This window comes from Streptomyces sp. NPDC053048, from assembly GCF_044547045.1.
Classification (GTDB): Bacteria; Actinomycetota; Actinomycetes; order Streptomycetales; family Streptomycetaceae; genus Streptomyces.
In genome coordinates, this window is the sequence record NZ_JBITZS010000007.1 from 400,368 (window position 1) to 456,441 (window position 56,074).

General features: G+C 71.4%; 50 protein-coding genes and 1 riboswitch (2 of these 51 only partly in view). Of the genes, 21 read left to right on the plus strand and 29 right to left on the minus strand.

Going from position 1 to position 56,074, the window contains the following annotated elements; translation table 11 throughout:
• A protein-coding gene (locus ACIG36_RS21195) for a metal-dependent hydrolase (RefSeq protein WP_399929862.1) crosses the window boundary here: on the plus strand, window positions 1–251 show its end. 658 nt of this gene lie to the left of the window's left edge; the window shows 251 of its 909 coding nt (coding positions 659–909); its start codon lies beyond the left edge, outside the window; it ends in the stop codon at window positions 249–251.
• An 11-nt stretch (window positions 252–262) separates the two neighbouring features.
• Window positions 263–1,264, plus strand: coding sequence for a MerR family transcriptional regulator (locus ACIG36_RS21200; RefSeq protein ID WP_399929865.1), 1,002 nt, complete (start codon window positions 263–265; stop codon window positions 1,262–1,264).
• 10 nt (window positions 1,265–1,274) lie between these two features.
• Here ACIG36_RS21200 and ACIG36_RS21205 read toward each other — a convergent pair whose 3' ends face one another.
• The 3 genes from ACIG36_RS21205 to ACIG36_RS21215 form a co-directional block, all read right to left on the minus strand.
• Window positions 1,275–1,859, minus strand: a complete 585-nt coding sequence (locus tag ACIG36_RS21205) for a hypothetical protein (protein ID WP_399929868.1) — start codon at window positions 1,857–1,859, stop codon at window positions 1,275–1,277.
• A 63-nt stretch (window positions 1,860–1,922) separates the two neighbouring features.
• Entirely contained in the window at window positions 1,923–2,825 is a 903-nt protein-coding gene (gene htpX, locus ACIG36_RS21210) for a zinc metalloprotease HtpX (RefSeq protein ID WP_399929871.1), read from the minus strand.
• 91 nt (window positions 2,826–2,916) lie between these two features.
• Window positions 2,917–3,816: an LLM class flavin-dependent oxidoreductase gene (locus tag ACIG36_RS21215; protein ID WP_399929874.1), complete on the minus strand. Its 900-nt coding sequence runs from the start codon at window positions 3,814–3,816 to the stop codon at window positions 2,917–2,919.
• A 130-nt stretch (window positions 3,817–3,946) separates the two neighbouring features.
• Here ACIG36_RS21215 and ACIG36_RS21220 point away from each other — a divergent pair, with 130 nt between their 5' ends.
• On the plus strand, window positions 3,947–4,816 hold the full coding sequence (locus ACIG36_RS21220) for a Cof-type HAD-IIB family hydrolase (protein ID WP_399929877.1): 870 nt from the start codon (window positions 3,947–3,949) through the stop codon (window positions 4,814–4,816).
• Window positions 4,817–4,853: 37 nt separating this feature from the next.
• Here ACIG36_RS21220 and ACIG36_RS21225 read toward each other — a convergent pair whose 3' ends face one another.
• From ACIG36_RS21225 to hisC, 6 genes are all read right to left on the minus strand, one after another.
• The gene (locus ACIG36_RS21225) at window positions 4,854–5,915 is read right to left on the minus strand and encodes a M23 family metallopeptidase (RefSeq protein WP_399929880.1); all 1,062 of its coding nucleotides are present in this window, start codon (window positions 5,913–5,915) and stop codon (window positions 4,854–4,856) included.
• 122 nt (window positions 5,916–6,037) lie between these two features.
• On the minus strand, window positions 6,038–7,717 hold the full coding sequence (locus ACIG36_RS21230) for a GAF domain-containing protein (protein WP_399929883.1): 1,680 nt from the start codon (window positions 7,715–7,717) through the stop codon (window positions 6,038–6,040).
• 9 nt (window positions 7,718–7,726) lie between these two features.
• Complete coding sequence (cydD, locus tag ACIG36_RS21235; protein WP_399929886.1) at window positions 7,727–11,266, minus strand: thiol reductant ABC exporter subunit CydD; 3,540 nt, start codon at window positions 11,264–11,266, stop codon at window positions 7,727–7,729.
• Between the two features lie 16 nt (window positions 11,267–11,282).
• Window positions 11,283–12,284: a cytochrome d ubiquinol oxidase subunit II gene (cydB, locus tag ACIG36_RS21240; protein ID WP_399929889.1), complete on the minus strand. Its 1,002-nt coding sequence runs from the start codon at window positions 12,282–12,284 to the stop codon at window positions 11,283–11,285.
• 25 nt (window positions 12,285–12,309) lie between these two features.
• Window positions 12,310–13,890 (minus strand): cytochrome ubiquinol oxidase subunit I, encoded by a 1,581-nt coding sequence (locus ACIG36_RS21245; RefSeq protein ID WP_399929892.1) that lies wholly within the window; start codon window positions 13,888–13,890, stop codon window positions 12,310–12,312.
• 225 nt (window positions 13,891–14,115) lie between these two features.
• Window positions 14,116–15,192, minus strand: coding sequence for a histidinol-phosphate transaminase (gene hisC / locus ACIG36_RS21250; RefSeq protein WP_399929895.1), 1,077 nt, complete (start codon window positions 15,190–15,192; stop codon window positions 14,116–14,118).
• A gap of 335 nt (window positions 15,193–15,527) precedes the next feature.
• On the opposite strand from hisC, the gene ACIG36_RS21255 reads away from it, so the two are divergent.
• From ACIG36_RS21255 to ACIG36_RS21265, 3 genes are all read left to right on the plus strand, one after another.
• A complete protein-coding gene (locus ACIG36_RS21255; RefSeq protein ID WP_399929898.1) occupies window positions 15,528–16,640 on the plus strand; it encodes a LacI family DNA-binding transcriptional regulator in 1,113 nt (370 codons plus the stop codon).
• Between the two features lie 329 nt (window positions 16,641–16,969).
• The gene (locus tag ACIG36_RS21260) at window positions 16,970–18,091 is read left to right on the plus strand and encodes a metallophosphoesterase family protein (protein WP_399930117.1); all 1,122 of its coding nucleotides are present in this window, start codon (window positions 16,970–16,972) and stop codon (window positions 18,089–18,091) included.
• Between the two features lie 187 nt (window positions 18,092–18,278).
• Window positions 18,279–19,154: a hypothetical protein gene (locus tag ACIG36_RS21265; RefSeq protein ID WP_399929901.1), complete on the plus strand. Its 876-nt coding sequence runs from the start codon at window positions 18,279–18,281 to the stop codon at window positions 19,152–19,154.
• A gap of 135 nt (window positions 19,155–19,289) precedes the next feature.
• Here the strand turns inward: ACIG36_RS21265 and thiC are convergent, their stop codons facing one another.
• Window positions 19,290–21,062 carry a phosphomethylpyrimidine synthase ThiC gene (thiC, locus tag ACIG36_RS21270; RefSeq protein ID WP_399929904.1) on the minus strand — a complete coding sequence of 591 codons (1,773 nt, stop codon included), beginning with the start codon at window positions 21,060–21,062 and terminating at the stop codon, window positions 19,290–19,292.
• Window positions 21,058–21,195, minus strand: a riboswitch (TPP riboswitch). (Overlaps the previous gene by 5 nt.)
• Window positions 21,196–21,256: 61 nt before the next feature.
• On the opposite strand from thiC, the gene ACIG36_RS21275 reads away from it, so the two are divergent.
• Entirely contained in the window at window positions 21,257–22,558 is a 1,302-nt protein-coding gene (locus tag ACIG36_RS21275; protein WP_399929907.1) for a YibE/F family protein, read from the plus strand.
• Between the two features lie 203 nt (window positions 22,559–22,761).
• On the opposite strand, the gene ACIG36_RS21280 is transcribed toward ACIG36_RS21275, so the two are convergent.
• The 3 genes from ACIG36_RS21280 to ACIG36_RS21290 all read right to left on the minus strand — a co-directional run bounded on the left by ACIG36_RS21280 (window position 22,762) and on the right by ACIG36_RS21290 (window position 24,427).
• Window positions 22,762–23,208 carry an SsgA family sporulation/cell division regulator gene (locus ACIG36_RS21280; protein WP_086573811.1) on the minus strand — a complete coding sequence of 149 codons (447 nt, stop codon included), beginning with the start codon at window positions 23,206–23,208 and terminating at the stop codon, window positions 22,762–22,764.
• A gap of 432 nt (window positions 23,209–23,640) precedes the next feature.
• Window positions 23,641–23,859 (minus strand): DUF5326 family protein, encoded by a 219-nt coding sequence (locus ACIG36_RS21285; RefSeq protein ID WP_086573813.1) that lies wholly within the window; start codon window positions 23,857–23,859, stop codon window positions 23,641–23,643.
• Window positions 23,860–24,109: 250 nt separating this feature from the next.
• Window positions 24,110–24,427, minus strand: coding sequence for a cupin domain-containing protein (locus ACIG36_RS21290; protein ID WP_399929911.1), 318 nt, complete (start codon window positions 24,425–24,427; stop codon window positions 24,110–24,112).
• Window positions 24,428–24,517: 90 nt separating this feature from the next.
• Here ACIG36_RS21290 and ACIG36_RS21295 point away from each other — a divergent pair, with 90 nt between their 5' ends.
• The 3 genes from ACIG36_RS21295 (at window position 24,518) to ACIG36_RS21305 (ending at window position 26,545) form a co-directional block, all read left to right on the plus strand.
• On the plus strand, window positions 24,518–24,898 hold the full coding sequence (locus ACIG36_RS21295; protein WP_399929915.1) for a phage holin family protein: 381 nt from the start codon (window positions 24,518–24,520) through the stop codon (window positions 24,896–24,898).
• 211 nt (window positions 24,899–25,109) lie between these two features.
• On the plus strand, window positions 25,110–26,006 hold the full coding sequence (locus tag ACIG36_RS21300) for a LysR family transcriptional regulator (protein WP_399929918.1): 897 nt from the start codon (window positions 25,110–25,112) through the stop codon (window positions 26,004–26,006).
• A 41-nt stretch (window positions 26,007–26,047) separates the two neighbouring features.
• The gene (locus ACIG36_RS21305) at window positions 26,048–26,545 is read left to right on the plus strand and encodes an NUDIX domain-containing protein (protein WP_399929920.1); all 498 of its coding nucleotides are present in this window, start codon (window positions 26,048–26,050) and stop codon (window positions 26,543–26,545) included.
• A gap of 47 nt (window positions 26,546–26,592) precedes the next feature.
• Here ACIG36_RS21305 and ACIG36_RS21310 read toward each other — a convergent pair whose 3' ends face one another.
• The 3 genes from ACIG36_RS21310 to ACIG36_RS21320 all read right to left on the minus strand — a co-directional run bounded on the left by ACIG36_RS21310 (window position 26,593) and on the right by ACIG36_RS21320 (window position 30,070).
• Window positions 26,593–27,942, minus strand: coding sequence for a globin domain-containing protein (locus ACIG36_RS21310; protein WP_399929922.1), 1,350 nt, complete (start codon window positions 27,940–27,942; stop codon window positions 26,593–26,595).
• 173 nt (window positions 27,943–28,115) lie between these two features.
• Entirely contained in the window at window positions 28,116–28,748 is a 633-nt protein-coding gene (locus ACIG36_RS21315; RefSeq protein ID WP_399929925.1) for an HAD family hydrolase, read from the minus strand.
• Between the two features lie 89 nt (window positions 28,749–28,837).
• Window positions 28,838–30,070, minus strand: coding sequence for an MFS transporter (locus ACIG36_RS21320; RefSeq protein WP_399929928.1), 1,233 nt, complete (start codon window positions 30,068–30,070; stop codon window positions 28,838–28,840).
• 205 nt (window positions 30,071–30,275) lie between these two features.
• Here ACIG36_RS21320 and ACIG36_RS21325 point away from each other — a divergent pair, with 205 nt between their 5' ends.
• Window positions 30,276–30,731, plus strand: a complete 456-nt coding sequence (locus ACIG36_RS21325) for a MarR family winged helix-turn-helix transcriptional regulator (RefSeq protein ID WP_399929930.1) — start codon at window positions 30,276–30,278, stop codon at window positions 30,729–30,731.
• A 32-nt stretch (window positions 30,732–30,763) separates the two neighbouring features.
• Here ACIG36_RS21325 and ACIG36_RS21330 read toward each other — a convergent pair whose 3' ends face one another.
• Window positions 30,764–31,144, minus strand: coding sequence for an ArsR/SmtB family transcription factor (locus ACIG36_RS21330; RefSeq protein WP_399929933.1), 381 nt, complete (start codon window positions 31,142–31,144; stop codon window positions 30,764–30,766).
• 132 nt (window positions 31,145–31,276) lie between these two features.
• Between ACIG36_RS21330 and ACIG36_RS21335 the strand changes: the two genes are divergently transcribed.
• Window positions 31,277–32,548: an MFS transporter gene (locus tag ACIG36_RS21335; protein WP_399929936.1), complete on the plus strand. Its 1,272-nt coding sequence runs from the start codon at window positions 31,277–31,279 to the stop codon at window positions 32,546–32,548.
• A 15-nt stretch (window positions 32,549–32,563) separates the two neighbouring features.
• Here the strand turns inward: ACIG36_RS21335 and ACIG36_RS21340 are convergent, their stop codons facing one another.
• The 4 genes from ACIG36_RS21340 to ACIG36_RS21355 all read right to left on the minus strand — a co-directional run bounded on the left by ACIG36_RS21340 (window position 32,564) and on the right by ACIG36_RS21355 (window position 37,191).
• Window positions 32,564–33,316 (minus strand): TetR/AcrR family transcriptional regulator, encoded by a 753-nt coding sequence (locus tag ACIG36_RS21340; protein ID WP_399929939.1) that lies wholly within the window; start codon window positions 33,314–33,316, stop codon window positions 32,564–32,566.
• A gap of 261 nt (window positions 33,317–33,577) precedes the next feature.
• Window positions 33,578–34,711: a pyridoxal-phosphate-dependent aminotransferase family protein gene (locus tag ACIG36_RS21345; protein ID WP_399929942.1), complete on the minus strand. Its 1,134-nt coding sequence runs from the start codon at window positions 34,709–34,711 to the stop codon at window positions 33,578–33,580.
• 92 nt (window positions 34,712–34,803) lie between these two features.
• Window positions 34,804–36,171: a serine hydrolase domain-containing protein gene (locus tag ACIG36_RS21350; RefSeq protein ID WP_399929945.1), complete on the minus strand. Its 1,368-nt coding sequence runs from the start codon at window positions 36,169–36,171 to the stop codon at window positions 34,804–34,806.
• A gap of 90 nt (window positions 36,172–36,261) precedes the next feature.
• The gene (locus tag ACIG36_RS21355) at window positions 36,262–37,191 is read right to left on the minus strand and encodes a helix-turn-helix domain-containing protein (RefSeq protein WP_399929947.1); all 930 of its coding nucleotides are present in this window, start codon (window positions 37,189–37,191) and stop codon (window positions 36,262–36,264) included.
• 98 nt (window positions 37,192–37,289) lie between these two features.
• Here ACIG36_RS21355 and ACIG36_RS21360 point away from each other — a divergent pair, with 98 nt between their 5' ends.
• A complete protein-coding gene (locus ACIG36_RS21360; protein ID WP_399929950.1) occupies window positions 37,290–38,090 on the plus strand; it encodes an NAD(P)H-dependent oxidoreductase in 801 nt (266 codons plus the stop codon).
• Window positions 38,091–38,141: 51 nt separating this feature from the next.
• On the opposite strand, the gene dnaB is transcribed toward ACIG36_RS21360, so the two are convergent.
• Window positions 38,142–39,617, minus strand: coding sequence for a replicative DNA helicase (dnaB, locus tag ACIG36_RS21365; RefSeq protein WP_399929952.1), 1,476 nt, complete (start codon window positions 39,615–39,617; stop codon window positions 38,142–38,144).
• Window positions 39,618–40,111: 494 nt separating this feature from the next.
• On the opposite strand from dnaB, the gene ACIG36_RS21370 reads away from it, so the two are divergent.
• Entirely contained in the window at window positions 40,112–41,452 is a 1,341-nt protein-coding gene (locus ACIG36_RS21370; RefSeq protein WP_399929955.1) for an MATE family efflux transporter, read from the plus strand.
• A gap of 149 nt (window positions 41,453–41,601) precedes the next feature.
• Here the strand turns inward: ACIG36_RS21370 and rplI are convergent, their stop codons facing one another.
• From rplI to rpsF, 4 genes are all read right to left on the minus strand, one after another.
• A complete protein-coding gene (rplI, locus tag ACIG36_RS21375) occupies window positions 41,602–42,048 on the minus strand; it encodes a 50S ribosomal protein L9 (protein ID WP_399929958.1) in 447 nt (148 codons plus the stop codon).
• 18 nt (window positions 42,049–42,066) lie between these two features.
• On the minus strand, window positions 42,067–42,303 hold the full coding sequence (rpsR, locus tag ACIG36_RS21380; RefSeq protein WP_004950692.1) for a 30S ribosomal protein S18: 237 nt from the start codon (window positions 42,301–42,303) through the stop codon (window positions 42,067–42,069).
• 74 nt (window positions 42,304–42,377) lie between these two features.
• A complete protein-coding gene (locus ACIG36_RS21385; protein WP_399929961.1) occupies window positions 42,378–42,965 on the minus strand; it encodes a single-stranded DNA-binding protein in 588 nt (195 codons plus the stop codon).
• Window positions 42,966–43,046: 81 nt separating this feature from the next.
• Window positions 43,047–43,337 carry a 30S ribosomal protein S6 gene (gene rpsF / locus ACIG36_RS21390; RefSeq protein ID WP_006604399.1) on the minus strand — a complete coding sequence of 97 codons (291 nt, stop codon included), beginning with the start codon at window positions 43,335–43,337 and terminating at the stop codon, window positions 43,047–43,049.
• Window positions 43,338–43,610: 273 nt separating this feature from the next.
• Here rpsF and ACIG36_RS21395 point away from each other — a divergent pair, with 273 nt between their 5' ends.
• From ACIG36_RS21395 to ACIG36_RS21405, 3 genes are all read left to right on the plus strand, one after another.
• Window positions 43,611–43,940 carry a hypothetical protein gene (locus ACIG36_RS21395; RefSeq protein ID WP_399929963.1) on the plus strand — a complete coding sequence of 110 codons (330 nt, stop codon included), beginning with the start codon at window positions 43,611–43,613 and terminating at the stop codon, window positions 43,938–43,940.
• A gap of 101 nt (window positions 43,941–44,041) precedes the next feature.
• Complete coding sequence (locus ACIG36_RS21400; RefSeq protein ID WP_399929966.1) at window positions 44,042–45,160, plus strand: lipid II:glycine glycyltransferase FemX; 1,119 nt, start codon at window positions 44,042–44,044, stop codon at window positions 45,158–45,160.
• 84 nt (window positions 45,161–45,244) lie between these two features.
• Complete coding sequence (locus ACIG36_RS21405; RefSeq protein ID WP_399929969.1) at window positions 45,245–46,276, plus strand: alanine racemase; 1,032 nt, start codon at window positions 45,245–45,247, stop codon at window positions 46,274–46,276.
• A gap of 34 nt (window positions 46,277–46,310) precedes the next feature.
• Here ACIG36_RS21405 and ACIG36_RS21410 read toward each other — a convergent pair whose 3' ends face one another.
• Together ACIG36_RS21410 and ACIG36_RS21415 are read right to left on the minus strand one after the other, a co-directional pair.
• Window positions 46,311–47,804, minus strand: coding sequence for a glycosyltransferase family 87 protein (locus ACIG36_RS21410; RefSeq protein ID WP_399929972.1), 1,494 nt, complete (start codon window positions 47,802–47,804; stop codon window positions 46,311–46,313).
• Window positions 47,805–47,933: 129 nt separating this feature from the next.
• A complete protein-coding gene (locus ACIG36_RS21415) occupies window positions 47,934–50,552 on the minus strand; it encodes a transglycosylase domain-containing protein (RefSeq protein WP_399929975.1) in 2,619 nt (872 codons plus the stop codon).
• A gap of 429 nt (window positions 50,553–50,981) precedes the next feature.
• Here ACIG36_RS21415 and ACIG36_RS21420 point away from each other — a divergent pair, with 429 nt between their 5' ends.
• The 3 genes from ACIG36_RS21420 to ACIG36_RS21430 all read left to right on the plus strand — a co-directional run bounded on the left by ACIG36_RS21420 (window position 50,982) and on the right by ACIG36_RS21430 (window position 54,052).
• A complete protein-coding gene (locus tag ACIG36_RS21420) occupies window positions 50,982–51,569 on the plus strand; it encodes a PadR family transcriptional regulator (protein ID WP_086567636.1) in 588 nt (195 codons plus the stop codon).
• A 49-nt stretch (window positions 51,570–51,618) separates the two neighbouring features.
• Entirely contained in the window at window positions 51,619–52,701 is a 1,083-nt protein-coding gene (locus ACIG36_RS21425; RefSeq protein WP_399929978.1) for an inositol-3-phosphate synthase, read from the plus strand.
• Between the two features lie 79 nt (window positions 52,702–52,780).
• Window positions 52,781–54,052: an MFS transporter gene (locus ACIG36_RS21430; protein WP_399929981.1), complete on the plus strand. Its 1,272-nt coding sequence runs from the start codon at window positions 52,781–52,783 to the stop codon at window positions 54,050–54,052.
• A gap of 151 nt (window positions 54,053–54,203) precedes the next feature.
• On the opposite strand, the gene ACIG36_RS21435 is transcribed toward ACIG36_RS21430, so the two are convergent.
• Complete coding sequence (locus ACIG36_RS21435) at window positions 54,204–55,661, minus strand: CCA tRNA nucleotidyltransferase (RefSeq protein ID WP_399929984.1); 1,458 nt, start codon at window positions 55,659–55,661, stop codon at window positions 54,204–54,206.
• Between the two features lie 209 nt (window positions 55,662–55,870).
• On the opposite strand from ACIG36_RS21435, the gene ACIG36_RS21440 reads away from it, so the two are divergent.
• Window positions 55,871–56,074, plus strand: the 5' end (the start) of a protein-coding gene (locus ACIG36_RS21440) for a DUF6049 family protein (protein ID WP_399929986.1). 2,133 nt of this gene lie beyond the right edge of the window; only the first 204 of its 2,337 coding nucleotides appear in the window; it begins with the start codon at window positions 55,871–55,873; the stop codon falls past the right edge of the window.

The following is a 56,074-nucleotide window of genomic DNA, read 5'->3' on the forward strand; positions in this document are numbered from 1 at the left end:
CCGCCTATCTGATCCGGCACGACCCCCGCCTGGCGGGCCGGATGCGCTACACGCTGCGCGCGCACAACCGTGCGGTCGGCAAGGCGCTGCTGCCCACCTGGCGGGAGCTCGGCGCGGCCGTCCCCCGCTACTTCCGGCGGTCGTACCATCCCTCCCAGGAGGGGTCGCTGCGCAGGGCCGTCGACTATCTGGCGACCTCACCGGCGGCACGGGCCGCGGCGGGAGCGATGGGCCGCGCGGCCATCTCGTAAGGAGCGACCCCTTGACCGACGTCGACCACCGGACCGACCACCGGACCGATCAACAGGCCGGCCACCGGGCCGAGTACCGGATCGAGGACCTGGCGCACCGCAGCGGCGCCACGGTCCGCACGATCCGCGCCTACCAGGACCGCGGGCTGCTGCCCAAGCCGGAGCGGCGCGGCCGGGCGAACGTCTACCGCGACACCCACCTGGAACGGCTGCGCCGGATCTCCGGCCTCCTCGACCGCGGCTACACCCTGGCCAGCATCAAGGAGCTGCTGGAGGCCTGGGACGCGGGGCGCGGGCTCGGCGGAGTGCTGGGGCTGGTCGCCGAGATCGACGGGCCGTGGACGGACGAGGAGCCGGGCCGGATCACCCGCGCCGAGCTGGCCGGGCGGTTCGGCGGCGGGCCGGACGACGCGGCCGTCGAGGAGGCGGTGGAACTGGGTGTGCTGGTGCGGCTGCCGTCCGCGCCCGACGAGTTCCTGGTGCCCAGCCCCCAGGAACTGGCCGTCGCGGCCGAGCTGCACGCCGCGGGGGTGCCCCTGCACGCCATATCGGGGCACCTGCGCGAACTGCGCGTCCAGGTCGAGCACATCGCCGCCAGCTTCCTGGACTTCACCACCGAGCACGTCTTCCACCAGTACCTGGACCACCCGCCGAGCGACGAGGAGGCAGCCGAGGCCGCCTCCCTCGTACGGCGCCTGCGGCCGCTCGCGCAGCAGACGGTGGACGCCGAACTGGCCCGCGCCATGCGCACCTTGGCCACCCGCTACCTGCGCGACCGGCTGGGCGCGGTGACGGCGGCCGTGGACGACGACGTGCCGGGCGAAGGCGCCGGACGGGCCGGCACCGGGCGCCCCTGCCCGCCGGCGCGCGAACATGTCGCGCTGCCCGCCGGGACGGTGGAGGACGTGCGGGCGCTCGTGGGCCCGGAGAACACCGCGGCGTTCATCCGCGCCGCCACCGAGCGCGAGGTGCGGGCCCGCACCATGGACGGGCTCGTCCGCGGCCGGCCGTGAGGCCCGTCGTTCACAGTCCGGGAGCGCCCCACACCGGGAACCAGCGACCCAGGTCCTTCTCGATCCGCAGCTCGCCGTCCAGCAGCCCTCTCACCTGCAGCTCCAGCCCGTTGTCCCGCCGGTCGGCCGCGCCCGGCAGCGGGGCGAAGGGATAGAACGTGCCGCGCTTGTAGAGGTAGACGATCGCGAGGGGACGCTGCCCGGCGTCGCGGAAACCCATCAGCGAGCAGAGCAGCTGCGGCCCGAAACCGCCCTCCCGCAGCAGGGTGTTCACCGCGTGCAGGTCGTTGACCAGCGCGGCGGTGTCCTCCGCCGGCTGCCGGGCGAGCAGCCAGGTGTAGCCGTAGGGGTCCTGGCCGAACTCCACCGGCACCCCGCCCCGCCCGGTATCGGCGTCCAGCAGGGCGCGGACGTCCTGCCGCACCCGGTCGAACGCCCCGCCCTCGACACTGGCGAAGCACACCGACCCCAGGCCGGTCGGGACGAACCCGGCGCCCGCCTGCAGGGTGAGGGCGGCGGACGGCAGCGCGAAGAGCTGGTCGAGGTCCGGGGGGACCGGCTTGCTGCGGCCGAGGATGACGTCCAGGAAACCCACGGGCGGTGACTCCTCTCGTCCGGGAGCGGTCGGTGGGACGGACCGGCGGGCGGGGACGGCGGCTCAGGGGCGGCCGAGCCGCGCCGAAATCCTGCCCAGCTGGTCCAGGCGCTGCTCGAGCGTCGGGTGCGAGGACAGCAGCCGGCTCAGGGTCTCCCCGGAGAAGGCCGGCGCGAAGTAGAAGGCGTTGAACGGCTCGGCCTGACGCAGGTCGCGCGTGGGGATGCGGGCCATCTCGCCGGTGACCTTGGTCAGTGCGGAGGCGAGTGCCGAGGGGCGGCCGGTCAGCAGGGCGGCCGCCCGGTCGGCCGACAGCTCGCGGTAGCGGGAGAGCATCCGGGTCAGCAGGAAGCTGATGGCATAGACCACGGCGCTGATCAGGGGAATCAGCACCAGCAGCACGGCGGTGTTGTTGTCGCGGCCGCCCACCCGGCGGAAGCCGCCCCACAGCCCGACGCGGGTGATGATCCCGGCCAGGACGCCCAGGAAGGACGCGATGGTCATGACCGCGACGTCGCGGTGGGCGACGTGGGAGAGCTCGTGGGCCAGCACGCCCTCGAGTTCCTGGGGCTCCAGCCGGCGCAGCAGGCCGGTCGTCGCGCACACGAGGGCGTTGCGGCGGTTGCGTCCGGTGGCGAAGGCGTTGGGCACGTCGCTGTCGGCTATCGCCACCCTGGGCTTGGGCATGTCGGCCAGCGCGCAGAGCCGGTCGACGGCGCCGTGCAGCTCGGGCGCCTCCTGCGGGGTGACCTCGCGGGCGCCCATGCCGAAGGCCGCGATCCGGTCGCTGAACCAGAACTGGGCGACGAACACGCCGCCCGCCAGCAGCAGGATGACGGGCCAGGACCCGCGCAGCAGCGCCACGAGCACGCCCACGAAGACCACGTACAGCAGCCCGATGAAGAACATCGTGCTGACCATGCGGGTGGTCAGCCCCCGGTCGGGGGCGAATCGGGTGCCTTGCACGGCGCACCTCCAGGGCTCCGCGGGCGGCGCGCCCGCAGCAGGGCCTCTCTCCCGATTCTCCCTCCGACGCCGCCGCGCGGCCGGAAAGCCGTCAGGGCAGCTGCGCGAGCGCCTCCGTGGCGATCTTCTCGAAGACGGCGACGTCCGCCTCGAACATGGAACCGGCGATCGGCCAGTGCACGACGATCTCGTCGATGCCCAGCTCGGCGTGTGCCCCGGCGAAGTCGACGAAGGCGTCGAAGGACTCCAGCGGCCGCTCCGGGGCGAAGCCCGTGAGCAGCACCTTCCGCAGCTCCGCGACGTCCCGGCCCGTCTCGGCGCATATGGTGCCCAGGCGCTCGATCTGGCCGCCGATGGCCGCCCGGGACTGCTCGGGGGTGCCGGTCTCGTGCAGCTTGGGGTCGCCCGTGGTCACCCAGGCCTGGCCGTGCCGGGCCGCGAGGCGCATGCCGCGGGGGCCGGTGGCGGCGATGGCGAAGGGCAGCCGGGGGCGCTGCACACAGCCGGGGATGTTGCGCACCTCGTGGGCCGAGTAGTGCTCGCCCTCGTGGGAGACGACGTCCTCGGTCAGCAGCCGGTCCAGCAGCGGGACGAACTCGGCGAAGCGGTCGGCGCGCTGCCGGGGCGTCCAGGGGTCCCGCCCGCCGGGCAGCAGCGCCGTGGCGTCGAAACCGGAGCCGCCGGCGCCGATGCCCAGCGTGACGCGGCCGCCGGAGATGTCGTCCAGCGAGATGAGCTCCTTGGCGAGCGTCACCGGGTGCCGGAAGTTCGGGGAGGTCACCAGCGTGCCCAGGCGCATGCGGGAGGTGACGCCCGCCGCCGCCGTCAGCGTCGGGATCGCGCCGAACCAGGGCCCGTCGCGGAAGGTGCGCCAGGACAGGTGGTCGTAGGTGTACGCGGTGTGGAAGCCCAGCTCCTCGGCGCGCTGCCAGGTCTCGCTGCCGCCCTCGGACCAGCGGCGGTCGGGAAGGATCACGGTGCTCAGTCGCATGGCCCCGAGCCTAGGGTGTGCCTCCGACAAACGATCGAAGAGGCGGTCCCCCGCGCGCTGCCCGGCTCAAGAGTGCGCCCCGACCGTACGCTTGTGCGCCCCCACCCGTCCGGTGGACGAGAATGGGGCCGTGACTTCCGCTACCGAGCCCGAGACCCCGGCAGCCCGTCGGCCGGCCGCCACTCCCCGGCTGATCGCCACCGACCTCGACGGCACCCTGCTGCGGGACGACCACACGGTCTCCGACCGTACGGTCGCCGCCCTGGCCGCCGCCGAGGCGGCGGGCATCGAGGTCTTCTTCGTCACCGGCCGCCCGGCCCGCTGGATGGACGTGGTCAGGGACCATGTGCACGGGCACGGCCTGGCGATCTGCGCCAACGGGGCCGTGGTGGCCGATCTGCACGACGGGGGCCGGTTCATCGAGGTCCGGCCGCTGCCGGAGGCCGCCGCGCTGGCCATCGTCCGCGCGGTGCGCGCCGCCGCCCCCGCCTCGGCCTTCGCCGTCGAGCGGACCACGGGCATCCACTACGAGCCGGACTATCCGCCCTTCCGGGCCGAGCCGGGGGCGGGCATCGCCTCCGCCGAGGAGCTGCTGGACGGCGACGGCGACCACGGCGGGCCCATCGTCAAGCTGCTCGCCTTCCACCCGGAGCTGGCCCCGGACGAGTTCCTGGACCTGGCCCGCACGGTGGCCGGCGAGCACGGCTCGTTCACCCGCTCCAGCCCGACCGCGCTGCTGGAGATCAGCGGTTCGGGCGTCAGCAAGGCCAGCACCCTGGCCCAGTGCTGCGAGCGGCGCGGCATCGCCCCCGAGGAGGTCGTGGCCTTCGGGGACATGCCCAACGACCTGGAGATGCTCGGCTGGGCCGGTACCTCGTACGCCATGGCCAACGCGCACCCCGAGGTGCTGGCCGCCACCACGCACCGCACGGCGGCCAACACCGACGACGGCGTGGCCGTGGTGATCGAGCAGATCCTGCACGGCCTGCCCCGCCCGTAGGAGCCGTCGAACGCTGTGACGCCGGGATCTCCCGGCGTCACAGGTCGACGCCTCGCGTCCGCAGCCAGCCCACCGGATCGACGGCGGACCCGAACTCCGCGGACTTGCGGATCTCGAGGTGCAGATGCGGGCCGGTGGAGTTCCCGGTGGTCCCGGACAGCCCGATCCACTCGCCCGCGCGCACCTGCCGGCCCTGCGGCAGGAGCGGCGCCGACAGGTGTGCGTACAGCGAGTACCAGCCGCCGTCGTGCCGGAGCACCACGCTGATGCCGAACGGGCCGCCGCACCCGATCGTGATCACGGTGCCGGCCCCGACCGCCCGCACGGGCGTGCCGGTGGGCACGGCGAAGTCCTGGCCGGTGTGCGTGCCGCTCCAGTGCGTGCCCGTGCCGCCGAAGCCGGCGGTCAGCTGGTACGACAGCAGCGGCCGCGTCCAGCCGCTCGGCGAGACGGCCGCCGCCCGCCCGGCAGGGCCCTGGTTGTCCTGGACCTCGCTCTGAAGGCCGTCGAGGTCGACCGGCGTGCAGCGGCCGCTGCGGACGGACGCCTCCGCCATGCTGTTCAGCTCACCGCGCGCCTTGCTCAGCTGCTGCTCGAGGGCGGCCTTCTCGCCCCGCATCCGGTTCACGTCGGCGTCCAGGGCGGTATAGGAGTCGGCCGTGGTCATCTCCTCGTCGGCCAGCGCACGGCGCCTGCTGTCGGCCTGGATCAGCATCCGCGCCAGCCGCTCCCGCCGGTCGGTCTCGCCCCACTGCAGCTCCAGCAGGCCGACGGGGTCCTCCGCCAGCGCCGTGCTGCCCAATGCGGTGAACCCGGCGGTGCGGTACTGCGCGCGGGCGGCGGCCCCCGCGTCCTGGCGCAGGGCCACCGAGACGATCCGCTGACCGTCCAGCTCGCGGCCCAGCCGCCGCACCTCGGACCTGTGGTGCCCGGCGGTGCGCAGCCCGCGCTCGTACCGCTGAGCCGCCCGTCCCGCCTCCCGCGCCAGCCGGACCACCTCCGAGCTCACACGGGCGAGCCGCTCCGGCGCCCTGAAGGCGGCGGAGGGCTGCGGGACGGGCACCGGTGACACCGCCATCCACAGGGCGCACAGCGCCACGCCGGAACGATACGAACATCGCATGTTCGCGATCTTGGCGCGGGCGCCACTCGAGCGCGCCCGCGCAGGACCGTTCGGAGGAACGTGTACCGCTGAACGGCGCCCTCAGAAAGGACACACCCTCACAGGGGCGCTTCCCACACCACCTTGGTGCCGCCCCCGTCCTCGCCCAGGCCCGGCCCCCAGGAGCTGGAGCCGCCCAGCGACTCGGCCCGCTTGGCGAGGTTGCGCAGCCCGCTGCGGCGACCGCCCTCCGGGATGCCCACGCCGTCGTCGGCGACCGTCAGCCGCACCGCCTCCCGCCCGTCCGGCAGGGTGGCCGTCGCGTCGACCACCACCTCGATGCGGGACGCGCGCGCGTGCCGGAAGGCGTTGGACAGGGCCTCGCGCAGCGCGGCGATCAGGTTCTTGCCCGTCCGCTCGCCGACCTTCGCGTCGACCGGCCCGACGAAGGCCGCGGAGGGCTGGAAGCCGAGCGGCACGGCCGCCGTGCCGAGCTCGCGCAGCACGCGCGTGCGCAGCCCGGCGGGCGCCTCGGTGGGCTCCTGCTGCAGGGCGAAGATGGCCGTCCGGATCTCCTGGATCGTCACGTCCAGCTCGTCGACCGCCTGTCCGACCTTCACCCGCACCTCGGGCACGACGGCGAGCCGCTGGGCGCTCTCCAGCAGCAGCCCGGTGGCGAACAGCCGCTGGATGACCAGGTCGTGCAGGTCCCGGGCGATCCGGTCGCGGTCCTCGAAGACGGCCAGCCGCTCACGGTCGCGCTGCGCCTCGGCCAGGACCAGCGCCAGCGCGGCCTGCGCGGCGAACTGGGCCGCCAGGGTGCGCTCGGTGGCGGTGTACTTGCGCGCGCCGCGCCGCCGGGGGGTGGCGAGCGTGCCCAGCACGCGGTCGCCGCTCTTGAGCGGCAGCAGCATGCTGGGGCCGAAGCGGGGGGCGACCTCTGTGATCATGCGCGGGTCGGTGGCCGAGTCGTCGATGAACACCGGTTCCCCGGCCAGCAGCTGGGAGACGACCGGGCTGTGCGGCGGTATCACCGTCCCCAGCAGCCCGGTGGGGTCCTCGGCGGAGACGGCCACTATCTCCAGGCCGCCCTCGTCGTCCGGCAGCAGCACGATGCCGGCGGCGGAGTCGGCGAGCCTGCGCGCCTGTTCGGCGACGACCGACAGCGCGTCCTCCGCGTCACTGCCGGACAGCAGCGCCGTGGTGACGGCGACCGACCCGTCGATCCAGCGCATCCGCTGACGGCTCTCGTCGTGCACGCGCGCGTTGCCGATGGCGATGCCCGCCTCGGTCGCCAGGATCTTCACCATGTGCAGGTCGGCGACGTCGAACTCGCCGCCCCCGCGCTTCTCGGTGAGGTACAGGTTGCCGAAGATCTCACCGCCGACGCGGATCGGTACGCCCAGTGCGTGCTGGCCGTCCGGGAAAGCGGCGATGTCGTCGTTCTCGGCGGCCCGCTCCTCGCTCACCCCGTACGTGATGAAGTCCGACAGCCCCTCACCCGAAGGGTCGATGACACCGATGGCGGCGTACCGGGCGTCGGCGAGCTCGGCGGCGGTCTCGGCGATCCGGTCGAGGGTGCTGTGCAGCTCGGGCCCGGTGCCGACCGACCGCATGGCCTCCAGCAGCTGCGGCACCCGCCCGGTCAGCTCGGTGGACAGCCCCTGGAAGCTGCGGGTGGCCTCCGTGGCGGCCTCCGCGGCCTCCAGCGACTCCTGGGCGCCCTCGGGAACGCTGTCGGGCACCTCGGGAACGCCGGGGGAGTCCCGGGGGGCGGGGGGCTGATCCTTCGCGGCCATGGCACGAGCCTAATAAGTGCCATTTGCGAGGGAAAGCGTCGCGCAGCGGGTGTCCGCCGCCGGAACGGCCTCCTCGGCGGCCTCCCGTTCCAGCATCCGCCGGAACGGCCCCGCCGTGCCCGCCAGCTCCTCGTACGCGCCCCGCTGCACCACCCGGCCCCCCTCCAGCACGATCACCTCGTCGACGGCGGCCAGCCCGGCCAGCCGGTGGGTGATCAGCACGGTCGTACGGCCTTCGGTGGCCGCCAGCAGGTCCGCGGTCAGCGCGTCGGCCGTCGCGAGGTCCAGGTGCTCGGCGGGCTCGTCCAGCACCAGGACGGGAAAGTCGGCGAGCAGGGCGCGGGCCAGCGCCAGCCGCTGCCGCTGACCGCCGGAGATCCACGCGCCGTGCTCACCGACCAGTGTGTCCAGCCCCTGCGGGAGGTCGTCCACCCAGTCGAGCAGCCGCGCGGCCCGCAGCGCCTCGCGCAGCTGCGCGTCATCCGCTCCGGGGCGCGCGAGCCGCAGGTTCTCGCGCACGGAGCTGTCGAAGATGTGCGCGTCCTGCGCGCACAACCCCACCAGGCGCCGCACCCCGTCGCCGTCCATGGCCGCGGCCGGGCGGCCGGCGAGCGTGTACGAACCGGCCTCGGCGTCCAGGAAGCGCAGCAGCACCTGGGCGAGCGTCGTCTTGCCCGCCCCCGACCGCCCCACCACGGCCACCCGGCGGCCCGCCACGAGCTCGAGGCCGAAGCCGTCCAGCACGGGCGCGGCCTGCCCCGGGTAGCGGGCCGTCAGCTCCGACAGCCGCAGCGGGAACGGGGAACCGGGCGCGGGCAGCGAGCCGTCGCGTACGGGCACGGGCGCGTCCAGCACCTCGTACACCCGCTCGGCGGAACACCGCACCCGCTGGCGGTATTGCACCGCGAGCGGCAGCCCCGCCACCGCCTCGAACGCGGCCAGCGGCACCAGCACGACGACGGCCAGCCACACCCCGCCGAGCCGCCCGTCGTGCACGGCCGGCACACCGGCCCAGGCCGTCGCGGCCACCGTCAGGCCACACGCCAGGGCCGAAAGACCCGAGCCGAGGGCCGTGGCGGCGGAGGCCCGGCGCGCGATCCGGGTGAGCGCCCCGTCGGCGCTCCGCAGCCGCTCCAGCCGCCCGGACAGCGCGCCCGCGACGGTCAGTTCGGCTGTTCCGGAGAGCAAGTCGACGACCTGGGTGGACAGCTCACCGCGCGCGGGCGCCAACTGCCGTTCGGCACGCCGGGCGACGGCGGCCGACAGCACGGAGACGGCGAGCCCGGCGGCGAGCAGCCCGGCTGCCAGCAGCGCACCCGCCTCCGGCAGCAGCCAGGCGGTGAGACCGACGGAGGCGGCGCCGACGACGACGGCCGAGCCGACGGGCAGCAGCCAGCGCAGGAAGTAGTCCTGCAGCGCGTCCACGTCCGCGACCAGCCGGGAGAGCAGGTCACCACGGCGGGAGTCGCGCAGCCCGGCGGGCGCGAGCTGTTCGAGCCGCCGGTAGACCGAGACCCGCAGCCCGGCCAGCACGCGCAGCACGGCGTCGTGCGAGACCAGCCGCTCGGCGTAACGGAAGACGGACCGCCCGATGCCGAACGCGCGCGTGGCCGTGACGGCGACCATGAGGTAGAGCACGGGGGGCTGCTGCGAGGCCCGCGAGATGAGCCACCCGGAGGTGGCCATGAGCCCGACGCCGCTGCCAAGGGCCAGGGCGCCCAGCAGCAACGCAGAAGCGAACCGTCCCTGGAGTGGGCGTCCAGCGGCCCGCACTCGGGCGAGAACCCCCGCGCTGCGCGCGGGGTCGAGCCCACCTGCCCGCCCATCACCCGGAACCGCAGGGGCGGTGACCACTTCACCTCGCGCTGCCGGGCGAACGGGCGGGTGGGTGGGCGAAACCTCCGGCCCGAAGGGCCGGCCCCCCAGACGAACCGTCCGGTCGGCCACGGCGAGCAGGGCGGGCCGGTGCACGACGAGCACCACGGTGCGGCCCACCGCCAACCGCCGTACGGCCTCCACGACGGCGGCCTCGGTCTCCCCGTCCAGCGAAGCCGTCGGCTCGTCCAGCAACAGCACGGGCCGGTCCGCCAGGAAAGCCCTGGCCAGCGCCAGGCGTTGCCGCTGCCCGGCGGACAGCCCGGCCCCGTCCTCACCGAGCGGGGTGTCAGACCCCTTTGGCAGCATGGAGACGAACTCGAGCGCACCGGCAGCGCGCAGTGCCTCGCGCACCTGCGCGTCCGTTGCCTCGGGCCGGGCCAGCCGGACGTTCTCGGCGACGGTCCCGGCGAAGAGACGGGGTCGTTGCGGAACCCAGGCCACCTGGTTCCGCCAGCTTTCGGGGGAGAGCGATGACAGATCCGTACCGCCCACCAGGACCCGCCCGTTCTCGGGCCGTTCGAAGCCCAGCAGGGCGTTCAGCAGCGTGGACTTGCCGGCTCCACTGGGGCCCGTCACGGCGACCGTCTCCCCGGGGCGCACCTCGAACGAGGTCTCGGCCAGCGAGGGTTCGGCCCGGCCCGGGTGCCGCACCACGAGCCGGTCGACGGCGAGCACCGCCTGCCGCGCGTCCGGCGCGGGCAGCGTCCCGGCCGCCGGCGGCTCGGTCTCCAGCACCGCGAAGACCTCGTCGGCCGCCGCCAGGCCCTCCGCCGCCGCGTGGTACTGGGCGCCCACCTGGCGCAGCGGCAGGTAGGCCTCGGGCGCCAGGACCAGCACCATCAGGCCGGTGTACAGGTCGAGTTCGCCGTGCACCAGCCGCATGCCGATGCCGACCGCGACCAGCGCCACGGACAGCGTGGAGAGGAGCTCCAGCGCGAAGGAGGAGAGAAAGGCCAGCCGCAGCGTCCGCAGCGTGGCCCGCCGGTAGTCGGCGGTGATCGCCCGGATCGATTCGGCCTGCGCCTTGGCCCGGCCGAAGACCTTGAGCGTCGGCAGCCCGGCGACGACGTCGAGGAAGTGCCCGGACAGCCGCGACAGCAGCCGCCACTGCCGGTCCATCCGGCTCTGGGTGGCCCAGCCGATCAGGGCCATGAACAGGGGGATGAGGGGAAGGGTGAGGACGATGACAAGCGCCGAGAGCCAGTCGGCGGTGACGATACGGGCCAGGACGGCCACGGGCACCACGACCGCGAGCCCCAGCTGCGGCAGGTAGCGCGCGAAGTAGCCGTCCAGCGCGTCGATTCCGCGCGTGGCCAGCGTGGTCAGCTCGCCGGTGCCGCGGCCCGCCGCTCCCGGTCCGAGCCGTGTGGCGTGCTCGAGCAGCCGGGTGCGCAGCTGGGACTTGACCGCCGCGCTCGTGCGGTGTGCGGCCAGCTCGGTGAGCCAGGACACCGCCGCCCGGCCCACGGCGACGGCGGCCAGCAGCGCCAGCGGCACGGCCAGGTCACCGGCCGACTGCCCGGCCTCGAAGGCGCCGGTCACCACCTCGGCGATCAGCATCGCCTGGCCGACGACCAGCCCGGCCCCCGCCAGGCCGAGCACGACGGAGGCGGCGAGGAAGAACCGGGTCGCGGAGGCGTACTTCAGCAGCCGGGGGTCGACGGGCTTCATGGCGAGGGCCCCGGCCTCAGTGCGCCACGGGGATGTGCCGGGTGCCGATCCGCTGCCGGAACACCCAGTACGTCCAGGCCTGGTAGCCGATGATCAGGGGGGTCATGAAGCCCGCGACCCAGGTCATGATCTTCAGCGTGTAGGGGCTGGAGGCAGAGCCGGCGGCGGTCAGGCTCCACGCCGGGTCCGAGGAGGAGGGCAGGACGTCGGGGAACAGGGCGAGGAAGATCATCGCGAAGACCGCCGCGACCGTCACTCCCGACAGGGCGAACGCCCAGCCCTCCCGGCCCGCGCGGTTGAGGACCAGGGCCACCAGCAGCGCCACGACGGCGACGACGGCCGCCGGCAGGCTGCGTCCGTTGCCGGACGCGGCCTGCGTCCAGCCCAGGAAGGCCGCGCCGAGCACCACGGCGGCCGGTCCGTACCACGCCGCCTGCGCCCGCGCCCGGTGCCGGATGTCCCCGTCCGTCTTCAGCGCCGCGAACACCGCGCCGTGGAAGGTGAAGAGCACCAGCGTGAACAGGCCGCCGAGCAGCGCGTAGGGGCTCAGCAGGTCGAGCACGTCACCCGTGAAGTTCTTGTCCGGGCCGATCGGCACACCCCGCACGATGTTGGCGAAGGCGACGCCCCACAGGAAGGCCGGCAGCAGCGAGCACCAGAAGATCGCGTGCTCCCAGTTGCGCTGCCAGCGCTCCCCGGGCCGCTTGTGCCGGTACTCGAAGGCCACGCCGCGCACGATCAGGCAGACCAGGACGGCCAGCAGCGGCAGGTAGAAGCCGCTGAAGAGGGTGGCGTACCAGTCGGGGAAGGCGGCGAAGGTGGCGCCGGCGGCGGTGATCAGCCAGACCTCGTTGCCGTCCCAGACCGGGCCGATCGTGTTGATCAGCACCCGGCGTTCGGTGCGGTCCCTGGCGAGGAGCCGGGTCAGCACGCCGATGCCGAAGTCGAACCCCTCGAGGAAGAAGTAGCCGGTCCACAGGACGGCGATCAGCAGGAACCAGAAGTCGTGGAGGTGCATGGTCGTCTCTCCGTTCCGCCGCGCGTCAGTACGCGAAGGTCATCGGCCGGTCGGCGTCCTCGGGCCGGGCGCCGCCCGCCCCGCCCCCCGGCATCCGCAGCCGGGGGTCCTCGGCCGGCGGCTTCTCGTCGGTGTCCGGGCCGGCCTTGCCGTACTTGAGCAGCAGCTTGACCTCGACCACGGCGAGGACCGCGTACAGCGCGGTGAAGACGGCCATGGAGGTCAGGACCTCGCCCTGGCTCACGCCGGGCGAGACCGCGTCACCGGTCTTCATCAGCCCGTAGACGCCCCAGGGCTGACGGCCCATCTCGGTGAAGATCCAGCCGAAGGAGTTGGCGATCAGCGGGAAGCCCATGGTGAGGATGCCGATGCGCCAGGACCACTTGGTGAAGAAGGGGCTCATCTCGCGCGTCCTGGTCAGCATCAGGCGCGGGATCTCGTTCTCGCCCGTGCGGTACTCCGGGGCGAGCCAGAGCTTCCTGCGCGTGGTCCACAGCCCGATGAGGGCGGCGACGAAGGAGGTCATCCCGAAGCCGATCATCAGCCGGAAGCCCCAGAAGGTCATGAAGATGCTGGGGATGTAGTCCTCGGGCGCACCGCCCCAGCGCGCCGCCGACTGGGCGGCGAGGTCGTTGATGCCGGGGACCGCGTCGGAGAAGTTGTTGTGGGCGAGGAAGGAGAGCAGGCCGGGAATCTCTATCTCGACACTGTTGTGTCCCTTGGAGACGTCGCCGACGGCGAACACCGAGAACGGCGCGGGCGCCTGGGTGTCCCACAGGGCCTCGGCGGCCGCCATCTTCATCGGCTGCTGCTCGAACATCACCTTGCCCAGCTCGTCGCCACTGACGGCCGTGCCCATGCCGGCGATCACCGCCACGACCAGGCCGACCCGCAGCGAGGCCAGCATCGCCGGGAGCTGCTTGCGCTGCTTGTCGGCCAGCTCCTCGCCCTTGATCTGCTTGCGCTTGGCGCGCCACAGGTGGAAGGAGGAGACGCCGACGACGAAGGCGGCACCGGTGAGGAAGGCGGCGGTGAGGGTGTGGAAGACGACGACGAGCGTGGTGTTCTGGGTGAGCACCGCCCATATGTCGGTCAGCTGCGCCCTGCCGGTCGCCTTGTCGACGGTGTAGCCGACGGGGTGCTGCATCCAGGAGTTCGCGGCCAGGATGAAGTACGAGGACAGGATCGTGCCGACGGCCACGATCCAGATGCACGCACAGTGGATCTTCTTGGGCAGCTTGTCCCAGCCGAAGATCCACAGTCCGATGAAGGTGGACTCGAAGAAGAAGGCCAGCAGGGCCTCCATCGCGAGCGGCGCCCCGAAGACGTCACCGACGAAGCGCGAGTAGTCCGACCAGTTCATGCCGAACTGGAACTCCTGCACGATGCCGGTGACCACACCCATCGCGATGTTGATCAGGAAGAGCTTCCCCCAGAACTTCGTGGCGTGGAAGTACTTCTCCTTGCCCGTTCGGACCCAGGCCGTCTCCAGGCCGGCCGTGATCGCGGCAAGACTGATCGTGAGCGGTACGAAGAGGAAGTGGTAGACGGTCGTGATGCCGAACTGCCAGCGCGCAAGCGTCTCCGGAGCCAAAGCCAGATTCACTCGGTCTCTCCTTGCCTCTAGCGCCTCCGTCGGCACATGCCGCCGACGTTATGCCCTTGTATGGCCCAGATAAAGCGGGACATAAAGGCAGGCTTGTGAACGCGTTCACATTCACAAGCATTATGACGCACGGGCTTTTCGGACAAGCAGCCGGGGTACCCCCTTCGGCCCTGGCGCGAAGGGGATACCCCGGATCGGTTGGGCCCGGTGGTCCGGGCCGGCCGGCTACAGCTCCTTGCGGAACTCCTCGGCGGCCCGCAGGAAGAGGTCGTTCGCCTCGACCTCTCCGATCGTCACCCGCACGCCTTCCGGGAACGGCCGTACGACCACGCCCGCGCGCTCGCACGCGGCGGCGAAGTCCTGCGAACGCTCGCCCAGCGGCAGCCAGACGAAGTTGGCCTGCGACTCCGGCAGCGTCCAGCCCTGCCCGGCCAGCGCCTCCACCACCCGGGTCCGCTCCGCCACCAGCGCGTCCACCCGCTCGCGCAGCGCGTCCTCGCTGCGCAGCGAGGCGACCGCCGCATCCTGGGCCACCTGGCTCACGCCGAACGGCACGGCCGTCTTGCGCAGCGCCGCCGCCACCGGCTCGTGCGCGACGGCGAACCCGATCCGCAGCCCGGCCAGCCCGTACGCCTTGGAGAACGTCCGCAGCACGCAGACGTTCGGCCGGGTGCGGTAGAGGTCGATGCCGTTGGGGACGCTGTCGTCGCGGATGAACTCCAGGTACGCCTCGTCGAGGACGACCAGCACGTCGGCGGGCACCCGGTCCAGGAAGGACTCCAGCTCGGCCCGGCGCACCACGGTGCCCGTGGGGTTGTTGGGGTTGCAGACGAAGATCAGCCGGGTCCGCTCGGTGATCGCGGCCAGCATGGCGTCCAGGTCGTGCACATCGCCCTCGGCCAGCGGGACCGGCACCGGAGTGGCGCCCGAGACCTGGGTGATGATCGGGTACGCCTCGAAGGAGCGCCAGGCGTAGATCACCTCATCACCCGGCCCCGCGGTCGCCTGGACCAGCTGCTGGGCGACGCCCACCGAGCCGGTGCCCGTGGCCAGGTGCGACAGCGGCACGTCGAAGTGCTCGGCCAGCTCGGCCATGAGTCCGGTGCAGGCCATGTCGGGGTAGCGGTTGAAGGAGGCGGCCGCCTCGAGGGCGCTCTCCAGCACCCCGGGCAGCGGCGGATAGGGGTTCTCGTTGGAGGACAGCTTGTACGCGACGGGGCCGCCGGCGGCCGCCGGTCGGCCCGGCTTGTAGGTCGGCACACTGTCCAGCGCCGCGCGCAGCTTCGGGGTCTTCTCGGTCACCGCGGGATCCTCCTCCACCTCTGAAGCGAATACTGCACACCTTATGAGGATTGCCCCGGGCGGCGTCCAGAGCGATGGGAGCGCTCCTCTTTCCCGTGCGCGCCGTGGCGGACGCCGTGGCGCGCATCCCCCGTGAAGGTGAGTTGAGACCTCTTCGATACCTGGACCATTCATCAGACGTGGAGAGGCACCAGGCCGACAGCCCCCCGAAGAGCGGCTCAACTACCTGCATTTCCATGATCATTGAGCGAAATCGGCAGAGCAGAAACGTGCCTGTCAACAGTCAAATACGCCGCCCTGCCAAAGGACCACCCGAGCCCTACTATCGGGTCGCCATGACAGCAGCAGGGAAGCATCAGGTGAGCCGGGCGGAACCCTCCCGCAGGGGCAGCCGGCAGGGACGGGCGGGCATCCGTGATGTGGCCGCCGCCGCCGGGGTTTCCATCACGACCGTCTCCGACGCGCTCAACGGCAAGGGCCGGCTACCGGACGCGACCCGCCGCCACGTCCGCGAGGTCGCCGACCGGCTGGGCTACCGCCCGTCGGCCGCGGCCCGCACCCTCCGTACGGGAAAGTCCGGCCTCATCGGCCTGACCGTGACCACCTACGGGGATGAACCTTTCACCTTCACCGAGTTCGCCTACTTCGCGGAGATGGCCAGAGCCGCCACGTCCGCCGCGCTCGCGCGCGGCTACGCCCTGGTGATCCTGCCCGCCACCTCCCGGCACGACGTGTGGTCCAACGTCGCCCTCGACGGCACCGTCGTCATCGACCCCTCCGACCACGATCCGGTGGTTTCCGACCTGGTCCGCCAGGGCATCCCGGTCGTCTCCGACGGCCGCCCCGCCGGCACGCTGCCCGTCACCGCCTGGGTCGACAACGACCACGAGGCCGCGGTGCTGGGCATCCTCGACCACCTCGCGGCCGCCGGCGCCCGCCGGATCGGCCTGCTCACCGGCACCACCACCGACACGTACACGCGCCTGTCCACCACCGCCTACCTGCGGTGGTGCGAGCGCGTCGGCCAGGACCCGGTCTACGAGGAGTACCCCGCCCACGACCCGTGCGCCGGCGCCGTGGCCGCGGACCGGCTGCTGGCCCGGCCCGACCGGCCCGACGCGGTGTACGGGCTGTTCGACCCCAACGGCACCGACCTGCTCGCCGCCGCCCGCCGCTACGGCCTGCGCGTCCCGGACGACCTGCTGCTCGTCTGCTGCAGCGAGTCCACCGTGTACGCCACCACCGAGCCGCCGATCACCACGCTCTCGCTCAAGCCCCGGCGGATCGGCACCGCGGTCGTCCAGCTGCTCATCGACGCCATCGAGGGCCTGGACACCGGCCGACCCGTGGAACAGGTCATACCCACCGAACTGATCGTGCGGACCTCCTCCGAACGCCGCCCGCCGCGCACCACCGTCAGCGCGCCGCGCGGACCCGCCACCACCTGAACGAGCGACCCCTCCGAGGCGCCCCGGCACCCTCCGCACACCCCGGCGGAACCGCCCGCGCCCCGACCCGCGTCAACCGGAAGTGACCCACGTCCGGCGCACGGGGAAGCAGGCCCCGGACCCGGGGGAGCCGCCCCGGCACCCGGCTGACCGGCGCGAACGGCTCATCAAACGGCTCATTTAGGGAGAAATGACCGGCGATCCCGGTCCCGCGCCCCGATTCACGGCCCCTGGTGCGTCACAAGCCGCGACGGTCATTCCTATGATGGGCGCACGACACCACGGACCGCCATCGACCAGGCAAGGTCCACAAGGTGCACGGCGGCGCGATGGTGGAGGGGTCGATGACTCAGGGGGCCGGGCAGGGACCTGCGGCACGGACCACGGCGGCGATGCAGCCCTTCCCCGGGTACGCCGCCCACCCGCCCATGCCCGGATACGGGCACGCGGCGCCCGTCCAGGCCGCTCCGGAGTATCCGGAGTACCCCCAGGGGTACACCCCCACCGCACGCGATCTGCCGGTCATCGGCGCGGGCGCCCCCCAGGACGTCCCCACCGTCGAGCTGACCCCGATCGCCCCTCCGCAGCCCCAGCACCAGCCGCAGCACCCGCCGGTGCCCGCCGGCCGCGGGCCGCTGTACGTGGTCGGCGACGTGCACGGCTACCTCGACGAGCTGTACGAGGCGCTGGCCGCCCAGGGCCTCATCGACGCGCACGGCCACTGGGCCGCGGGCAACGCCCGGCTCTGGTTCCTCGGCGACTTCACCGACCGCGGGCCGGACGGGGTGGGCGTCATCGACCTCGTCATGCGGCTGTCCGCCGAGGCCGCCGCCGCCGGCGGCTACTGCAAGGCCCTCATGGGCAACCACGAGCTGCTGCTGATCGGCGCCAAGCGGTTCGCCGACACGCCCGTGAACTCCGGCGCCGGCACCGCCTCCTTCCAGGCCGCCTGGCTGCTCAACGGCGGCCAGCGCACCGACATGGAGCGCCTGGAGGACCACCACCTGCAGTGGATGTCGCGCCTGGACGCGATCGCCGAGGAGGACGGGCACCTGCTGGTGCACTCCGACACCACCGCCTACCTGGAGTTCGGCGACTCCATCGAGGACGTCAACGACGCGATCACCGAGGCCCTGCAGCGCAACGACCCCGACGAGGTCTGGGACCTGTTCCGCAAGTTCACCAAGCGGTTCGCCTTCCGCGACGAGGACGCCGGCCCGATGGCCGTGCGGGAGCTGCTGCAGACCTACGGCGGCAGCCGCATCGTGCACGGCCACAGCCCCATCCCCTACCTCCTGGGCGAGGTCGGTACCGAGGACGCGGACGGCGAGGACGGCACTCCGCTGGTCGAGGGACCGCACCTGTACGCCGACGGGCTCGCGCTGGCCATGGACGGCGGCGTCACAATGGCCGGAAAACTGCTGGTGGTGCAACTTCCGCTGGCAGGCTGAGGGTTCAGCCGCCCGATGCACGGGCAGGTGCTGAGTTCCACCACAGCGGGGTAATTCGGGAAACCGGCTGTCACCCCGCGCCGGTGCGGCTCTACCATCGGCTTATCCGTAGCAGGCTCTCCTCCGTTTCCGCCCACTGCCCGGTACAAGCCGGCATCAAGGCCCTACGGAGCATCGGGGGATGCACATGAACAGCGTTCCGCACCTGCTGGCCGAGGACCGCCCGGAATTCGAGCGGATTCTCGACCAGGCGCTGCGTACCGCGAAACATGACCCGGAACTCGCCGTGCCGCCAGGACATCGGCTGCAGACCGAACAGCTGCGCGCCATGGCGATCAGCGCCATGTCCGCCATCTCCGCCTGCGCGATGGCGGAATACCAGGAATTCCTCGGGGCGCGCGAGGCACTGCGCGCCCGCTCGGCCGCCGCCCGGCCGCAGCCTGCGGGTTCCGTGGCCGCCCGCCCGGACGAGACCGGCCCGCCCTCCCCCGTCACCGCGCCCGCCGACGTCCCCGAGGACGAGGGCGCGGGGGCCGGCGCCGTCATCGCCGTCCTCGCCCCCGTCCTGGCCGGGATCGCCGCGTTCCTCTTCCTGCTGATCGGCTACGTCATGCGGACGGTCGGGGCGGGCGAGTCCGTCGCCCGCCCGATGATCACGGTCGGCTGGTGGTTCGGCGCCTTCACCGTCGCCGGGGTGCTCGTCGCGATGTCGGGAATGCTGCGCACGGCGCTGCGCAACGGTCAGCGGGCGGAGGAGGCCCCGCCGCGCGACGAGCTCACCGAGGAGGCCGAGCGGGCCCACGAGGCCTGGCGACGGGCGCTGCTGGCGCGCGGCATCCTGCCCTTCCTCCGCGAGGTCCTGGCCAAGACGCCCCCCGCGCCCCGCCGCCCCCGCTCCCCCAGGAACCACACGGGCCCCAGCCGCACACCGCACCTCGGGTACTCCCGCCCCGGCTTCTCCAGCCCCGACACCAAGCCGTCCGCCCCCAGCCGCAGCGCCTGGCCCGGCCCGGACCTCACCGGCCCCGACACCGCCGGACCGGACCGCAGGGCGGGCGACTAGGGCGAGCGACCAGGGCGAACGGGCGCCAAGACCACCCGGACGTCGCCGGGCCAGGACGTCGCGGGGCCCGGAGCCGTCCCCCTCTCCACGGCTCCGGGCCCTGGCCCAACCGGGTCCGGGCCCCGGCCCGGCCGGCTACTCCGCGATCGGCAGGTAGACGCGGTTGCCCGCGGCCGCGAACTCCTTGGACTTCTGGGCCATCCCGGCCGCCGCGTCCGCGTCCACCGCCAGGTCACCGCCGTGCTCACGACGGATGTCCTGCGAGATCTTCATCGAACAGAACTTCGGGCCGCACATCGAGCAGAAGTGCGCCGTCTTCGCCGGCTCCGCCGGCAGCGTCTCGTCGTGGAAGGCGCGCGCGGTGTCCGGGTCGAGCGCCAGGTTGAACTGGTCCTCCCAGCGGAACTCGAACCGCGCGTCGGACAGCGCGTCGTCCCACTCCTGCGCCCCCGGGTGCCCCTTGGCGAGATCCGCCGCATGGGCCGCGATCTTGTAGGTGATGACGCCGGTCTTCACGTCGTCGCGGTCCGGCAGGCCCAGGTGCTCCTTGGGCGTGACGTAGCAGAGCATCGCCGTGCCCCACCAGGCGATCATCGCCGCGCCGATGCCGGAGGTGATGTGGTCGTACGCCGGCGCGACGTCCGTCGTCAGGGGTCCGAGCGTGTAGAACGGCGCCTCCTCGCAGATCTCCTGCTGGAGGTCCACGTTCTCCTTGATCTTGTGCATCGGGACGTGCCCCGGGCCCTCGATCATCGTCTGCACGTTGTGCCGCTTGGCGATCCGGTTGAGCTCGCCCAGCGTGCGCAGCTCGGCGAACTGCGCCTCGTCGTTGGCGTCCGCGATCGAGCCGGGGCGCAGCCCGTCGCCGAGCGAGTACGTCACGTCGTAGGCGGCGAGGATCTCGCAGAGCTCCTCGAAGTTGGTGTAGAGGAAGTTCTCCTTGTGGTGCGCCAGGCACCACGCGGCCATGATCGACCCGCCGCGGGAGACGATGCCGGTCTTGCGGCGCGCGGTCAGCGGTACGTACGGCAGGAGCACGCCCGCGTGCACCGTCATGTAGTCGACGCCCTGCTCGGCCTGCTCGACGACCGTGTCCTTGTAGATCTCCCAGGTGAGCTCCTCGGCCTTGCCGTCGACCTTCTCGAGGGCCTGGTAGAGGGGCACGGTGCCGATCGGCACGGGGGAGTTGCGCAGCACCCACTCGCGCGTGGTGTGGATGTTGCGGCCGGTGGAGAGGTCCATGACCGTGTCGGCGCCCCAGCGGGTCGCCCAGGTCATCTTCTCCACCTCCTCCTCGATGGAGGAGGTGACGGCGGAGTTGCCGATGTTGGCGTTCACCTTGACCAGGAACTTCTTGCCGATGATCATCGGCTCGATCTCCGGGTGGTTGACGTTCGCCGGCAGCACGGCGCGGCCGGCCGCGATCTCCTCGCGGACGGTCTCGGGAGAGACGTTCTCCCGGAGGGCCACGTACTCCATCTCCGCGGTGATCTCACCGCGGCGCGCGTACGCGAGCTGGGTCACCGCGGCGCCGTCCCGGCCCCGGCGGGGCAGGCGCGGGCGGCCCGGGAAGACCGCGTCGAGGTTCTTCAGCCCGCCGCGCGGCGAGGTGTGCTTGATGCCGTCGTCCTCCGGGCGCATGGGGCGCCCGGCGTACTCCTCCGTGTCGCCGCGGCCGATGATCCAGTTCTCCCGGAGCGGCGCCAGGCCGCGCCGGACGTCCGTCTCGATCGCCGCGTCGGTGTACGGGCCGGAGGTGTCGTACAGCCGTACGTCCCGTCCGTTGGTGAGGTGCACCCGTCGCACCGGAACCCGCAGGTCCGGCCGCGAACCCGTCACATAGTCCTTGTGCCAGCCGATCCGCTCGGCGGATCCGTCGGCAGACATGCGTGCATCCTGCGAGGTCATGAGACCAGTAACTCCCTACGCCGGCATTACCCGGTACCAGGTTCGGCGGTCGGCGCAGCGGTGTCCGTACGTCGATCCGTACGGAGTTCAGCGCCCTCTCAGCCCGGTGCTCCGAGCTCCCGCGATTGCAAAGGTGGCACCACGCTAGCGCCTTCCCCGGCGGAAGGACCAGTGGGGCTTGCGATGATGCCCGGGTGACAAGCACCAACCACTCCCCCCACGGTCACTCGCACGGCCATTCGCACAGCCATGGCCCACCGACCCCGGTTTCGTCGCATTTGCGCAAGGTGATCGCGGCCGTTCTCATCCCGTTCGCTGCCGCGGTCGTGACGGGCCTGATCGTCCTCTGGCCGGGTGGCGCCCCACCGCACCCGCACAGCGGACTGGGCCTCGACCAGCAGACCGAGTCGGGACGGGTCGTCAAGCTCGAGGAGCAGGACTGCCCCAAGGGCGGCGGCCTGACGCCGCCACCGTCGCAACAGCAACAACAGGGGGCACCTCCTCCCCCCAGGGGCACGTGCGAGAAGGCGACCCTCGAAGTGACCTCGGGCAAGGACAAGGGGCATACGTTCACGGAGATCGTGCAGCCGGACGCCTCGCGCCGCTACGACGTGGGCCAGGAGGTCGTGCTCGCCTACGCGCCGAAGGCGCCGGAGAACCTGCGCTATTCGGTCACCGACGTGAACCGGACACTCCCCATGGCGCTGCTCGCCGGCATCTTCGCGCTCGCGGTGGTGCTCGTGGGACGGCTGCGCGGGATATTCGCGCTCGTGGCGCTGGTGATCAGCTTCGGCGTCCTGACGATGTTCATCCTGCCGGCCATCCTGCAGGGCTCCGAGCCCCTGCTGGTCGCGGTGATCGGCGGCAGCGCGATCATGCTGATCGCGCTGTACATGTGTCATGGCCTCAACGCCCGGACGTCCGTGGCGGTGCTCGGCACCCTGACGTCCCTGCTGGTCATCGGCCTGCTGGGGTCGTTCTTCATCGACTGGGCCCATCTGACGGGCAATACCGACGACCAGACCGGCCTGGTGCACGGCCTGTATCCGCAGATCGAGATCCGTGGTCTGCTGCTGGCCGGGATCATCATCGGCTCCCTGGGCGTGCTGGACGACGTCACGGTCACCCAGACCTCGGCGGTGTGGGAACTGAAGGAGGCGGATCCCACCGCGAATTGGCGCAAACTGTACGGCTCGGCCATGCGCATCGGGCGGGACCACATCGCCTCCGTGGTCAATACGCTGGTACTGGCGTACGCGGGCGCCTCCCTGCCGCTGCTGCTGTTGTTCTCGATCGCGGACAGCGGGGTGGGCACGGTGGCGACGAGCGAGATCGTCGCCGAGGAGATCGTCCGCACGTTGGTGGGCAGCATCGGCCTGGTGGCCTCGGTACCGGTGACGACCGTGCTGGCGGCGCTCGTTGTCAGTGCCGACCGGCACACTGCGGGCAAGGGTCGGGGGCGGTCGCGCGGCGGCAGGCGTCGGCGCGCGAAGTGAGCTGACGGCAGGCTGCCGGTGGTCGGTGGGGGGCCACCGGTGGTCGGCCCGGGAACGGCAGCGTGGGGAGCGGCAGCGGCGGCGATGGTCCGGAGATCCCTCCGGCCACCGGCGTCCGCGCCCCGGGGTGCGGCACCGCGCGCCGGGCGGGTGCCGGTCGAGTGGATCGGGCAGGACGGCGGGGTTCCGGGCCGGGCGGCCCGTTAACCGGCGTTCTGACCCTCCGGGTTGCCGGCGAGGATGCTGTCGAGCGCCGCAGCGAGCTCGTAGTCGAAGTCGGCGACCGTGCGCTCCTCCCCGAGCGGGGCCACGCGGTCGGTGCGGTCGAGGAAGGCCACCAGTGGCGCCGCGCCCGCCCGGAACAGCGCGCCCTCCCCGCCCACTTGCAGCCGGATGAAGACGTCCGACAGGTGCTGGGAGGAGGCGGGGGCGATGTGCACATCGCCCTCGCCGGAGGGCTGGCTCAGCCCGTCGAGCAGCAGCTCCCGGGCGAAGGCCCAGGTGACCGGGGCATCGCCGGGGAGGTGGAAGGTGAACTTCACCGCGTACGGGTCGCTGCTGTCGTAGCCCAGCTCCACCGGGATCCGGAAGGACAGCTCCTCGGAGACGAGGAACGTCATGACCACTTCTGCCTGAACTGTGTCGCGCATCGCCCAATGCCCCGTCTTCGTCGGTTTGGCAGGGATTGAAGCCTGATGGCCCCAATGACGCCATAGTCTGACAAGAACGCCCAGTGGATCACAAGGAGTGATTTTCCAGTTACTCATGGAGACCGAGGGTGAGCATACGAGCTCTCCGACTCTGGAGCGTAGCGACTCGACTACTGGGCGGAGTCGTAACGGGGGATTTGCTGGCACGGAACGGCCGAGAACTGGCCAAAGTGGCCCGAGGGCACACGGATTACCGTTTGGGTCCACGGGTCGGGCGTTCACGTTGACGGAGAGATGTTGACGGGAGAGATAACTCCCCGCCTTCCGCTTCGTTGAGTTGGTGCGAGCGGACACCGGCCGACGGCGTGGGCGACGCTGCCTGCCGGTGAGGACGTTTCCGGGCGGTACGTCACGTCCGGGCCCGGCCGGCCCTTACCAGTCGCCCCTCGACGACGAGGACGACGTGAACTTCTTGACGACGAAGATCAGGCCACCGACGAGCGCGACCAGCAGCAGTGCCTTGAAGAGCAGGCTGATGACAAAGCCGAGCACACTCATGATCAGGCTGCCGAACACCAACAGAACGAGCACCGGCACGGCGATCCACTTCACCCACCACGGCATCCCGTCGAATATCCCCTTCTCAGCCATGCCGACCCCTGCTCTCCGCTTCGCGCGGGATTTTCCGCGCACTCGTCACATCGCGGCCGGTAGGAGATCACGAGCGAATACCGCCGCCGCGTGAAGATCCCCGGCCGCCCGGAGCGAAATGCTCCGGCCTGCATTCGATGCTAGGGCGGGCGGGTGGCCCGACGGGGCCCGCACAGCCCCCGTCCTCCCCTGAACCTCCCCCTACGGGATGCCGGGGACGCGGCGAGGCGGCACCCCCGGACGGCCGGGCTCAGCTCTCGGGTGGGGAGAAGACCACCAGGACCCGCAGGTCCTCGCTGATGTGGTGGAAGCGGTGGACCGCCCCGGCCGGTACGTAGACCACGCTGCCGCGTCCCACCGTCGTGGTCTCGGTGCCGACCGTGATCGACGCACGGCCGCTCATCACGACGTACACCTCGTCCTGGGCGTGCGGCCCCTGCGGATCGGTGTCGCCGGCGTCCAGGGCGTACAGCCCGACGGACATGTTCCGCTCCCGCAGGAACTGCAGATAGGCGCCTTGGTTGGCGGCGCGCTCGGCCTCCAGCTCATCCAGCCGGAACGCTCTCATGCGGGATCCATCCTTCGCTGTGCCGATCGGGGTGCCGGTGCCGGCCAGAGTCGATCTTCATTGGGCCCGCCCGTCTGCAACGATCTCACCATGAAGAATTTCGTAGTCAAGACGATCGCCAATGCGGCGGCCCTGGCGGTAGCCATCTGGCTGCTCAAGGGCATCACGCTGTCCGGCGAGAACACCGCCCGCAAGGTGGTCACGCTCTTCGTCGTCGCGCTCGTCTTCGGCGCGGTCAACTTCATCGTCAAGCCGGTGGTGAAGCTGCTGTCCTTCCCGCTGTTCATCCTCACCCTCGGCCTGATCACGCTCGTCATCAACGCGCTGATGCTGCTGCTGACCTCGTGGATCGCGGACAAGCTGGACCTCGCGTTCCGCGTCGGCGGCTTCTGGCCCGCGCTGGTCGGCGGGGTGATCATCTCGATCGTGGCCTGGGCGATGCATGTGATCCTGCCGGACGAGAAGGACTGACCCGGCGGTGCCGCCGACGGGGCCGCGAAAACAGAAGGACGGCTCGAGCCTCCCCCCTCTTGGCTCGAGCCGTCGCGGCTCCACGCGCGAAGAACCGCGCGACCCAGGCTAGTTGACTCTGCGTCAGTGTCCAATCACGCTAGCGACACAGCCCTATCGACTTATTTATAGTTCCCCCTACGAGCCATGGTGGCGAACAAGGGGAGACGGCATGGATCTGGCCCTTTTGCGCACATTCGTCACGGTGCACAGGGCCGGTTCCTTCACCCGGGCCGCCGCCCTGCTCGGCCTCTCTCAGCCCGCCGTCACCAGCCAGATCAGGACCCTGGAACGGCAGCTGGGCCGCCCCCTGTTCCTCCGCCAGGCCCGGGGCGTGCTGCCCACCACGATCGGCGACGAGCTCGCCCACAAGATCACCCCGCATGTGGACGCCCTGCTGGAGATCACCGAGGCCGGCCTCGACGAGCAGTGGACCAACCGCACCCTGCACCTGGCCGGTCCCCCCGAGTTCACCGCCCTGCGCGCCCTGCCCGCGCTCGCCCCGCTCATCACCCAGGGCCTGACCGTACGGGCCGCCCACGGCACGGCCGAGGAACTCTTCGAGGGGCTGGCCGCGGGCCACCACGACCTCGGCATCACCAGCACCCGCCCGCGCGGCCGGCTGCTGACCGCCACCCCGCTCTGCGACGAGGAGCACGTCCTGGTCGCCGCGCCCCGCTGGGCCGCCCGCCTGGGCGGCGCGGCCGTCGTACGGGACAAGGGCGTACGAGCCCTGGAACACCTGCCCGTCGTGGAGGTCCACGAGAGCCTGCCGTTCGTCTCCCGCTACTGGGCCGCCGTCTTCGACTCCAAGCCCCTGGCCGCGGGCGCCGTCATCGCCCCCGATCTGCGCGCCGTGCTCTCCTGCGTCACCGCCGGGGCCGGCATCGCCGTACTGCCGCGCTATCTGTGCGGCGACGCCCTCGACTCCGGCGAGATCGTGGCCCTGCTGGACCCGCCGGTGCCACCGCTGCGCACCTACTTCCTGGTCGTACGGGCCGGTACGCTGGCCCACCCGCATCTGGCCAGGGCGCACGAGTGGCTTCTGCGGGCCGCCGTTTCCTGGTGAGAACGGGTTTCGCCGAGGGACTGGCGCGGCAGATGTCCCCTATGACCGAACGGCCCGTGGTCAAACGCACCGCCCGCGCCATCCTGCTCGACGGCGAGCCCGGATCCGACGGGCTCGAAATGATCCTCATCAAACGCACCAAGCCCGGCGAGGCCCCCTACTGGATCACTCCGGGAGGAGGCGTCGAACCCGGGGACTCGACCGTGGTCGCCGCGCTGCACCGGGAGGTCGACGAGGAACTGGGGGCCAAGGTCGTCGACGTGGTGCCCGCCTTCGTCGACACTGTCTCCCACTCCCTCCACCACGCGGCCCACGGCGTGAAGGTGCAGCACTTCTTCGTCTGCCGGCTCGCCTCGATGGACCTCTCCCGCCGGCACGGCCCCGAGATCGACGAACCGTTCGGCACCTACGAGGTGGTGCGCATCCCCTTCACCCGTGCGGGCATCGAGTCGGTGGAGGTGGTGCCGCCGTCGCTGCGCGCCTTCCTCCACGCCAACATCGAGGGCGTACGGGCGCTGCTCGCCGACGACCTGGGCTGACGGGGCCGTGCACCGGACGTGACATCGGACGTGCCATCGGACGTGCCCTAGGTCGCGGACGCCGTCAGCTCGTCGAGGGAGTCGTGCCGGATGCGGTGGGCCGGCATGCCGATGCCGACGAGGGTGTCCACGCCGCTGCGGATCATGCCGGGCGGCCCGGAGAGATAGGCGTCGTAGGCGGTCCACGGGCCGTATTTGCGCACGACCTGGGGCAGTTGCCCGCTCAGACCGAGGGTCGGGCCGTCGGAGACGACCGGACGGACGGAGAGCCAGCGGTGCGACTTCTGCAGTCTGAGCATGGTGTCGATGTCGTAGAGGTCGTCGTTGTGGCGGGCGCCGTAGAAGACGTCGACGGGCCGGCTGCGGCCGTGCCGGGCGACGTCCTCGACCAGGGCCTTGATGGGGGCGATGCCGGTGCCGCCGCCCAGGCAGAGCAGGCCGTCGTCGGTGCTGTGGTCGACGGTCATCGAACCGGCGGGCGGCCCCAGCCGGATGACGTCGCCGGGGCGGGCCCGGTGGACCAGGGCACGGGAGACCCAGCCGGCCGGGACGGCCTTGACGTGGAAGGAGAGCAGACCGTCCGCCCGGGGCGCACAGGAGAAGGAGTAGTTCCGCCACACGCGCGGCCACCAGGGGGTCTCCAGGCTCGCGTACTGACCGGCCCGGAACGGATAGGGCCGGTCGGGCCGTACGGTCACGATGGCGATGTCCGGCGTCCGCGGCTCATGCGTGACGATCTCGGCCTGCCACCAGGGCGGCGAGCTCCGGGCGTCCTCGGCCGCCGCGTCGATCATGATCTGTGAGATCACGGTGTACGCCCGTACCCACGCGGCCTCCGCGGCCTGGTTCCAGGTGTCCCGCGCGTACTGCGCGAGCGCGCCGATCAGGCACTCGCCGACGATCGGATAGTGGCCGGCCTCCGTGCCGTACTTGCGGTGACCCCGCCCGAGTTGGGAGAGGTACTCGGTGAGGGTGGCGGTGTCGTCGGCGTGCCGCGCGGCTGCCGTGAGGGCCCTGAAGAGCCGGTCGCGCTGGGTGTCCATGGCGGCGGGGAAGAGCGCGCGCAGAGCGGGCCGGCGGAGGAACAGCAGCGCGTAGAAGTACGACGTGGCCTTGTCGGCGACCGGCTCGATCTCGGCCAGCGTCCGCCGGATCAACACGGTGTCGGGGGACGGCCCGGCGCCGGGCCGGGCGGAGCCGGTGGAGGGCCGGGCGGAGGGACCTGCGGCGGGCCGGGCGGGTCTGCGCTCGGACGAGGTGTCCGTCCGTAATCGCGGCCTGCCCTCTGCTGTGCCGTCCGGTGTGCCCTCCGGTGTGTCCGGTGGGGTGAACCAGCCCCGCTCACCCGCCTCGCCGGTGGCACCGCCGTCGGCCGACGGGGTGGTCGGAGCGTTCATGGTCGCCTCGCCTCGAACATCTCTCGGACTGTTCCAGTGAGCGCAGCATTCCACCCCTTGCCCGTCGCCCGGTAGGTTTGCCGGAAGTCCGGGCGCTCCGACCGCCGTTGCGGATAGGCTGACCCGCTCCCTTCCGGCCCACCGGTAAGTGGCCCGGCCGACCGGCTGCGCAACTACCCCCGGTCCGCGACCAATTCATAGGCTTCCCTGAGATCCCGCCCGCTGTACGCGTGCGAGGCGATGTCCCGCACATGGTGATCCGCGTTGACCGCGACCGACACCGGCACGACCGCGAACAGCCGGGCGTCCGACATCGAGTCGCCGTACGCCACACAGTCGGCGCGACCCACTCCGTACCGCTCGCAGAGTTCGTCCGCGATCCGTACCTTCGCCGCCGCGTCGAGGATCCCCGCCGGGTCCACCGGATCCCGGAACGGCACCGACGGCCACCGCGAGCCGTGGGCCGCGTCCGCGCCCCAGTCCAGCAGGCGTTCGACGAAGAACCCCGGCGAGAGCGAGATCACCGCGCACCGCTCGCCCCGCGCCCGTATCTCCCCCCAGACCTCCCTGATCCCCACCAGCCACGGTGCGCCCTCGAAGGCCGCCGCCACCTGCGGCTCGGTCAGCTCTCCCCACAGCTCCACCGCCAGCTCGGCGAACCGGGGCGGCGTCAGCTCCCCCGCCGCGAACGCCCGCTCCAGCTCGCCGATCTCCGCCTCCAGCCCCAGCTGCCGGGAGATCTCGACCGCGGCCGCCGATCCGTGGATGAGCGTCCCGTCGAGGTCGAACAAGTGCAATCTGCTCATGGCCCCGAGCCTAGGGCGTCGCCGCGACGTGGCACTCCGCACCGCCCGCGGCGCCGGCCGCCGGGGGCGGGCGCCGGGGGCGGGCGCGGTCAGCGGGCGGCCGTCACCGACTCCGACTCCTGCCCGGCGGCGACTGCCGACGGCGCCCCGCCCGCGACGATCCGTCCGCCCCGAACCGTGGTGCGCCGCTCGAGCGCCGCCGAGAGCAGGGCGAGGAGCAGCGCGGACGCTGCCATCAGCGCGCCGACCCAGTTGGGCGCGGTGTAGCCGAAGCCGGCGGATATCACGAGCCCGCCGAGCCAGGCGGCTATGGCGTTGCCCAGGTTGAAGGCGCCGATGTTGACGGCGGAGGCGAGGGTGGGAGCGTCCACGGCCTGGTCGAGCACCCGCTTCTGCAGCGGCGGCACGGTGGCGAAGCCGAAGGCGCCGATGAGCGGGATAGTGACGGCGGCCGCGATCTTGTTGTGGGCGGTGACCGGCAGCAGGGCGAGCAGGACCGCGAGCCCGCCCAGGGCGCTGTAGAGCATGGGCATCAGCGCGCGGTCCGCGTACTTGCCGCCGATGAGGTTGCCGACGAGCATGCCGAGGCCGAAGAGGACGAGCACCCAGGTGACGGACGAGGGCGCGTACCCGGCGACGTCCGTCATCATCGGGGCCAGGTAGGTGCTCATGGTGAAGACGCCGCCGAAGCCGAGAACGGTCATCGCCATGGCGAGCAGCACCTGGGGGTTGCGGAAGGCGGCCGTCTCACCGCTGAGTCGGCCGCGCTCCGGGCGCGGCTGCCGGGGCACCAGTGCGGCGATGCCCAGGACGGCGAGGACGCCGAGCCCGGCGATGATCAGGAAGGTAACGCGCCAGCCCACGTTCTGGCCGATCAGCGTGGCCAGGGGCACGCCCACCACCGTCGAGGTCGTCAGGCCCGTGAACATCATCGCTATCGCCCCCGCCTTCTTCTGCGGGGCGACGAGGCCGGCGGCGACGATCGCGCCGATGCCGAAGAACGCGCCGTGCGCGAGCGAGGCGACGATCCGTCCGGCCAGCATCAGCGAGAAGACCGGCGCGGCCGCGGACAGCGCGTTGCCCACCACGAACAGTCCCATCAGGGCCATCAGCATCGTCTTGCGCGCGACCCGGCCGCCGATGACGGCGAGCACCGGGGCCCCTATGACGACACCGAGCGCATAGCCGGTGGTCAGGTAGCCGGCGGTCGGGATGGAAACGCCGAACTCGTCCGCGATCTCGGGCAGCAGGCCCGAGGTGACGAATTCGGTGGTGCCGATACCGAAGGCGCCTATGGCGAGCGCCAGCAGGGCGAGTGGCATGACGGAGGTCCTTCAGACAGAGGTGAGGGCGCGGACACGCGCCACGGCCCTCGGCCGCGGCACGAGTCCTTGCAGCAGACTTTTACCGGCCTCCACAATAATTGCAGACGCAGTTACTTGCAAGCGCGGGCTATTGCGGTGCAGAGCTATCCTGGTGGGCAGCGACTCGAACGGTGGCGCGTAGGACTTCGAAGGAGGGCTCACCATGTCCCGCACCCCGGACCCCGCCCTGACCGGCCTGTCACAGGGCTGGGGCGCCCTGTCCGCGCTGCACAGCCGGATCGAGGCCCACCTCGAGCGGGCCCTGCAGGCCCACCACGACCTGAGCGTGCGGGAGTTCTCCGTGCTCGACGTCCTCAGCCGCCAGCACAACGGCGAGGGCGGCCACCTGCGCATGAACGAGGTCGCGGACGCCGTCGTCCTGAGCCAGAGCGCGACGACGCGCCTGGTCAACCGCCTGGAGGACCGCGGTCTGCTGACCCGCTACCTCTGCCTCACCGACCGCCGCGGGATCTACACCGACGTCACCGACGCGGGCCGCTCACTGCTCGAGGAGGCCCGGCCCACCAACGACACCGCGCTGCGCGAGGCCCTTCAGGACGCCGCGACGCGCGCCGAATTTGCCCCCCTGGTCGCAGCCGTCGAGGGCCTCACCCCCTGAGGGTTCCGCCTGAAGATTGTGCCGGGTTCCGTTCAGGACGGACCGGGCGGCGTCCAGTCCGCCACCAGGCGGAGCAGCCCGGGGAACCGGGCCTCGAGATCGTCGACCCGGACATGGCTGCGCCGCTCGAGTCCGTACTGACGCTGCCGGATGACGCCGGCCTCGCGGAGCGCGCGGAAGTGATGCGTCAGCGAGGACTTGGGGCGATCCAGCCCCAGCCAGCCGCACGGATGGTCGAACTCCGTGCGGTCCAGCAGGAGTTTGCGCACGATCCCCAGGCGCAGGGGATCCCCCAGCACGCCCAGCACCGCCTCCAGGCGCAGGTCGCCGACCCCGGGCTCGGGCAACGGCTCGGGCGCGTCGGCCGGTACGGGCAGGACCTTGAACACCGCTCCGGCGCCGGTCGCCGACATCGGTACCCCCTCACACCCACATCACCTATGTACGACTCCAATCGTACAGCGTGCTAAGTTCGAGAAAACTCGTACTGACGTACACGAGGGGGATCAGTGACGGCATTAGACGCCCGGTATGCGAAGAAAACGATGAAAACAGCGCCGGCTGCAGCGCCGGCTGCAGCCGCGCCGGCAGGCGTGGAGCCGCCACCGGCCGCCGCGCCCCGCTGGTGGATCTGGCTCGCGGCCTGGCCGGTGGCGGCGGTGTTCGTCCTGTCCAACGCGGCCACACCGCTCTACACCCTGTGGCAGCACGACATCGGCTTCTCGCGGGGCACGCTGACGATCGTCTTCGCCTCCTACATCGCCGGGCTGATCGGTTCGTTGCTGGTCGCGGGCGTGGCCTCGGACCGCGTCGGCCGCAAGCCCGTCCTGCTCCCGGCGCTGGCGCTGGCGGCCGTGGCCTGCCTGGTCTTCGCCACCGCCTTCTCCGTGGCCGCACTGGTCGTGGCCCGGCTGCTCAGCGGAATCGCCGTCGGCGCGGTCGTGTCCGCCGGAATGGCCGCGGTCACCGATGTGGCGGGTGCCGCGCGGAGGCGGACGGCCGCCCTGGTGGCGTCGAGCGCGATGGTGCTCGGCGCGGGTCTGGGTCCGCTGCTGGCGGGCGTGCTGTCGGAGAACCTGCCCGCCCCGACAGCGACCGTCTTCCTCGTCGAGATCGCCCTGCTGGCAGCGGCCTTCGCGGTCGTCCTGCGCATGCCGGTGCCACGCATGGTGGCACGCCCGGTGGCACGAGCCGCGGCAGCGCCTGCCCGGGGTGCCTGGATACGGCTGCCGAGGATGCCGCACGGCACCGGCGGCCGGCTCCTGCTCGGCGCGGCGGCGTTCGCCCCGGGCATCACCGGGACGTCGTTCGTGCTCTCCCTCGGCCCCTCCCTGCTGTCGGGCCTGCTGGGCACGACCAGCCGGACGCTGGCCGGCGCCATGGCCTTCGTGATGTTCCTGGCCTCCACAGGGGTGCAGTTCGCGGTCCGGCGGCTGCGCGTCCGTACGATCCTCCTCGCCGCCACGGCGAGCACGGCCGTGAGCATGATCGGCCTGGTGGGCGCGGTGCGCTCCTCGTCCGTCGCCCTGCTCGTCGCGGCCGCGGTGATGGCCGGTGCCGGCCAGGGGATGGGCCAGCTCGGCGGTCTGTCGCTGCTGAACTCGGCCGTGCCCGCCGGACGCCTCGCCGAGGCCAACGCCGCCCTGAACGTGAGCGGCTATCTGCCCGCCGGACTGCTGCCCGTCTCGGCCGGCTATCTGAGCGACGCCGTGGGCCTGACCACGGGGGCGACCACCTTCGGCGTCGTCCTCGCCGCCCTCGCGGCGGCCGGCGGCCTCGTCGTCCTCACCGGACGCCGCTGGGCACCCGAGGCGTGACGGGGCTCCGCCGCGTCATCCGCCCGTGCGGGCGCGGGCCCGCTCGCGGTGGGCCTTCTGCCGGCAGGCACCACCGCAGTACCGGGCGGGCCGGCCCGTACGCGCCGGGGGCAACGGGCCTCCGCACAGGGCACAACCCGTTTCGTTACGTCGCACCGCCGGATTCCGGGGCAGTTTCGTCACATGACGCCCCGGACGGAGGCTGTCGCACAGCAGTGCCGTCATCCTCCCCGGCGCCACTCCCGGATCCCGCCGCTGCTCCATCGACAGACAGCCCATGAGCAGGGCCATCACATCGCCGATCGTCACGTCCTTCCGTACGGCGGAGGCCTGTTGGGCCCGCTCGAGCAGTACGGTCAGCGCGTCACGGAAGTCCTCCTCGACGCCCGGAGAGGGCTCGAAACGACCTTCCAGGGCGTCGCACAGGCCCTTGTTCCGGACGGACAGGCGCACAACCGCCGCGAGGTAACGGAAGAAGACCGCACCGGGGTCGCCGGCGTGCGCCAACTCCCGTGCGGTGTCGGTGAAAAGCCGCACCCTGTCCACCACGGTGGCCCTGAACAGCGCTTCCTTGGACGAGAAATGACGGTAGACCGTTCCCGTCCCCACCCCGGCCCGCCGCGCGATCTCACCCAGCGGCACCGCCAACCCGGCTTCCTCGAACGCCGATCGGGCCGCCTGGAGGACGAGCTCCCTGTTGCGCCGCGCGTCCGCGCGTGGCAACGCGGAGGCCGGGGACGGCGGAGCGGGACTCCTGCGCCGAGCCATACGGACGGACCTCCGAAGGGCCGGAAACGAAACGGGACGTGGATTCCGATTTTATCCGCGTGGATGAACGCGGAGCTCCACGCCACACAACGGAAATAACGACCCGAACACCCCAAAAACGAACACCGAACGGCCGCACAACGCAAAAAGGCCGCTGCCGGTGCGTACAGCACCGGCAGCGGCCTCGAACGGAGGAGCAGGAGGAGGACGGGCGGGCGGAAAGCAGCCGCCCGCCGCCGGCCCGGCCCCGATCCCCTCGTATCAGCCCTCGATCACCGCGTCCCACGCCGCGCCCGCCGCAGCCAGGGCACGGACCCCGTCCGGGTCCGCCAGCGGCACGCCCAGCGCCCGCAGCCCCTCGGCGAGGGCCGCCAGCGAGCCGAGGACGACCTCACGGTCCGCCTCCATGCCGTAGTGGTTGACGCGGATCATTTCCTTGGCCAGCGCGCCGGCCGCCGCCTGTACGGGCACGGAGGCGTCGGCCGCCAGGGCCGCCGCCACGACGTCACGGGCGTCGACACCGTCCGGGGCACGCAGCGTGGTGGCCACGGGAGCGGCGTCCTCGTCGCGGACGACGTAGGGGGCGAGGGCGCCGAGCGTCCGTACGCCCGCGCGCGTCGCGGCCGCGGCGGCGCGGTGGCGGGCGATGACGCCGTCCAGCCCGTCGGCCTGGATGCGGTCGACCGCCTGCTCCAGGGCGAGCATCTCCAGCTGCGCCGGGGCGTGCGGCAGCGCGCTGCGCCCGCCGTCGATCCAGCGCTCCTTCCAGTCCAGGAGCGAGAGGTACGAGCGCCGGGGCGCCTGCTCATTGGCCGCGATCCGCTCCCACGCGCGCGTGCTCACCGAGACGGCCGAAACGCCCGCCGGGCCCGCCATCGCCTTCTGGCCGCCGATGACACACAGGTCGACGCCCCACTCGTCGGTGAGCAGCGGTTCGGCGGCGACGGAGGCGACCGCGTCCAGCATCAGCAGCGCGCCGTGCTCGCGAACGACCTCGCCGATGGCGGCGACGGGGTTGGTGTTGCCGGTGGCCGCCTCGGCGTGGACGAGGCTGACGAAGTCGATGGCGGGGTTCGCCCGCAGCGCGTCGGCGACCTGGTCCGGGGTGACCGCGCCGCTGAAGGGCGCCGTGACGGTGACGACCTCGGCGCCGCAGGAGCGCAGCCAGCCGCCGAACGTCTCGCCGTACGGGCCCGTGATGATGTTGAGCGCGGTGCTGCCGGGCCGTACGGCCGATCGGATGCATGCCTCCAGCGGCAGCAGGGCCTCGCCCTGCATCGCGACGACGGTCTCGCGGGTGCGCATCAGGGCCGCGACCTTGTCCTCGATACGGGCGAAGTGACCGGCGCCGAGGGGCGCCAGGTCGAGCAGGTCCGGTGCGGTGTTCGCGGTCACGGGTGCCTTCCAGGGGTATCGCGCCGCGTGTCCGGCGCCGCCAGTCTCCCGTCGACTCTACGTCCGCACCCCCGTCCGGCCCGACAATCCGACTATCGCCAGCCGCCCGTGTCGACGCCGCCCGGCACCGCGTCCCCGGGCCCGTACGGCTCGCGGGTGAGGACGAACGTCCCGATGTCCAGGTGGCTCACGGCCCCGCCCGCGTCCCGTACGACCGTCAGGGTCTCCCCCGCGTAGTAGCCGTCGAGCCCGGTCCAGGTGCCGTCCGCCTCCGGGTGGAAGCGCGCGGCGCGTCCGGCGCCGTCGAGGGGCGTCAGCCGCAGTTCCCGGTCGGCGCCCAGCCTCAGCGCGAAGGGGGCGGCGCCCCAGTACCAGGGACCGGTCAGCGCCAGCAGTGCCGGATCCACGGCGCCGAGGGGGCGCCACGGCTCGGGGATGCGGGGTTCGTGCTCGGCGACGGTGCACACGAGGTCCGCCGCGACGGCCGGGACGTGGAGGTGGGAGGTGGCGTTGCCCAGGGCGACCGCCGCGACGCCGTCCTGGTGGCTGATCCACAGCCCCGCGACGAAGCCGGGCATCGTGCCGGCGTGGCCGCACAGGAACCGGCCGTCGCGCCAGGACAGTTGCATGCCCAGGCCATAGCCGCCGGCCCGGTCCGGCCCCTGGGGCTCCGTTTCCGGGGTCCGCATCTCCGCGAGCGAGGCCGCGCCCAGCACCCGATCGTCGCCGTTCATCAGGAACGCCGCGAAGCGGCACAGGTCGGCCGCCGTGGACCACAGCTGCCCGGCCGGCGCCATCCGCCCGGTGTCCACGGCCGGTTCCGGAAGCAGGACGTCCGCCCAGGGGTGCACGGCCCAGCCCTCGGCGTGCGGCGCCAGGGGCGCGAGCGTCGTGCGGTCCATGCCGAGCGGCTGCAGCACCTCCCGGCGCAGCACCTCGTACCAGTCCTCCCCGCGCAACCGCTCCACCAGAGCGCCCAGGAGCGCGAAACCGGGGTTGGAGTAGTGGTGCAGGCGCCCCGCCTCATGGCGCTGGGCGCGCTCGCCGAAGATGTCGGCGAGCTCGGGGCGCAGGCCGCCGTCCGTGCGCTCCCACCAGGGCCCGCCGGTCTCGGCGGCCAGCCCGGCCGTGTGCGACAGCAGCTGGGCGATGGTCGCCCCACCGCCCTCAGTGGTGTCGACGTACGTGCCGAGGCGGTCGTCGAGGGCGAGCAGCCCCTCGTCCCGCAGCCGCATCACCAGCACGGCGACGAAGACCTTGGTGATCGAACCGATCCGGTACTGCGTGTCCGCCCCGGGCTCCGCACCGTCCACGGAACCCCGGCCCTCCGACCACACCATGCGCCCGTCCCGCATCACCGCTCCCACGAGCGAGGGCGTACGCCCCTCCGCCTGGCCGGTGGCGAGGCGGTGCAGGAGGGCACGGCGGGTGGCGGGCAACAGTTCGTACGAGGCGCTCATGCCCGCACCCTAACCAGCCCGTGATCTTTGGCGCAGCGGCAATTCCCGCGCCGCGGGCGGAGCCGCCGGGGGCGAAGCCGCTGGGGCGGGTCAGGGCAGGTCCGGCGCGTCCGTCAAAGTCGCGGCCAGCCGGTCGAGGGCGGCAGCCTCCCCGCTGCCCTCCTCGGCGCTGAACACGTGCACGACCAGGCCGGTTTCGCCGGGCGCGGCCGGCACGTGCAGGGTCTCGTAGTCCAGGTCGAGCAGTCCGGCCACCGGGTGCCGCAGCCGCTTGCGTCCGGCCCCGCACATCATGACCTCGCCGGTCGCCCAGATCCGCCGGAACTCGGCGCTGCGCGCCGACAGTTCGGTGACGAGCGCGGCCAGTTCCACGTCGTCGGGGTAACGTCCCGCGGCGACCCGCAGCTGGCCCACGGCCTCCGCCGCCCGTGCCTCCCACTCGGGGTGGACGAGGCGGGAGGCGGGGTCGAGGAAGAGGTACCGGGCGTTGTTCGGGTCGCGGCGGCCCGCGTCGGCCAGGCCGCCGATCAGCTCGGCACCCAGGCCGTTCCAGGCCACCACGTCGAGGCGGTGGTTCGTCGCGAAGGCCGGGACGCCCACCATGGCGTCCAGAATCCGTCGCAGCGAGGGACTGACCCGGGCGCTGGGCGCGGTGCCGCGCCTGGCGTCGGCCAGGGTGGCGAGGTGTCGGCGCTCCGCCGCGTCGAGGCCGAGCGCCTTGGCGAGCGCGTCGAGCACCTCGGGGGACGGCTGGGTGGCCCGGCCCTGTTCGAGACGCACGTAGTAGTCCACGCTGATCCCGGCGAGCTGGGCCAGCTCCTCGCGGCGCAGCCCGCGCACGCGTCGGCGACGGCTGCCGGCGATCCCGACGTGCTCCGGCGCGACGCGCCCCCGGCGGGCGCGCAGAAACCCACCGAGCGCCCGCCGGGCGTCACCGACGCCGTCGATCCCGTCGATGCTGCCGGACTCGCCGGACCCGCCGATGCGCTCAATGTGGTCGATGTGGCCCACCCCGTTCATGGGCTCCAGTATGGGTGGCTCTCGCAGTACCAGGACCGCCGTTCCGCCGGTCGAACAGGGTGCTGGCTACCCGGCCGCGCCCGGGAGAACGTGACGGCATGACCAATGCCACGCCGCAGCAGCGGAAGAAGATCCTCATTGTCAGCGCCCACCCGGAAGCCCGTTCGCTCACCACCGCTCTGACCGACTTCGCGGTCGAGCACCTGCGCGAGGCCAGCCACGAGGTGCGGGTGTCCGACCTCCACGCGATGAAGTGGAAGGCGACGGTGGACGCCGACGACTTCCCCGACCACCCCGCGGACCAGCGGCTTCAGGTGCTGGCCGCACACGAGCGCGCCACGCCGGCGGGCCGGCTGTCGCCCGACATCGCGGCCGAGCAGGAGAAGCTGCTCTGGTCGGACGCGGTCGTCCTGCAGTTCCCCATGTGGTGGTTCTCCGTGCCCGCGATCCTGAAGGGCTGGTTCGACCGGGTGTTCACCTACGGATTCGCCCACGGCCCGGCCCTCCCCCCGCCCTACGGCGAGGGCGCGCTTGCGGGACGGCGCGCGCTGGTGTCGGTGACGGTCGGCGCCCGGGAGTCGGGCTTCTCCGACCGGGGCATCCACGGGCGGCTGACGGACGTCCTGCACCCCGTGCAGCACGGCCTGTTCTGGTTCACCGGCCTGGCACCGCTCGAACCCTTCGCGGTGTACGGCGCGAACGAGCTGCCACAGGAGCGGTTCGAGGCGGCGAAGCGGGAGTACGCGCTCCGGCTCGACGGGCTGTTCACCGACGAGCCCGTCCCGTTCCGCTCGCTCACCGGCGGCGACTACGACCACGACATGCGGCTGCTGCCCGACGTCGAGGAACCGGGGACGACCGGACTCGACCTCCACGTCCAGCCACGCACCCGGCACTGACCGGACGTCGGCCCGGCGTCGGCGCCCGCCCTCGGCCACCCTCGGCCCGGATCAGGTCTGGGCCATGTCCACGAAGCGCGAGTAGTGGCCCTGGAAGGCGACGGTGATCGTGGCCGTGGGGCCGTTACGGTGCTTGCCGACGATGATGTCCGCCTCGCCCGCGCGGGGGGACTCCTTCTCGTAGGCGTCCTCGCGGTGCAGCAGGATGACCATGTCGGCGTCCTGCTCGATCGAGCCGGACTCACGGAGGTCGGAGACCATCGGCTTCTTGTCCGTGCGCTGCTCGGGACCACGGTTCAGCTGGGACAGCGCGATGACCGGCAGCTCCAGCTCCTTGGCCAGCAGCTTGAGATTTCGGGACATGTCCGAGACCTCCTGCTGGCGGCTCTCGGCGCGCTTGTTGCCGCCGGACTGCATCAGCTGCAGATAGTCGATGATCACGAGCTTGAGGTCGGCGCGCTGCTTCAGGCGCCGGCACTTGGCCCGGATCTCCATCATCGACAGGTTGGGCGAGTCGTCGATGTACAGCGGCGCGGCCGAGACGTCCGGCATGCGGCGGGCCAGCCGGGTCCAGTCCTCGTCGGTCATCGAGCCGGAACGCATGTGGTGCAGGGCCACGCGTGCCTCGGCGGAGAGCAGGCGCATCGCGATCTCGTTGCGCCCCATTTCGAGCGAGAAGATCACGCTGGGCAGGTTGTTCTTGATCGAGCAGGCACGCGCGAAGTCCAGCGCGAGCGTGGACTTACCCATGGCGGGACGCGCGGCGATGACGATCATCTGGCCGGGGTGCAGGCCGTTCGTCAGGGCGTCCAGGTCGGTGAAGCCGGTGGGGACGCCGGACATCTGGCCGCTGCGCGAGCCGATGGCCTCGATCTCGTCGAGCGCGCCCTCCATGATGTCGCCGAGCGGGAGGTAGTCCTCGCTGGTGCGCTGCTCGGTGACCGCGTAGACCTCGGCCTGGGCCTTGTTGACGATGTCGTCGACGTCGCCGTCGGCCGCGTATCCCATCTGCGTGATGCGCGTGCCGGCCTCGACCAGGCGGCGCAGCACGGCGCGCTCGTGGACGATCTCGGCGTAGTACTCGGCGTTGGCCGCGGTCGGGACGGACTGGACCAGCGTGTGCAGGTACGCGGCACCGCCGACGCGGGTGATCTCGCCGCGCTTGGTGAGCTCGGCGGCGATGGTGATCGGGTCGGCCGGCTCGCCCTTGGCGTAGAGGTCGAGGATGGCCTGGTAGATCGTCTCGTGGGCGGGGCGGTAGAAGTCGTGGCCCTTGAGGACCTCGACGACGTCGGCGATGGCGTCCTTGGACAGCAGCATGCCGCCGAGCACGGACTGCTCGGCGTCGAGGTCCTGCGGCGGTACGCGCTCGAAGCCGCTGCCCCGGTCCCAGGAGCCGCCCTCGTCGCCCCGGTCGTGCTGCTCGCCGCGGCCCTTGCCGTCGCCCCGGCGGGAGCGGGGGAAGGGGAGTCGGTCGCCGGGGCCGCTGTCGCCCCAGGGGTCGTCCATGGGCTCGGGAATGCTCATCCCGGGCCACCTCCTCCCGTCCGCGACGCGGACCTCGCCGTGCCACTCCTTCTTACGGCACGGCTCTGACAATTAGGACGCCCGACTCCGGTTATGGCGCGTCGAGTTCGCGGCGAGTTCGTGTCGATCTCGTAAGGTCCACGAGAGCGGGAACGGGGCGGAAACAGACGGCGGGCGCCGGACCACGGTAGGCCCGCGGGCACCTTCAGCCAATCTGGTTATCCACAGGGCATGTGGATGAGCGGCCCCAGCCTGTGGAGAACTCCCCTCAACCTGTGCACGGCGCGGGGGAAAGCACTGTGGACAAACACACAGTCGTCGCCCGGCCACCCCTCTGACCTGCAGGTTTGTCATCCACCGGCTGTTGAGGAGAAAAACTTTCCCGGCCGGGCGGAGATCGCGACAAACGGCGCAGAGAAGATCACACACAACAGCGAGAAGTAAGGGTCGTAAGCTAGGAGCACTGATTACCTGTGGAAGATTGGACGGGTACCTTGACCCAGGCCCCCGCACTCGAGCGGCGCAGCGCCCGCCGGCACGACCGCGAGATCGTCGCACTCGCCGTCCCCGCCTTCGGCGCGCTCGTCGCGGAACCCCTCTTCCTGATGGCCGACAGCGCCATCGTCGGCCACCTCGGCACCTCCCAGCTCGCCGGTCTCGGCATCGCCTCCGCCCTGCTCACCACGGCCGTCAGCGTCTTCGTCTTCCTCGCCTACGCCACCACGGCCGCCGTGTCGCGGCGGGTCGGCGCCGGTGACCTGCGGGCCGCCATACGCCAGGGCATGGACGGGGTCTGGCTCGCGCTCATACTCGGGGCGGCCGTCACGGCCGCCACCCTGCTGACCGCCCCCGCCCTCGTCGAGCTCTTCGGCGCCTCGCCGACCGCCGCGCCCCACGCCACCACCTACCTGCGGATCAGCGCGCTCGGCATCCCCGCCATGCTCGTCGTCCTCGCGGCCACCGGCGTGCTGCGGGGCCTCCAGGACACCCGGACTCCGCTGTACGTCGCGGTCGGCGGCTTCGCCGCCAACGGCGCGCTCAACCTCGGCCTCGTCTACGGCGCGGACCTCGGCATCGCCGGCTCCGCCTGGGGAACGGCCATCGCCCAGTGGGCCATGGCCGCGGCCTACCTCGCCGTCGTCGTCCGGGGCGCGCGGCGGCACGGCGCCTCGCTGCGGCCCGACGCCGCGGGCATCCGGGCCTGTGCCCAGGCCGGGGTGCCGCTGCTGGTCCGTACGCTCTCGCTGCGGGCCGTGCTGATGATCGCCACGGCGGTGGCGGCCCGGCTCGGCGACTCGGACATCGCCGCCCACCAGATCGTGCTGACCCTGTGGAGCCTGCTGGCCTTCGCGCTGGACGCCATAGCGATAGCGGGGCAGGCGATCATCGGACGTTACCTGGGCGCCGGGGACCGGGCGGGGGCCCGGGAGGCGTGCCGCCGCATGGTCCAGTGGGGCGTCGCCTCGGGCGTGGTGCTGGGCATGCTGGTGGTGGTGGCACGGCCGCTCTTCATCCCGCTGTTCACCTCCGACCCCGCCGTGCGGGACGCACTGCTGCCCGCGCTGCTGGTGGTGGCCGTGGGGCAGCCCGTCGCGGGCGTGGTGTTCGTCCTGGACGGCGTGCTGATGGGCGCCGGCGACGGACCGTACCTGGCCTGGGCGATGCTGCTGGTCCTGGCGGTCTTCGCGCCCGCCGCGCTGCTCGTTCCCGCCCTGGGCGGTGGTCTGACGGCCCTGTGGTGGGCGATGACGCTGATGATGACGGTCCGGCTGGTGACCCTGTGGCTGCGGACCCGCTCGGGCCGCTGGATGGTCACGGGAGCCGTACGCGCCTGACGGCGCGGGAGGAGCCGGAACAGCGGGCCTTGAACGCAGGGCCGGAACAGCGGGCCGGGACGGCGCACGCCATGAACGCCCGCCGAAACAGCGGAAGGGCCGCACCCCAAGGGGTGCGGCCCTTCCTCAGGCTGTGCCTGTCACGGCGTTCAGGCCGCGATGACCTCGATGCCGAGCTTGGCAACGACGTCGGCGTGCAGACGCACGGACACCTGGTGGGCGCCCAGGGTCTTGATCGGCGTACCGACCTCGACGCGGCGCTTGTCGACCTCGGGGCCACCCGAAGCCTTGATCGCGGCAGCGATGTCGGCGGGGGTCACGGAGCCGAACAGGCGGCCGGCCTCGCCGGCACGCGTGGCCAGGCGGACCTTGACGCCCTCGAGCTGGCCCTTGACCTCGTTGGCCTGCTCGATCGTCGCGATCTCGCGGATCTTGCGAGCGCGGCGGATCTGAGCGACGTCCTGCTCGCCACCCTTGGTCCAGCGGATCGCGAAACCGCGCGGGACCAGGTAGTTGCGGGCGTAGCCGTCCTTGACGTCGACAACGTCACCGGCGGTACCGAGGCCGGAGACCTCGTGGGTGAGGATGATCTTCATTAGTTGGTCACCCTTCCCTTATCGCGCGGACGAGGTGTAGGGCAGCAGCGCCATCTCACGGCTGTTCTTCACGGCCGTGGCGACGTCACGCTGGTGCTGAGTGCAGTTGCCGGTCACGCGGCGGGCACGGATCTTGCCGCGGTCGGAAATGAACTTCCGCAGCATGTTCGTGTCCTTGTAGTCCACGTAAGCGGTCTTGTCCTTGCAGAACGCGCAGACCTTCTTCTTGGGCTTGCGCGGGGGCGGCTTCGCCATTGTCTCTCTCCTGTGAATCAAGAAGTTTTGTGCTGTCGCCCTCGGGCCGTCACCGGCCCGGACCCGTTACGGGCCTAGAAGGGCGGCTCGTCCGAGTAGCCGCCGCCGGAGTTGCCGGAGCCGCCGCCCCAGCCGCCTCCGCCGCCGCCCTGCTGGCCGCCGGACGGAGCGCCAGTGGCCCAGGGGTCGTCGGCGGGAGCCCCGCCGCCCTGCTGGCCGCCGCCGGGACCGGAGCCCCAGCCGCCGCCACCCTGGCCACCACCGCTGCCGCCGCCATAGCCACCCTGGCCACCGCGACCGGAGGTCTTGGTGACCTTCGCCGTGGCGTTCTTCAGGCTGGCGCCGACCTCTTCGACGTCGAGCTCGTAGACCGTGCGCTTGACGCCCTCACGGTCCTCGTAGGACCGCTGCTTCAGGCGGCCCTGCACGATGACGCGCATGCCTCGCTGAAGCGACTCGGCGACGTTCTCCGCCGCCTGCCGCCACACCGAGCACGTGAGGAAGAGGCTCTCGCCGTCCTTCCACTCGTTGGTCTGGCGGTCGAAGGTGCGGGGAGTGGACGCGACACGGAACTTCGCGACCGCCGCACCGGAGGGGGTGAAGCGCAGCTCGGGGTCGTCGACGAGATTGCCGACGACCGTGATGACGGTCTCGCCTGCCATGGATGAACCTCTCGGCGGGTGTGCTGCTGGCTGCTTGCTACTCGTTGCGATGCAGCCCGATTACCTCTGAACCGCTGGGGTTCAGTGGGTCTCGGGACGGAGGACCTTGGTCCGGAGGACCGACTCGTTCAGGTTCATCTGGCGGTCGAGCTCCTTGACGACCGCAGGCTCGGCCTGCAGGTCGATGACCGAGTAGATGCCCTCGGGCTTCTTCTTGATCTCGTACGACAGACGACGACGGCCCCAGGTGTCGACCTTCTCGACCTTTCCGTTGCCCTCACGGACGACGGAGAGGAAGTTCTCGATCAGCGGGGAGACAGCGCGCTCCTCGAGATCGGGGTCGAGGATGACCATCACCTCGTAGTGACGCATGTGGAACCCACCTCCTTTGGACTCAGCGGCCACGGTCGATCCGTGGCAGGAGGGTCGTGATGCGTGAACAACGGTATCGGCGGACACTGACAATCAGCGGGAAGTCCCTGGGTTGCCCCCGGGACCGAAGCTGGGTCCGGGCAGACACCGGTGCAGACCGTACAGAGTACCCGCACTCCGGCGTCCGGTTGAAATCCACGGTTCCGGCCCCGCAATCTGGACGCGTCGGGTGTGACCGGCGCTACATTGCGCTTGCCTTCAGGAGGTGGCCCCATGACACAGGCGGTTCGGCAGCCCCGTGGACCCCGCGCGCTTCTCGCCGCGGCTCTCAACAGCGACGGGAAATCCCATCCCGTCGAGAACACCTTCGCCGCGGTGACGGTGGTACTGGGCGGGCTCGCCGCCATTTCCTCCCTGTGGACCGGCCTGCACCTGCTCAGTTCCTGGAGCGGGCTCGCGGGCATCCTCACCGGGGCCTGGGGACAATTCATCTCCGCCACGACCGGCGAGCGTTTTCTGCTCGTCATCGGGCTCGGCGCCGCTGCGCTGGGCTTCTTTCTGGGCATGGCGCACGGCGGGCTCTTCGGCGGTGTGATCGGATAGCGGGCCGTACGCCCAAACGGGGCGCTCCCCGGTCGCAGTAGGCTTCGGCGCGAGAGCCGGAGCCCCGACCATGGGGACACACCTGCCGAGGAGCGCCCCGCATGAGCCTGACCCTGAGGACAATCAGCCGAGAGCAGCATCTGGCATACATCCAGAGCCTGCCCGCGGCCAGTCACATGCAGGTGCCGGGGTGGGCCGATGTAAAGGCCGAGTGGCGCTCGGAGAACCTGGGCTGGTTCGACAAGACGGGCCAGATGGTCGGCGCCGGTCTGGTGCTCTACCGCCAGCTGCCCAAGATCAAGCGCTACCTGGCCTACCTGCCCGAGGGCCCGGTCATCAACTGGTTCTCGCCGAACCTGAAGGACTGGCTGGAGCCGATGCTGGCGCACCTGAAGCAGCAGGGCGCCTTCTCGGTGAAGATGGGCCCGCCCGTCGTCATCCGGCGCTGGGACGCCAACGCGATCAAGACCGGCATCGCCGACCCCGACGCCAAGCGCCTGCGGGACGTCGAGGCCACCTTCATCGAGCCCCGCGCCTTCGAGGTCGCCGACCAGCTGCGCCGCATGGGCTGGCAGCAGGGCGAGGACGGCGGCGCCGGCTTCGGTGACGTCCAGCCGCGCTACGTCTTCCAGGTGCCGCTGGAGAACCGCTCCCTGGAGGACGTCCACAAGGGCTTCAACCAGCTGTGGCGCCGCAACATCAAGAAGGCCGAGAAGGCCGGCGTCGAGGTCGTCCAGGGCGGCTACGAGGACCTGGCCACCTGGCAGCACCTGTACGAGATCACCGCCGAGCGCGACAAGTTCCGCCCGCGCCCGCTGAGCTACTTCCAGCGCATGTGGACGGCCCTCAACTCCGAGGACCCCAACCGCATGCGGCTGTACTTCGCCGTGCACGAGGGCGAGGCCGTCGCGGCCGCGACGATGCTGATCGTCGGCGGCCACGTCTGGTACTCCTACGGCGCCTCCGCCAACCACAAGCGCGAGGTCCGGCCGTCGAACGCGATGCAGTGGCGGATGCTGCGCGACGCCTACGCGCTGGGCGCCAGCGTCTACGACCTGCGCGGCATCGGCGACTCGCTGGAGGAGACCGACCACCTCTTCGGCCTCATCCAGTTCAAGGTCGGCACCGGCGGCCAGGCGGCGGAGTACCTCGGCGAGTGGGACTTCCCGCTCAACAAGCTGCTGCACAAGGCGCTCGACATGTACATGTCCCGCCGCTGATCCTTCCGTCCGCCCGCGGCACACCGCCGCGGGCCGCACGACCACATCACCCAGCAGACCCAGGGAAAGGTTCCGGGACCGGCCATGGCGCTCACGCTCTACGTCGACAACGCGCGCTGGCGGGCACACCAGCAGTCCGTCATCCAGCAGTTCCCGGGGATCGTCCCGGTCTGCAAGGGCAACGGCTACGGCTTCGGCCACGAGCGGCTCGCCGAAGAGGTGACGCGCTGGGGAGCCGACATCCTCGCCGTCGGCACCACCTACGAAGCGGCCCGGATGAAGGACTACTTCGGTGGCGACCTGCTGGTGCTGACGCCCTTCCGGCTCGGCGAGGAGCCGGTGCCGCTGCCGGACCGCGCCATCCGCTCGGTCTCCTCGGTCGAGGGCGTGCGCGGCCTGGTGGGCGCGCGCGTCGTCATCGAGGTCATGAGCAGCATGAAGCGGCACGGCATCAGCGAGGAGGACCTGCCCAAGCTGCACGCGGCCATCGAGGACGTGCGCCTGGAGGGCTTCGCGATACACCTGCCGCTGGACCGCGGCGACGGCACCACCGGGGTCGACGAGATCACCGCCTGGATGGAGCGGCTGCGCGGCGCGCACCTGCCGCTGCACACCATGTTCGTCAGCCACCTGAAGTCCGACGAACTGCTCGAGCTGCAGCAGCGGTTCCCGCAGACCCGCTTCCGCGCCCGCATCGGCACCCGGCTGTGGCTCGGCGACCACGACGCCACCCAGTACCGGGGCGCGGTCCTGGACGTGACCCCCGTCTCCAAGGGCGACCGCTTCGGCTACCGGCAGCAGAAGGCGGCCGGTGACGGCTACCTCGTCGTGGTGGCCGGCGGCACCTCGCACGGCGTCGGGCTGGAGGCGCCGAAGGCACTGCACGGCATGATGCCGCGCGCCAAGGGCGTCGCCCGCGCGGGCCTGGCGACCATGAACCGCAACCTGTCGCCCTTCGTCTGGGCCGGCAAGCAGCGCTGGTTCGCGGAGCCCCCGCACATGCAGGTCTCCATCCTCTTCGTGCCGAACGACGCGCCGGCCCCCCAGGTCGGCGACGAGCTGGTGGCCCATCTGCGGCACACCACCACGCAGTTCGACCGCATTCTCGATCACTGATCCACCCCCGTGGTCCGGGGCGGGGAGCGCCTGCCTACAGGCCGGTGCTCCCGGTGCCCCACTGAACGCGTGCGCCTTCGCGGTGCTCCGCGTGCCGCTTCCGGCGCGCGGAGCCGAGGGTGAATATGTCGGGCGCCCCGTCCAGGACGCCTCCCGAGGGGTCGTCCGAGCCGTCGCGCCGCACCACGTCCCGCTCGGGCAGCAGGATGTCCCGCACGACCAGGGCGCACAGGTACAACGTGCCCAGCAGGTGCGCGATGATCGCCAGTTGGTAGCCCTCCGGTGGCAGGCCCTGGTGCTTGTCACCGCTGCCCGTGTAGGCCAGGTAGAACCAGATGCCCAGGTAGTACAGGACCTCACAGCCCTGCCAGATCAGGAAGTCACGCCACTTGGGGCGGGCCAGCGCGGCCAGCGGCACCAGCCACAGCACGTACTGCGGCGAGTAGACCTTGTTGACGAGGATGAACAGGGCCACCACCAGGAAGGCCAGCTGTGCGAAGCGCGGACGCCTGGGGGCGCACAGACCGAGCGCCCCTATCGCCAGACAGCCCAGGATCATCAGCAAGGTGGCGTAGGTGTTGGCGTCCTCCAGCGGGTCGCCGGTGCGCTGGGAGATGAAGAGCCAGACCGAGCCGAAGTCGACCGGCCGGTCCTGGCTGAAGGTGTAGAACTTCGCCCAGCCCGCCCGGATGTGGAACCCGTCCGCGTCGTACGTGAGCATCACCGGCAGGTTCACTGCCAGCCAAGCCCCGGCGGCCGCCGCAGCGGCCGCGAGGAAGGCACGCAGCCGCCCCGCCCGCCAGCACAGCACGAACAGCGGTCCCAGCAGCAGCACCGGATACAGCTTCGCCGCGGCCGCCAGGCCGATCAGCACGCCCGTCGCGACCGCCCGCCCGCGTGACCACATCAGCATCGCCGCGGCCGTCAGGGCGACCGCGAAGAGGTCCCAGTTGATGGTGGCCGTGAGCGCGAAGGCCGGCGCGAGGGCGATCAGCAGGGCGTCCCAGGGGCGGCGCCGGTGCGTACGGGCCGAGCACACCACGATGACGGCCGCGCAGACCAGCAGCATCCCGGCGTTGACGAACCAGTACATCTGCTCGCGGTGCTGAATGGTCCCGCCGCCCGGCGTGAGCAGCGCCGCGATCTCCATGAACAGGCCCGTCAGGACCGGATACTCCAGGTACTCCATACCGCCGGAGAGGGACTGCGGGATCCGGTCGAAGTACGGCAGGAGGCCCTGGTCGAAGCCGCGCCCGCTGTACAGGTGCGGGATGTCGGAGTAGCAGGCGTGGGTGTACTGCGTGGTGGCGCCGAAGAACCAGCCGTGGTCGTAACACGGCAGCTTCTGCACCATCCCCAGCGCGAACATGCCGATGGCCACGAGGGCGATCACCCGCACCGGCGTCCACCAGCTCACCCCGAGCAGCGCACGCCGCCCCACGGGCCCGCCGATGAGCTCGCTGCCGGCGGCGGCCACCTCGTCCTCGACGGTGGGCCGTACAAGCTGGTCGTCCCGCGCGCTCCTCATGCCCACATCCTGCCGTACGCGCCTGTGACGCGGCGGAGCCTGTGGACAACTCGAGGGCCGCCCCGCGCGAACGCGGGACGGCCCTCGAAAAGACCAGCTCAGGCAGCCTGTGCCGGATTCATATGATGATCAGCCGTTGGGGCCGCCGAACAGTCCTCCACTGCCTGGCGGGCGTCCGGTCGGATCCGGTGACGGCGAGCTCCCCGTGCCGCCCGGCCCACCGGTGGTGCCACCGTTCTTCCCTCCGCTGCCCCCGCCGTTCTTGCACTTGGGGTCGAACAGGCTGCAGGTCCTGGTCGGTGTCGGGGAGCTGGTCGGCTGCTTCGACGGCGAGGCGGACGCCGACGGGGACGGCGAGGCCGAGGGCGATGTGGAGGGCACCGGGCTGGGGGAGGGGCTGGCGCCGTCTCCGTAGACCTTCTCGCCGATCGGCTGCGGCGCGTCGAACTGCAGGGCGGGCTGCCCCTTGAGCGCCTTGCCCATGTAGTCCGCCCAGATCTCCGCCGGGAACGACGCACCGTGAATGGTGGGCTGGCCGCCCACACCGCGCATCGACAGGAACTCCTGCTTCTTGGCGTTGGGGTCGACGCGGTACATGCCGATCGCCGTCGACAGCTGCGGGGTGTAGCCCGCGAACCAGGCGGAGCGGTTGCCGTCGGTCGTACCCGTCTTGCCGGCCGCCGGACGGTTGCCGAGCTGCGCCTTGGTGCCGGTGCCCGACTCCACGACGGTCTTCAGCACGTCGGTGACGTTGTTGGCCACGTTCGAGTCGAAGGCCTGCGCGCTCTTGGCCTCGTGCTCGTAGGCCGACTTGCCGTTCTTCTCGACCTTCTCCACCGAGTACGGATCGGTCTGCTTGCCGTTGGCGGCGAACGTGGCGTACGCGCCCGCCAGCCGGATCGCGCTGGGCGCCGAGGTGCCCAGGGAGAAGGTGGGGGTCAGCGAGGCCAGCTGGTCCTTGTCCAGACCCGCCTTGACCGCCGCCTCCTGCACCAGGTCGGTGCCGACGTCCATGCCCAGCTGGATGAACGGCGTGTTCACCGAGTACTGCATGGCGGTGCGCAGGGTGACCAGGCCCTTGTCCTCGTCACCGTCGTTCGGCTGGCGCCACTCCCCGCCGTTCTGGTCGTGCCAGACGGAGCCGTTGTAGTTCCGCAGCGTCAGCTTGTTGTTGCCGTTGTAGATACTCTCCGGCGAGACGACCGTGCGCTGGCTGTCGCTCTGCTGCGGGCCCAGGCCCGGATTGCGCTTTCCGTGCGTCATCGCGGCGGCCAGGACGAAGGGCTTGAAGGTCGAGCCGACCTGCACACCGGTGTAGTCGGAGTTGTTGGTGAAGTGCTCCAGGGCGTTCTCACCACCGTAGATGGCGACGATCTTGCCGGTCTTGGGCTCCACCGAGGCGCCGCCGAACTGCACGAACTGGTCGACGTCGCGCACCTTCGGCTTGATGTTCGCCTTGCGCACGTCCTCGACCGACTTGGCCAGCGTGTTGACCTTGTCCCGGTCGAAGGTGGTGTAGATCTGGTAGCCGCCCTTGTCGAGCTCCGCCTTGCTGATCCGGGAGTGGGCCACGATGTAGTTGTCGGCGAGGCCGGTGAGGTAGCCGATCTGCCCGGCGCGGTTGGTGGCGGGCTTGGGCTTCTGCACCTTCGGGAAGCCCTGCGCGACCCACTTGTCGCGCTCGGCCGCGTCCATGCGGCCGACCTGGACCTCACGGTCCAGCGTCCACTTCCAGCGGTCGGTGGCCCGCTTGGTGTTCTTCTCCGCCGTCGCCGCCGGCCCCTGGCCGCCGAACGGGTCGTAGAGGTTCGGACCGTTCAGCGTGGCCGACAGGAAGGCGCTCTCGCTGGGCGTCAGGTCCGCGCAGTCCTTGTCGAAGTAAGCGCGCGCCGCGGCCTGGATGCCATAGGCCCCACGCCCGTAGTAGGCGGTGTTGAGGTAGCCCGCGAGGATGAAGTCCTTGTCCTTGGTGGCCCCCACCTTCACGGAGATCAGCAGCTCCGTGGCCTTGCGCTTGAGCGTCTGCTCCTGGCTCAGGTAGGTGTTCTTCACGAACTGCTGCGTGATGGTCGAACCGCTCTGCGTCTCACCGCCCTGCGCCATCTTCACCACGGCGCGCGCGATGCCCATGGGGTCGACGCCCCAGTCCGTCTCGAAGCTGGCGTTCTCGGCGGAGATCACCGCATCCTGCATGGACTGGGGGATCTGGGCGATCTCCACGATCTGCCGGTTGAGGTTGCCACCGCCGGCGACGACCATCTGCTTGCCGTCGGCCCAGTAGTAGACGTTCTTCTGGACCACCGAGGCCAGCTGTGCGCTGGGCACCCGCACCACGGCCAGCGCCACGCCCACGATGCCGAGGATCAGCGCGCCGAACGTGAGCACCATTCCGGCCGTCAGCTTCCAGGACGGAATCCAGCGCCGCGCTCCGCTTTTGCCCGCGCGCGGGTAGTCGATGAAACGCTTGACGGGCGGGCGTCCGCCGTCCCTGCGGCCGCGTCCCCCACCGCCGGTTCCGGCGTCCGGGGAGCGTCTGCGCCCGCCGGCGCCGGAGCCGCCGCGCGGGGCCGCACGGCGCGTATCGGCCCGGCCGGCGTAGCGGGAATCGTCGCCGCGGCCGTGCCCCGGTCCGGCGGAGTTACTGGGTGATGCGGCGCGACGGCCGGACGTCGGCTGCTGGGCCGCGCGACGGGCCGCGGCTCGTCCCCCGCCCTGAGGCGGCGGCGGCTTGCGGCGGTGCTCGCTCATCGAACGATTACTCCTCGGGCAGGCGCTATCGCCTGACAGCGGCAGGTGGCTTGCATTCCCCCCGATGTGCGATCCGGCTGTCCCCCTGAGCGACGGGCCGCACTGCATACGGGACGAGGACGTCTGACGACGTCACCCGGTTCCCGTTGGTCTGCATGGCGCACAGACTACGCACGGCCAAATCCCGCCCACTGCGGATCTTCACTCCAAATCAGGCCTGTTGTGTCCCACGAATCGGTGATGTGACCTCGTTCACCGTGCCCCCTCTTGTCGCCGCAGGACGCTCGTTCTATCGTCTGGATGTATCGAGTCGATACATCAGCTCGGCACATCAGCTCGGAACAACGGTCGGCACGTCAGGTCGGCATAAGGGACCAATAAGGATTAGGGATCACAAGGACTAGGCTGTGGGGGACAAGGAGGCGAAACATGAGCAGACGCTCCGGCATCCTCGAGTTCGCCGTCCTCGGCCTGCTCCGCGAGTCCCCGATGCACGGCTACGAGCTGCGGAAGCGCCTGAACACCTCACTCGGGGTGTTCCGTGCGTTCAGCTACGGCACCCTCTACCCCTGCCTGAAGTCCCTTGTGGCGAGCGGCTGGCTGGTCGAGGAGCCCGGGAGCGCTCCGGAGGACGCCCGTGCGGCGTCCCTGGCCGGACGACGGGCGAAGATTGTCTACCGCCTGACGGCAGAGGGCAAGGAGCACTTCGAGGAGCTGCTCGCCCACACCGGCCCGGACGCGTGGGAGGACGAACACTTCGCCGCCCGCTTCGCGTTCTTCGGGCAGACCTCGCGGGATGTACGGATGCGCGTGCTGGAAGGCCGCCGCAGCCGTCTGGAGGAGCGTCTCGAGAAGATGCGCGCCTCGCTCGCCCGCACCCGGGAGCGGCTGGACGACTACACCCTCGAGCTTCAGCGACACGGCATGGAGTCCGTGGAGCGAGAGGTCCGCTGGCTGAACGAGCTGATCGAGAGCGAGCGGGCCGGGCGTGACAAGCGCAACGGCCCGGACCAGTGAGCTCTGCACTCCGCAGGGCTTCGTCGAGTACAAACAGGGAGCAACCGGAATGGGTTCGGTTCGCGTAGCGATCGTCGGTGTGGGCAACTGCGCCGCCTCGCTGGTGCAGGGCGTCGAGTACTACAAGGACGCCGACCCGAACGGCCGCGTGCCGGGTCTGATGCACGTTCAGTTCGGCGACTACCACGTGCGTGACGTCGAGTTCGTCGCTGCCTTCGACGTCGACGCCAAGAAGGTCGGCCTCGACCTCGCGGACGCCATCGGTGCCAGCGAGAACAACACCATCAAGATCTGCGACGTGCCGCAGACCGGTGTCACGGTCGAGCGCGGCCACACCCTCGACGGCCTGGGCAAGTACTACCGCCAGACCATCGAGGAGTCCGCCGAGGCCCCTGTCGACGTCGTCCAGGTCCTCAAGGACAAGCAGGTCGACGTTCTGGTCTGCTACCTGCCGGTGGGTTCCGAGGACGCCGCCAAGTACTACGCGCAGTGCGCCATCGACGCCAAGGTCGCCTTCGTCAACGCCCTCCCGGTCTTCATCGCCGGCACCAAGGAGTGGGCGGACAAGTTCACCGAGGCCGGCGTCCCGATCGTCGGTGACGACATCAAGTCGCAGGTCGGCGCCACCATCACGCACCGCGTCATGGCCAAGCTGTTCGAGGACCGGGGCGTCATCCTGGACCGCACGATGCAGCTGAACGTCGGCGGCAACATGGACTTCAAGAACATGCTCGAGCGCGACCGCCTCGAGTCCAAGAAGATCTCCAAGACGCAGGCCGTCACCTCCCAGATCCCCGACCGCGAGATGGGCGAGAAGAACGTCCACATCGGTCCGTCGGACTACGTGGCCTGGCTGGACGACCGCAAGTGGGCGTACGTGCGCCTCGAGGGCCGCGCGTTCGGCGACGTCCCGCTGAACCTCGAGTACAAGCTCGAGGTCTGGGACTCCCCGAACTCCGCCGGTGTCATCATCGACGCCGTCCGCGCCGCGAAGATCGCCAAGGACCGCGGCATCGGTGGCCCGATCCTCTCCGCTTCCTCGTACTTCATGAAGTCGCCGCCGGTGCAGTACTTCGACGACGAGGCCCGCGAGAACGTCGAGAAGTTCATCAAGGGCGAGGTCGAGCGCTAAACCCGCGCGCGCTTCGCACTCCGCCACAGGTCCCCGGGTAATCCACCCGGGGACCTGTGCGTTGTGTGAGGCTGTGGGCATGCCCGTTGTGCGTGATCTTCGCGTCCTGCTTCAGCTGCGCGATTTCCGCCGTCTGCTGGCGGTCCGGCTGCTCTCGCAGACGGCCGACGGGGTCTACCAGATCGCCCTCGCCACCTACGTCGTCTTCTCCCCCGAGAAGCAGGCCTCCCCCGCGGCCATCGCCTCCGCCATGGCCGTCCTGCTCCTGCCCTACTCGCTGCTCGGGCCCTTCGCGGGCGTCCTGCTCGACCGCTGGCGCCGCCGCCAGGTACTGCTCCACGGCAATCTGCTGCGGGCTGTCCTGGCCACCGGCACCGCGGCGCTCATCGTCGGCGGCGCCCCCGACTGGCTCTTCTACGCCTCCGCGCTGTCGGTCACCGCCGTCAACCGCTTCGTCCTCGCCGGATTCTCGGCGGCCCTGCCCCGCGTCGTCGGCCCCGAGCGCCTGGTGATGGCCAACTCCCTCTCCCCGACCGCCGGCACGCTGGCCGCCACCGCGGGCGGCGGGCTCGCGTTCGCCATCCGCCTCGCCGCTCCCGAGGGTGCCGCTTCCGACGCCTGGGCCGTCCTGCTGGGCGCCACGCTGTACCTGTGCGCGGGGCTGTTCTCGCTGCGCATCCCGATCGGACTGCTGGGCCCGGACGCCCCCGCGACCCGCACCCGGACCCGTACCGCCCTCGCGGCGACCACCCGCGGCCTGGCCGACGGGCTGCGCCATCTGGCGGAACGCCGCATCGCCGCCGAAGCGCTGGCGGTGATGACGCTGATGCGCTTCTGCTACGGGGCCCTGACGGTCACCGTGCTGATGCTCTGCCGGTATGCGTGGTCGGGTGACGGATCGGAGGGGCTGACCCTGCTCGGTTATGCCGTGGCGGCCTCGGGGGCGGGGTTCTTCGCGGCGGCCGTCATCACCCCGTGGGCGGTCTCCCGGCTGGGCCGGATGGGCTGGATGGCCGTGTGCGCGGGGGTGGCCGCGGTCCTCGAGCCCGCCCTCGGCCTGCCCTTCGAGCCGGTCCCCATGCTCATCGCGGCGTTCGTCCTGGGCCTCGTCACCCAGGGCACCAAGATCGCGACCGACACCGTGGTCCAGACATCGGTCGACGACGTCTTCCGGGGCCGGGTGTTCTCGCTCTACGACGTCCTGTTCAACGTCGCCTTCGTGGGCGCGGCGGCGGTCGCCTCGCTGATGCTCCCGCCGGACGGCCGGTCGGCCGCGCTGATCGTCATGGTCGCCGTGCTCTACGCGGCGGTCACCGTCGCCCTGACAGGGTTCGGGCCCCGGCGGGCGTGAGCCGGGAACGGGCACAGAGCGAGGGGCGGTGTTTCACATGACGGAGAGACCGTGTTTCACATGAACCGAGGGGCGGTGTTTCACGTGAAACACCGCCCCTCCATCTTCCGCCCTCAGTGATGTTTCACGTGAAACACCACCGCCGACGCAATCAGCCCTGAGCCGCCCACCACTCCTTGAGCGCGGCCACGGCGGCGTCCCGCTCCATCGGCCCGTTCTCCAGGCGCAGCTCCAGCATGTGCTTGTAGGCCTGGCCGATCTGCGGTCCGGGACCGACGCCGAGGATCTCCATGATCTCGTTGCCGTCCAGGTCGGGCCGGATGGCGTCCAGCTCCTCCTGCTCCTGCAGTCGCGCGATGCGCTCCTCGAGCCCGTCGTAGGCGCGGGAGAGGGCGTTGGCCTTCTTCTTGTTGCGCGTCGTGCAGTCGGACCGGGTCAGCTTGTGCAGCCGGTCCAGCAGCGGGCCCGCGTCGCGCACATAGCGGCGCACGGCCGAGTCGGTCCACTCGCCGGTGCCGTAGCCGTGGAAGCGCAGGTGCAGCTCGACCAGCTTCGAGACGTCCTTGACCAGGTCGTTCGAGTACTTGAGCTTGGTCATGCGCGCCTTGGTCATCTTGGCGCCCACCACCTCGTGGTGGTGGAAGGAGACCCGGCCGTCCTTCTCGAAGCGGCGCGTCTTCGGCTTGCCGATGTCGTGCAGCAGCGCGGCCAGGCGCAGGACCAGGTCCGGGCCTTCCTTCTCCAGGTCGATGGCCTGCTCGAGGACGGTCAGCGTGTGCTCGTAGACGTCCTTGTGCCGGTGGTGCTCGTCGCGCTCCAGGCGCAGTGCCGGGAGCTCGGGGAGGACGAGGCGGGCGAGGCCGGTGTCCACGAGGAGCTTGAGGCCCTCGCGGGGGTGACTGGAGAGGATCAGCTTGTTCAGCTCGTCACGGACCCGTTCGGCCGAGACGATCTCCAGGCGGTCGGCCATCTCCGTCATCGCGGTGACGACCTCGGGAGCGACGGTGAAGTCCAGCTGAGCGGCGAAGCGCGCGGCGCGCATCATGCGCAGCGGGTCGTCGGAGAAGGACTCCTCCGGGGTGCCCGGGGTGCGCAGGACGCGCGCGGCCAGGTCCTCCAGGCCGTTGTGCGGGTCGATGAACTCCTTCTCCGGCAGCGCGACGGCCATCGCGTTGACGGTGAAGTCGCGACGGACCAGGTCCTCCTCGATGGAGTCGCCGTAGGAGACCTCGGGCTTCCGCGACGTCCGGTCGTACGCTTCCGACCGATATGTCGTGACCTCAATATCGAAGTCCGATTTGCGGCAACCCACGGTGCCGAAGGCGATGCCGACCTCCCAGACCGCGTCCGCCCACGGCCGCACGATCTTCAGCACGTCGTCCGGGCGGGCGTCCGTGGTGAAGTCCAGGTCATTGCCGAGGCGGCCCAGCAGCGCGTCCCGTACCGAGCCGCCGACCAGGGCAAGCGTGAACCCGGCCTCCTGGAATCGGCGGGCGAGGTCGTCGGCTACGGGGGACACCCGCAGAAGCTCGCTCACGGCACGGCGCTGCACCTGATTGAGCTCGTTCGTCGACGGCGGGGTGTGGCTGTCATTGTTGGCGTTCGGCACAACAGAAGAGGGTACGTGTCCGCGCGCGCGGCGGCCTCCCGGTTATCGGGCCCTTTCCGGCAGCGGGCGCAAAGCGGCCCAGCCCGGACAACGGGCCCTGGCGACGATCTTGTAGTGCGGTCCGCAGCACTTCGTCACAGCGGGCCTCGTTACCATTCACGGACGCACCATCCGACGACCACTGACGACGACGAGGGACGGGCGAGCGCGTGGCCGAGGCGGCAGAGGTCCAGGAGGCCTTCGAGGGGACAACGCCCGCTCCTGCCTGCCGGTGGTTCCGGCACGTCACCACGCTGCTCGCCGGAGTGCTGCTGTTCACAGGACTGGTGCAGCTTCCCGCGGCGCCCACCGCGCACGCGGACTCGCCCGGCTCGCGCCAGGTCGCGGTGACGGTGGACTCACTGGCCCCCGTC

What these genes read in the sequence shown, in the direction of transcription:
- ACIG36_RS21215 (WP_399929874.1), bottom strand. Translation starts at nt 3,816, where the DNA reads ATGCGACTGAGCACCGTGATCCTTCCCGACCGCCGCTGGTCCGAGGGC.
- ACIG36_RS21230 (WP_399929883.1), bottom strand. Translation starts at nt 7,717, where the DNA reads ATGGCCGCGAAGGATCAGCCCCCCGCCCCCCGGGACTCCCCCGGCGTT.
- cydD (WP_399929886.1), bottom strand. Translation starts at nt 11,266, where the DNA reads ATGAAGCCCGTCGACCCCCGGCTGCTGAAGTACGCCTCCGCGACCCGG.
- cydB (WP_399929889.1), bottom strand. Translation starts at nt 12,284, where the DNA reads ATGCACCTCCACGACTTCTGGTTCCTGCTGATCGCCGTCCTGTGGACC.
- ACIG36_RS21255 (WP_399929898.1), top strand. Translation starts at nt 15,528, where the DNA reads ATGACAGCAGCAGGGAAGCATCAGGTGAGCCGGGCGGAACCCTCCCGC.
- ACIG36_RS21260 (WP_399930117.1), top strand. Translation starts at nt 16,970, where the DNA reads ATGGTGGAGGGGTCGATGACTCAGGGGGCCGGGCAGGGACCTGCGGCA.
- ACIG36_RS21265 (WP_399929901.1), top strand. Translation starts at nt 18,279, where the DNA reads ATGAACAGCGTTCCGCACCTGCTGGCCGAGGACCGCCCGGAATTCGAG.
- thiC (WP_399929904.1), bottom strand. Translation starts at nt 21,062, where the DNA reads ATGACCTCGCAGGATGCACGCATGTCTGCCGACGGATCCGCCGAGCGG.
- ACIG36_RS21280 (WP_086573811.1), bottom strand. Translation starts at nt 23,208, where the DNA reads ATGCGCGACACAGTTCAGGCAGAAGTGGTCATGACGTTCCTCGTCTCC.
- ACIG36_RS21285 (WP_086573813.1), bottom strand. Translation starts at nt 23,859, where the DNA reads ATGGCTGAGAAGGGGATATTCGACGGGATGCCGTGGTGGGTGAAGTGG.
- ACIG36_RS21290 (WP_399929911.1), bottom strand. Translation starts at nt 24,427, where the DNA reads ATGAGAGCGTTCCGGCTGGATGAGCTGGAGGCCGAGCGCGCCGCCAAC.
- ACIG36_RS21295 (WP_399929915.1), top strand. Translation starts at nt 24,518, where the DNA reads ATGAAGAATTTCGTAGTCAAGACGATCGCCAATGCGGCGGCCCTGGCG.
- ACIG36_RS21300 (WP_399929918.1), top strand. Translation starts at nt 25,110, where the DNA reads ATGGATCTGGCCCTTTTGCGCACATTCGTCACGGTGCACAGGGCCGGT.
- ACIG36_RS21305 (WP_399929920.1), top strand. Translation starts at nt 26,048, where the DNA reads ATGACCGAACGGCCCGTGGTCAAACGCACCGCCCGCGCCATCCTGCTC.
- ACIG36_RS21310 (WP_399929922.1), bottom strand. Translation starts at nt 27,942, where the DNA reads ATGAACGCTCCGACCACCCCGTCGGCCGACGGCGGTGCCACCGGCGAG.
- ACIG36_RS21315 (WP_399929925.1), bottom strand. Translation starts at nt 28,748, where the DNA reads ATGAGCAGATTGCACTTGTTCGACCTCGACGGGACGCTCATCCACGGA.
- ACIG36_RS21320 (WP_399929928.1), bottom strand. Translation starts at nt 30,070, where the DNA reads ATGCCACTCGCCCTGCTGGCGCTCGCCATAGGCGCCTTCGGTATCGGC.
- ACIG36_RS21325 (WP_399929930.1), top strand. Translation starts at nt 30,276, where the DNA reads ATGTCCCGCACCCCGGACCCCGCCCTGACCGGCCTGTCACAGGGCTGG.
- ACIG36_RS21330 (WP_399929933.1), bottom strand. Translation starts at nt 31,144, where the DNA reads ATGTCGGCGACCGGCGCCGGAGCGGTGTTCAAGGTCCTGCCCGTACCG.
- ACIG36_RS21335 (WP_399929936.1), top strand. Translation starts at nt 31,277, where the DNA reads ATGAAAACAGCGCCGGCTGCAGCGCCGGCTGCAGCCGCGCCGGCAGGC.
- ACIG36_RS21340 (WP_399929939.1), bottom strand. Translation starts at nt 33,316, where the DNA reads ATGGCTCGGCGCAGGAGTCCCGCTCCGCCGTCCCCGGCCTCCGCGTTG.
- ACIG36_RS21350 (WP_399929945.1), bottom strand. Translation starts at nt 36,171, where the DNA reads ATGAGCGCCTCGTACGAACTGTTGCCCGCCACCCGCCGTGCCCTCCTG.
- ACIG36_RS21355 (WP_399929947.1), bottom strand. Translation starts at nt 37,191, where the DNA reads ATGAACGGGGTGGGCCACATCGACCACATTGAGCGCATCGGCGGGTCC.
- ACIG36_RS21360 (WP_399929950.1), top strand. Translation starts at nt 37,290, where the DNA reads ATGACCAATGCCACGCCGCAGCAGCGGAAGAAGATCCTCATTGTCAGC.
- dnaB (WP_399929952.1), bottom strand. Translation starts at nt 39,617, where the DNA reads ATGAGCATTCCCGAGCCCATGGACGACCCCTGGGGCGACAGCGGCCCC.
- rplI (WP_399929958.1), bottom strand. Translation starts at nt 42,048, where the DNA reads ATGAAGATCATCCTCACCCACGAGGTCTCCGGCCTCGGTACCGCCGGT.
- rpsR (WP_004950692.1), bottom strand. Translation starts at nt 42,303, where the DNA reads ATGGCGAAGCCGCCCCCGCGCAAGCCCAAGAAGAAGGTCTGCGCGTTC.
- ACIG36_RS21385 (WP_399929961.1), bottom strand. Translation starts at nt 42,965, where the DNA reads ATGGCAGGCGAGACCGTCATCACGGTCGTCGGCAATCTCGTCGACGAC.
- rpsF (WP_006604399.1), bottom strand. Translation starts at nt 43,337, where the DNA reads ATGCGTCACTACGAGGTGATGGTCATCCTCGACCCCGATCTCGAGGAG.
- ACIG36_RS21395 (WP_399929963.1), top strand. Translation starts at nt 43,611, where the DNA reads ATGACACAGGCGGTTCGGCAGCCCCGTGGACCCCGCGCGCTTCTCGCC.
- ACIG36_RS21400 (WP_399929966.1), top strand. Translation starts at nt 44,042, where the DNA reads ATGAGCCTGACCCTGAGGACAATCAGCCGAGAGCAGCATCTGGCATAC.
- ACIG36_RS21405 (WP_399929969.1), top strand. Translation starts at nt 45,245, where the DNA reads ATGGCGCTCACGCTCTACGTCGACAACGCGCGCTGGCGGGCACACCAG.
- ACIG36_RS21410 (WP_399929972.1), bottom strand. Translation starts at nt 47,804, where the DNA reads ATGAGGAGCGCGCGGGACGACCAGCTTGTACGGCCCACCGTCGAGGAC.
- ACIG36_RS21415 (WP_399929975.1), bottom strand. Translation starts at nt 50,552, where the DNA reads ATGAGCGAGCACCGCCGCAAGCCGCCGCCGCCTCAGGGCGGGGGACGA.
- ACIG36_RS21420 (WP_086567636.1), top strand. Translation starts at nt 50,982, where the DNA reads ATGAGCAGACGCTCCGGCATCCTCGAGTTCGCCGTCCTCGGCCTGCTC.
- ACIG36_RS21425 (WP_399929978.1), top strand. Translation starts at nt 51,619, where the DNA reads ATGGGTTCGGTTCGCGTAGCGATCGTCGGTGTGGGCAACTGCGCCGCC.
- ACIG36_RS21430 (WP_399929981.1), top strand. Translation starts at nt 52,781, where the DNA reads ATGCCCGTTGTGCGTGATCTTCGCGTCCTGCTTCAGCTGCGCGATTTC.